53 protein-coding genes and 1 tRNA gene (1 of these 54 running past the window's edge) are annotated in these 57671 nt (G+C 56.5%); 27 read left to right on the top strand and 27 right to left on the bottom strand.

Annotated features, from left to right (window positions below; genetic code table 11):
- From HII27_RS06265 to HII27_RS06240, 6 genes are all read left to right on the top strand, one after another.
- Positions 1-1001: the 3' portion of a type 1 fimbrial protein gene (locus tag HII27_RS06265; protein ID WP_185667097.1), read on the top strand. It extends 103 nt beyond the left edge of the window; 1001 of the gene's 1104 nt are visible here — the last part of the coding sequence; the start codon falls outside the window, past its left edge; the stop codon is at positions 999-1001.
- 94 nt (positions 1002-1095) lie between these two features.
- Positions 1096-1701 carry a recombination mediator RecR gene (recR, locus tag HII27_RS06260; protein ID WP_185667096.1) on the top strand — a complete coding sequence of 202 codons (606 nt, stop codon included), beginning with the start codon at positions 1096-1098 and terminating at the stop codon, positions 1699-1701.
- A 107-nt stretch (positions 1702-1808) separates the two neighbouring features.
- Positions 1809-3683 carry a molecular chaperone HtpG gene (gene htpG, locus HII27_RS06255; RefSeq protein ID WP_185667095.1) on the top strand — a complete coding sequence of 625 codons (1875 nt, stop codon included), beginning with the start codon at positions 1809-1811 and terminating at the stop codon, positions 3681-3683.
- Positions 3684-3929: 246 nt separating this feature from the next.
- Positions 3930-4574 carry an adenylate kinase gene (adk, locus tag HII27_RS06250; RefSeq protein WP_185667094.1) on the top strand — a complete coding sequence of 215 codons (645 nt, stop codon included), beginning with the start codon at positions 3930-3932 and terminating at the stop codon, positions 4572-4574.
- Positions 4575-4758: 184 nt separating this feature from the next.
- Positions 4759-5721 carry a ferrochelatase gene (gene hemH, locus HII27_RS06245; protein WP_185667093.1) on the top strand — a complete coding sequence of 321 codons (963 nt, stop codon included), beginning with the start codon at positions 4759-4761 and terminating at the stop codon, positions 5719-5721.
- A gap of 63 nt (positions 5722-5784) precedes the next feature.
- Positions 5785-7089 carry an inosine/guanosine kinase gene (locus HII27_RS06240; RefSeq protein WP_185667092.1) on the top strand — a complete coding sequence of 435 codons (1305 nt, stop codon included), beginning with the start codon at positions 5785-5787 and terminating at the stop codon, positions 7087-7089.
- Positions 7090-7177: 88 nt separating this feature from the next.
- On the opposite strand, the gene ybaL is transcribed toward HII27_RS06240, so the two are convergent.
- Together ybaL and HII27_RS06230 are read right to left on the bottom strand one after the other, a co-directional pair.
- Positions 7178-8854, bottom strand: a complete 1677-nt coding sequence (gene ybaL, locus HII27_RS06235) for a YbaL family putative K(+) efflux transporter (protein ID WP_185667091.1) — start codon at positions 8852-8854, stop codon at positions 7178-7180.
- A 255-nt stretch (positions 8855-9109) separates the two neighbouring features.
- The gene (locus tag HII27_RS06230; protein ID WP_185667090.1) at positions 9110-10330 is read right to left on the bottom strand and encodes an MFS transporter; all 1221 of its coding nucleotides are present in this window, start codon (positions 10328-10330) and stop codon (positions 9110-9112) included.
- Between the two features lie 174 nt (positions 10331-10504).
- Here HII27_RS06230 and ushA point away from each other — a divergent pair, with 174 nt between their 5' ends.
- Entirely contained in the window at positions 10505-12157 is a 1653-nt protein-coding gene (gene ushA / locus HII27_RS06225) for a bifunctional UDP-sugar hydrolase/5'-nucleotidase UshA (protein WP_185667089.1), read from the top strand.
- Between the two features lie 102 nt (positions 12158-12259).
- On the opposite strand, the gene ybaK is transcribed toward ushA, so the two are convergent.
- The 3 genes from ybaK to copA form a co-directional block, all read right to left on the bottom strand.
- Positions 12260-12739 carry a Cys-tRNA(Pro)/Cys-tRNA(Cys) deacylase YbaK gene (gene ybaK / locus HII27_RS06220; protein ID WP_185667088.1) on the bottom strand — a complete coding sequence of 160 codons (480 nt, stop codon included), beginning with the start codon at positions 12737-12739 and terminating at the stop codon, positions 12260-12262.
- A 201-nt stretch (positions 12740-12940) separates the two neighbouring features.
- Entirely contained in the window at positions 12941-13735 is a 795-nt protein-coding gene (locus HII27_RS06215) for a TraB/GumN family protein (protein ID WP_185667087.1), read from the bottom strand.
- Positions 13736-13823: 88 nt separating this feature from the next.
- Complete coding sequence (copA, locus tag HII27_RS06210) at positions 13824-16325, bottom strand: copper-exporting P-type ATPase CopA (protein WP_185667086.1); 2502 nt, start codon at positions 16323-16325, stop codon at positions 13824-13826.
- A 94-nt stretch (positions 16326-16419) separates the two neighbouring features.
- Between copA and cueR the strand changes: the two genes are divergently transcribed.
- Positions 16420-16830 carry a Cu(I)-responsive transcriptional regulator gene (cueR, locus tag HII27_RS06205; RefSeq protein ID WP_185667085.1) on the top strand — a complete coding sequence of 137 codons (411 nt, stop codon included), beginning with the start codon at positions 16420-16422 and terminating at the stop codon, positions 16828-16830.
- A gap of 3 nt (positions 16831-16833) precedes the next feature.
- Here cueR and HII27_RS06200 read toward each other — a convergent pair whose 3' ends face one another.
- Positions 16834-17295 carry an NfeD family protein gene (locus HII27_RS06200; protein ID WP_185667084.1) on the bottom strand — a complete coding sequence of 154 codons (462 nt, stop codon included), beginning with the start codon at positions 17293-17295 and terminating at the stop codon, positions 16834-16836.
- A complete protein-coding gene (locus HII27_RS06195; RefSeq protein WP_035891812.1) occupies positions 17292-18209 on the bottom strand; it encodes an SPFH domain-containing protein in 918 nt (305 codons plus the stop codon). The genes HII27_RS06200 and HII27_RS06195 overlap by 4 nt, the downstream gene beginning before the upstream one ends.
- 126 nt (positions 18210-18335) lie before the next feature.
- Here HII27_RS06195 and fetA point away from each other — a divergent pair, with 126 nt between their 5' ends.
- Positions 18336-18995 carry an iron efflux ABC transporter ATP-binding subunit FetA gene (gene fetA / locus HII27_RS06190; RefSeq protein WP_185667083.1) on the top strand — a complete coding sequence of 220 codons (660 nt, stop codon included), beginning with the start codon at positions 18336-18338 and terminating at the stop codon, positions 18993-18995.
- Entirely contained in the window at positions 18988-19773 is a 786-nt protein-coding gene (gene fetB / locus HII27_RS06185) for an iron efflux ABC transporter permease subunit FetB (RefSeq protein WP_185667082.1), read from the top strand. Before fetA ends, fetB begins: the two co-directional genes overlap by 8 nt.
- A gap of 85 nt (positions 19774-19858) precedes the next feature.
- On the opposite strand, the gene HII27_RS06180 is transcribed toward fetB, so the two are convergent.
- Genes HII27_RS06180 through tesA form a run of 3 tightly spaced genes read right to left on the bottom strand, consistent with a single transcriptional unit; the run spans position 19859 to position 22194 of the window.
- On the bottom strand, positions 19859-20713 hold the full coding sequence (locus HII27_RS06180; RefSeq protein WP_185667081.1) for a co-chaperone YbbN: 855 nt from the start codon (positions 20711-20713) through the stop codon (positions 19859-19861).
- Positions 20714-20771: 58 nt separating this feature from the next.
- Positions 20772-21575, bottom strand: a complete 804-nt coding sequence (locus HII27_RS06175; RefSeq protein ID WP_223883158.1) for an SDR family oxidoreductase — start codon at positions 21573-21575, stop codon at positions 20772-20774.
- Positions 21562-22194 carry a multifunctional acyl-CoA thioesterase I/protease I/lysophospholipase L1 gene (gene tesA, locus HII27_RS06170; RefSeq protein WP_185667079.1) on the bottom strand — a complete coding sequence of 211 codons (633 nt, stop codon included), beginning with the start codon at positions 22192-22194 and terminating at the stop codon, positions 21562-21564. The genes HII27_RS06175 and tesA overlap by 14 nt, the downstream gene beginning before the upstream one ends.
- On the opposite strand from tesA, the gene ybbA reads away from it, so the two are divergent.
- The 3 genes from ybbA to HII27_RS06155 all read left to right on the top strand — a co-directional run bounded on the left by ybbA (position 22162) and on the right by HII27_RS06155 (position 26613).
- Positions 22162-22848 carry a putative ABC transporter ATP-binding protein YbbA gene (ybbA, locus tag HII27_RS06165; protein WP_185667078.1) on the top strand — a complete coding sequence of 229 codons (687 nt, stop codon included), beginning with the start codon at positions 22162-22164 and terminating at the stop codon, positions 22846-22848. The genes tesA and ybbA overlap by 33 nt on opposite strands.
- Positions 22845-25259, top strand: coding sequence for a putative ABC transporter permease subunit YbbP (gene ybbP / locus HII27_RS06160; RefSeq protein ID WP_185667077.1), 2415 nt, complete (start codon positions 22845-22847; stop codon positions 25257-25259). The genes ybbA and ybbP overlap by 4 nt, the downstream gene beginning before the upstream one ends.
- Before the next feature lie 211 nt (positions 25260-25470).
- Positions 25471-26613: a porin gene (locus tag HII27_RS06155; protein ID WP_185667076.1), complete on the top strand. Its 1143-nt coding sequence runs from the start codon at positions 25471-25473 to the stop codon at positions 26611-26613.
- A gap of 53 nt (positions 26614-26666) precedes the next feature.
- Here the strand turns inward: HII27_RS06155 and mnmH are convergent, their stop codons facing one another.
- From mnmH to ppiB, 5 genes are all read right to left on the bottom strand, one after another.
- Positions 26667-27758 (bottom strand): tRNA 2-selenouridine(34) synthase MnmH, encoded by a 1092-nt coding sequence (mnmH, locus tag HII27_RS06150; protein ID WP_185667075.1) that lies wholly within the window; start codon positions 27756-27758, stop codon positions 26667-26669.
- 108 nt (positions 27759-27866) lie between these two features.
- On the bottom strand, positions 27867-28934 hold the full coding sequence (purK, locus tag HII27_RS06145; RefSeq protein ID WP_185667074.1) for a 5-(carboxyamino)imidazole ribonucleotide synthase: 1068 nt from the start codon (positions 28932-28934) through the stop codon (positions 27867-27869).
- Positions 28931-29440 (bottom strand): 5-(carboxyamino)imidazole ribonucleotide mutase, encoded by a 510-nt coding sequence (purE, locus tag HII27_RS06140; RefSeq protein WP_185667073.1) that lies wholly within the window; start codon positions 29438-29440, stop codon positions 28931-28933. The genes purK and purE overlap by 4 nt, the downstream gene beginning before the upstream one ends.
- A gap of 119 nt (positions 29441-29559) precedes the next feature.
- Complete coding sequence (lpxH, locus tag HII27_RS06135) at positions 29560-30282, bottom strand: UDP-2,3-diacylglucosamine diphosphatase (protein WP_185667072.1); 723 nt, start codon at positions 30280-30282, stop codon at positions 29560-29562.
- Between the two features lie 3 nt (positions 30283-30285).
- The gene (ppiB, locus tag HII27_RS06130; RefSeq protein WP_035891791.1) at positions 30286-30780 is read right to left on the bottom strand and encodes a peptidylprolyl isomerase B; all 495 of its coding nucleotides are present in this window, start codon (positions 30778-30780) and stop codon (positions 30286-30288) included.
- A 185-nt stretch (positions 30781-30965) separates the two neighbouring features.
- Between ppiB and cysS the strand changes: the two genes are divergently transcribed.
- Complete coding sequence (cysS, locus tag HII27_RS06125) at positions 30966-32351, top strand: cysteine--tRNA ligase (RefSeq protein ID WP_185667071.1); 1386 nt, start codon at positions 30966-30968, stop codon at positions 32349-32351.
- A gap of 49 nt (positions 32352-32400) precedes the next feature.
- Here cysS and HII27_RS06120 read toward each other — a convergent pair whose 3' ends face one another.
- The 3 genes from HII27_RS06120 to folD form a co-directional block, all read right to left on the bottom strand.
- Entirely contained in the window at positions 32401-32922 is a 522-nt protein-coding gene (locus tag HII27_RS06120; RefSeq protein ID WP_185667070.1) for a metal-dependent hydrolase, read from the bottom strand.
- A gap of 205 nt (positions 32923-33127) precedes the next feature.
- Complete coding sequence (gene ybcJ / locus HII27_RS06115; RefSeq protein WP_185667069.1) at positions 33128-33340, bottom strand: ribosome-associated protein YbcJ; 213 nt, start codon at positions 33338-33340, stop codon at positions 33128-33130.
- Position 33341: 1 nt separating this feature from the next.
- On the bottom strand, positions 33342-34208 hold the full coding sequence (folD, locus tag HII27_RS06110; RefSeq protein WP_185667068.1) for a bifunctional methylenetetrahydrofolate dehydrogenase/methenyltetrahydrofolate cyclohydrolase FolD: 867 nt from the start codon (positions 34206-34208) through the stop codon (positions 33342-33344).
- Between the two features lie 253 nt (positions 34209-34461).
- Between folD and HII27_RS06105 the strand changes: the two genes are divergently transcribed.
- Positions 34462-34538, top strand: a tRNA-Arg gene (locus HII27_RS06105).
- A gap of 248 nt (positions 34539-34786) precedes the next feature.
- Here HII27_RS06105 and HII27_RS06100 read toward each other — a convergent pair.
- The 3 genes from HII27_RS06100 to HII27_RS27425 are packed head-to-tail and all read right to left on the bottom strand — an operon-like array spanning position 34787 to position 37198.
- Positions 34787-35524, bottom strand: coding sequence for a DUF2931 family protein (locus HII27_RS06100; RefSeq protein ID WP_223883157.1), 738 nt, complete (start codon positions 35522-35524; stop codon positions 34787-34789).
- On the bottom strand, positions 35496-36455 hold the full coding sequence (locus tag HII27_RS27430) for a DUF2235 domain-containing protein (protein WP_317983840.1): 960 nt from the start codon (positions 36453-36455) through the stop codon (positions 35496-35498). Before HII27_RS27430 ends, HII27_RS06100 begins: the two co-directional genes overlap by 29 nt.
- Positions 36419-37198 carry a phospholipase effector Tle1 domain-containing protein gene (locus tag HII27_RS27425; RefSeq protein ID WP_317983837.1) on the bottom strand — a complete coding sequence of 260 codons (780 nt, stop codon included), beginning with the start codon at positions 37196-37198 and terminating at the stop codon, positions 36419-36421. Before HII27_RS27425 ends, HII27_RS27430 begins: the two co-directional genes overlap by 37 nt.
- A 569-nt stretch (positions 37199-37767) precedes the next feature.
- On the opposite strand from HII27_RS27425, the gene sbmC reads away from it, so the two are divergent.
- Positions 37768-38238, top strand: a complete 471-nt coding sequence (gene sbmC, locus HII27_RS06090; protein WP_185667067.1) for a DNA gyrase inhibitor SbmC — start codon at positions 37768-37770, stop codon at positions 38236-38238.
- Between the two features lie 53 nt (positions 38239-38291).
- On the opposite strand, the gene HII27_RS06085 is transcribed toward sbmC, so the two are convergent.
- Complete coding sequence (locus tag HII27_RS06085) at positions 38292-39602, bottom strand: serine hydrolase domain-containing protein (protein ID WP_185667066.1); 1311 nt, start codon at positions 39600-39602, stop codon at positions 38292-38294.
- A gap of 141 nt (positions 39603-39743) precedes the next feature.
- On the opposite strand from HII27_RS06085, the gene HII27_RS06080 reads away from it, so the two are divergent.
- Positions 39744-40646: a LysR family transcriptional regulator gene (locus tag HII27_RS06080; protein ID WP_185667065.1), complete on the top strand. Its 903-nt coding sequence runs from the start codon at positions 39744-39746 to the stop codon at positions 40644-40646.
- On the opposite strand, the gene HII27_RS06075 is transcribed toward HII27_RS06080, so the two are convergent.
- Positions 40643-41473, bottom strand: coding sequence for an EamA family transporter (locus HII27_RS06075; protein ID WP_185667064.1), 831 nt, complete (start codon positions 41471-41473; stop codon positions 40643-40645). The genes HII27_RS06080 and HII27_RS06075 overlap by 4 nt on opposite strands.
- 309 nt (positions 41474-41782) lie before the next feature.
- On the opposite strand from HII27_RS06075, the gene HII27_RS06070 reads away from it, so the two are divergent.
- The 6 genes from HII27_RS06070 to HII27_RS06045 all read left to right on the top strand — a co-directional run bounded on the left by HII27_RS06070 (position 41783) and on the right by HII27_RS06045 (position 50216).
- Positions 41783-43975 (top strand): TonB-dependent receptor, encoded by a 2193-nt coding sequence (locus HII27_RS06070; protein ID WP_185667063.1) that lies wholly within the window; start codon positions 41783-41785, stop codon positions 43973-43975.
- A 144-nt stretch (positions 43976-44119) separates the two neighbouring features.
- Complete coding sequence (gene pheP / locus HII27_RS06065) at positions 44120-45511, top strand: phenylalanine transporter (RefSeq protein WP_185667062.1); 1392 nt, start codon at positions 44120-44122, stop codon at positions 45509-45511.
- Positions 45512-45722: 211 nt separating this feature from the next.
- Positions 45723-46964 (top strand): MFS transporter, encoded by a 1242-nt coding sequence (locus HII27_RS06060; protein ID WP_185667061.1) that lies wholly within the window; start codon positions 45723-45725, stop codon positions 46962-46964.
- A gap of 19 nt (positions 46965-46983) precedes the next feature.
- Positions 46984-48012: a sugar phosphate isomerase/epimerase family protein gene (locus HII27_RS06055; protein WP_185667060.1), complete on the top strand. Its 1029-nt coding sequence runs from the start codon at positions 46984-46986 to the stop codon at positions 48010-48012.
- A complete protein-coding gene (locus tag HII27_RS06050) occupies positions 48009-49160 on the top strand; it encodes a Gfo/Idh/MocA family protein (RefSeq protein WP_185667059.1) in 1152 nt (383 codons plus the stop codon). The genes HII27_RS06055 and HII27_RS06050 overlap by 4 nt, the downstream gene beginning before the upstream one ends.
- 75 nt (positions 49161-49235) lie before the next feature.
- Entirely contained in the window at positions 49236-50216 is a 981-nt protein-coding gene (locus tag HII27_RS06045) for a LacI family DNA-binding transcriptional regulator (protein ID WP_185667058.1), read from the top strand.
- Positions 50217-50264: 48 nt separating this feature from the next.
- Here HII27_RS06045 and HII27_RS06040 read toward each other — a convergent pair whose 3' ends face one another.
- The gene (locus tag HII27_RS06040) at positions 50265-51161 is read right to left on the bottom strand and encodes a DMT family transporter (protein WP_317983836.1); all 897 of its coding nucleotides are present in this window, start codon (positions 51159-51161) and stop codon (positions 50265-50267) included.
- Entirely contained in the window at positions 51158-51964 is an 807-nt protein-coding gene (locus HII27_RS06035) for an alpha/beta fold hydrolase (protein ID WP_185667057.1), read from the bottom strand. Before HII27_RS06035 ends, HII27_RS06040 begins: the two co-directional genes overlap by 4 nt.
- A 133-nt stretch (positions 51965-52097) precedes the next feature.
- Here HII27_RS06035 and HII27_RS06030 point away from each other — a divergent pair, with 133 nt between their 5' ends.
- The gene (locus HII27_RS06030; RefSeq protein ID WP_185667056.1) at positions 52098-52997 is read left to right on the top strand and encodes a LysR family transcriptional regulator; all 900 of its coding nucleotides are present in this window, start codon (positions 52098-52100) and stop codon (positions 52995-52997) included.
- Here HII27_RS06030 and HII27_RS06025 read toward each other — a convergent pair whose 3' ends face one another.
- Together HII27_RS06025 and HII27_RS06020 are read right to left on the bottom strand one after the other, a co-directional pair.
- Complete coding sequence (locus tag HII27_RS06025) at positions 52998-54242, bottom strand: mechanosensitive ion channel family protein (RefSeq protein ID WP_185667055.1); 1245 nt, start codon at positions 54240-54242, stop codon at positions 52998-53000.
- A gap of 78 nt (positions 54243-54320) precedes the next feature.
- Positions 54321-55748 carry an MFS transporter gene (locus HII27_RS06020; RefSeq protein WP_185667054.1) on the bottom strand — a complete coding sequence of 476 codons (1428 nt, stop codon included), beginning with the start codon at positions 55746-55748 and terminating at the stop codon, positions 54321-54323.
- Positions 55749-55879: 131 nt separating this feature from the next.
- On the opposite strand from HII27_RS06020, the gene HII27_RS06015 reads away from it, so the two are divergent.
- From HII27_RS06015 to HII27_RS06005, 3 genes are all read left to right on the top strand, one after another.
- Complete coding sequence (locus tag HII27_RS06015) at positions 55880-56719, top strand: helix-turn-helix transcriptional regulator (protein WP_185667309.1); 840 nt, start codon at positions 55880-55882, stop codon at positions 56717-56719.
- 185 nt (positions 56720-56904) lie between these two features.
- Positions 56905-57222 carry a type II toxin-antitoxin system RelE/ParE family toxin gene (locus HII27_RS06010; RefSeq protein ID WP_185667053.1) on the top strand — a complete coding sequence of 106 codons (318 nt, stop codon included), beginning with the start codon at positions 56905-56907 and terminating at the stop codon, positions 57220-57222.
- A 34-nt stretch (positions 57223-57256) separates the two neighbouring features.
- Positions 57257-57502, top strand: coding sequence for a helix-turn-helix domain-containing protein (locus HII27_RS06005; RefSeq protein WP_396401351.1), 246 nt, complete (start codon positions 57257-57259; stop codon positions 57500-57502).
- Positions 57503-57671 lie beyond the last annotated feature (169 nt).

Genomic DNA, 57671 nt, shown 5'->3' with positions numbered 1-57671 from the left:
TCGCGCTGCCGGACAATATTGTGATTAACAGCCGAGGGTATGCCATTGGGACCATTCTTTATGATTCAGGCTTCGTCAGCGGTAGCGATAATCGCGTGACCATTGAACGATGCGTCCAGAATTACTATGTCGGATTTCTGTACCTTTCCGCGCCGCAAACGGGCAGCACGCTGGGGGGCAATGTGTACCCAACGAATCTCGACGGCATTGGCGTCAGGGTTTATACGCTGAATCAGGCCGGGCCATTTGATGACGCCAGGGCCGTTGATAATGCCTGGCTGGTGGGGGATGGCGCGCTGCTGACCTCGTCCCATACGCTCAACAACTCCTCGTATCGCCTACAGCTTGTGGCAACGAAGCTCAATATTGCCAGCGGCACGCTGACGTTGCCTTCACCGCTGGCGCGCGTCGATTTTCGTGAGAGCAAAAGCATGAGTGGCGATGGCGATATTGCCTCCGAACTTGTGGTATCAGCAAGCCAGGTCGCTATCAACGCAATGGGCTGTACCGCCGACGTGGCCTCGCTAAACTTTGCGATGGGCGATATCAATATGACGCAGTTTGATAGCAATCGACGCGTAGGTGGCGTAACCCAAACGATGAACCTGGCCTGTGAACCGGGGACCGAGGTGACGATGACCGTACAGGCGGCGCAGTTAACGGAAGGGGGCAATGCCGATAACACCCTTATTGCGCTGTCGCAGGATGGCTCCTCGAGCGTAGCCAGCGGTATTGGCGTGCAGCTGAATCTCCGCCTGACGTCAGGAAAATATGACAGCAAAGAGGAGGGGCTGCCGCTGAATACCGCCATTCCCCTGCTGACCTCTTCGCGAGTGACGAACGTTGAGCAGGGATATACTCGCTTTGCCGACGCCAGTAACCCTGGCGGCGCGGCGGAAAGCGAACTGCTGACCTTTACTGCCGACTATATCAAAATGCAGGATGCGGTCACGCCGGGGCAGGCCAACGCTGTCGGCGTTTTATCGTTCATTTACAACTGACGATGTTTTGTTGGCTGCGAGATGCTACCCTATGGCGTTTTATTTTTCGCAATTGATCCTATCGATCGATTGGCTATGACAGGAAAGAAGCTTCATGCAAACCAGTCCGCTGTTAACACAGCTTATGGAAGCGCTGCGCTGCCTGCCGGGCGTAGGCCCGAAGTCGGCACAGCGCATGGCGTTTACCCTGCTGCAGCGTGACCGCAGCGGCGGGATGCGTCTGGCGCAGGCGTTAACCCGCGCGATGTCGGAAATCGGCCACTGCGCCGATTGCCGCACCTTCACCGAGCAGGAAGTGTGCAACATCTGCTCGAACCCGCGTCGTCAGGAAAACGGTCAAATCTGCGTGGTGGAGAGTCCTGCGGACATCTACGCTATTGAGCAGACCGGGCAGTTTTCTGGCCGCTACTTCGTGCTGATGGGCCACCTGTCACCGTTGGACGGCATCGGCCCGGACGATATTGGCCTCGATAGGCTTGAGCAACGTCTGGAATCGGAGCAGTTGACCGAAATTATCCTCGCTACCAACCCGACGGTGGAAGGGGAAGCCACGGCTAACTATATCGCCGAGCTTTGCGCGCAGTATGGCGTTGAAGCCAGCCGTATCGCCCACGGCGTGCCGGTAGGCGGTGAGCTGGAGATGGTTGACGGCACCACGCTATCGCACTCGCTGGCCGGTCGCCATAAGATTCGTTTTTAATCAATCGAGAGCAGGATTTTCTGCTCTCGCTTGAAATCCTCTCTACCCATCCCCATTTTCCTCTCATCGCTTTTTTTACCTTGTAATCAGCATTGAGGTATTTTGCAATGAAAGGACAAGAAACCCGTGGCTTCCAGTCAGAAGTTAAACAGCTTCTGCATCTGATGATCCATTCTCTGTATTCCAATAAAGAAATCTTCCTGCGTGAGCTTATCTCTAACGCTTCAGATGCCGCCGACAAGCTGCGCTTCCGCGCGCTGTCCAACCCGGATCTGTATGAGGGCGATGGCGAACTGCGTGTGCGCGTCTCCTTCGATAAAGATAAGCGTACGTTGACCATTGCCGATAACGGCGTGGGCATGAACCGCGATGAAGTGATTGACCATCTGGGGACTATCGCTAAATCCGGTACCAAAGCTTTCCTCGAGTCCATGGGCTCTGACCAGGCGAAAGACAGCCAGCTTATCGGCCAGTTTGGCGTCGGCTTTTACTCGGCGTTTATCGTCGCGGATAAAGTCACCGTGCGTACTCGTGCCGCAGGCGATAAGCCGGAAAACGGCGTGTTCTGGGAATCTGCCGGTGAAGGTGAATACACCGTAGCGGACATCACCAAAGAAGACCGTGGTACTGAAATTACGCTGCATCTGCGCGAAGACGAAAGCGAGTTCCTCGACGACTGGCGCGTGCGTTCGGTTATCAGCAAATACTCCGACCATATTGCGCTGCCAGTAGAGATCGAAAAACAGGAAGAGAAAGACGGCGAAACCGTGGTTTCCTGGGAGAAGATCAACAAGGCGCAGGCGCTGTGGACGCGTAACAAAGCCGAGCTGAACGACGACGAATACAAAGAGTTCTACAAGCATATCGCCCACGACTTTACCGACCCGCTGACCTGGAGCCACAACCGTGTGGAAGGTAAGCAGGAGTACACCAGCCTGCTGTACATCCCGTCGCAGGCGCCGTGGGATATGTGGAACCGTGACCATAAGCACGGCCTGAAGCTGTACGTACAGCGTGTCTTCATCATGGACGACGCCGAGCAGTTCATGCCGAACTACCTGCGCTTCGTGCGTGGTCTGATAGATTCCAACGATCTGCCGCTGAACGTCTCTCGTGAAATTCTGCAGGACAGCACGGTCACCCGTAACCTGCGTAACGCGCTGACCAAGCGTGTACTGCAGATGCTGGATAAGCTGGCGAAAGACGATGCCGAGAAATACCAGACCTTCTGGAAACAGTTCGGCCTGGTGCTGAAAGAAGGCCCGGCGGAAGACAACAGCAACCAGGAAGCGATTGCGAAGCTGCTGCGCTTTGCGTCGACTCACACTGACTCTTCCGAGCAGACCGTGTCGCTGGCCGACTACGTGTCCCGCATGAAAGAAGGGCAGGAGAAAATCTACTACATCACCGCCGACAGCTATGCCGCGGCGAAGAGCAGCCCGCACCTGGAACTGCTGCGTAAGAAAGGCATCGAAGTGCTGCTGCTTTCTGACCGCATCGATGAGTGGATGATGAACTACCTGACTGAGTTCGACGGTAAGCCGTTCCAGTCCGTAGCGAAAGCCGACGAGTCTATCGACAAGCTGGCGGATGAAGTGGACGAGAGCGCAAAAGAAGCGGAAAAAGCGCTGACGCCGTTCATTGAGCGCGTGAAAACCCTGCTGGGCGACCGCGTGAAAGAGGTGCGTCTGACTCACCGTCTGACCGACACCCCGGCCATCGTCACCACCGACGCGGACGAAATGAGCACCCAGATGGCGAAGCTGTTTGCCGCTGCAGGCCAGGCCGCGCCGGAAGTGAAATACATCTTCGAGCTGAACCCGGATCACGTACTGGTGAAACGCACCGCGGATACCCAGGACGAAGGGCAGTTTAAAGAGTGGGTTGAGCTGCTGCTTGACCAGGCGCTGTTCGCCGAGCGCGGTACGCTGGAAGATCCTAACCAGTTTATCCGCCGCATGAACCAGCTGCTGGTGTCATAAACCTGTCCTAATCAAGTAGCCCGGCCGAGCAACGCAACGCCGGGTTCGGCTCCGGTTCCCCCGGGGTCGGTATAAATGCCTCGCCCGGGCTACTTCTCCGGGCGAGCGCCCTTAAATCTCCCGCTACGCAAAATATCTGACCATTAACCGTTTCAGCCGTCCCGCCTTCCTTGAGCCAGCGCCGTTCTGGTGGTATCTTTTAGCGCTTTTTAAAAAATATCGACAACCTTTGAGGGGATTTTCGCAATGCGTATCATTCTGCTTGGCGCACCGGGCGCGGGTAAAGGAACTCAGGCACAGTTCATCATGGAGAAATATGGCATTCCGCAAATTTCCACCGGTGATATGCTGCGCGCCGCTGTAAAATCCGGCAGCGAGCTGGGCAAACAGGCTAAAGACATCATGGACGCAGGCAAGCTGGTCACTGATGAACTGGTTATCGCGCTGGTCAAAGAGCGTATCGCTCAGGAAGACTGCCGTAACGGTTTCCTGCTGGACGGTTTCCCACGCACTATCCCGCAGGCAGACGCCATGAAAGAAGCGGGCATCAACGTTGATTACGTTCTGGAATTCGACGTTCCGGACGAGCTGATCGTTGACCGTATCATTGGCCGTCGCGTACACGCGGCATCTGGCCGTGTTTACCACATTAAATTCAACCCACCTAAGGTTGAAGGCAAAGACGACGTGACCGGCGAAGAGCTGACCACCCGTAAAGACGACCAGGAAGAGACCGTGCGTAAGCGCCTGGTGGAATACCATCAGATGACCGCTCCGCTGATCGGCTACTACTCCAAAGAAGCGCAGGCAGGTAACACCAAGTACGCAAAAGTTGACGGCACCAAAGCCGTTGCTGACGTACGCGCTGAACTGGCGAAGATCCTCGGCTAATATTGTGCCGCCATCCGATGCCGGATGGCGACATAAACGCCTTATCCGACCTACGGGACTCTCTGTAGGTCAGATAAGCGCTGGGCCATCAGGCAAATTCTCTCCTTACCTCTCGCAGCAATTAGTTTTTCTTCCTCACTTTTCCGCTACAATTATCAACAATTTGAATCGATAAGAGGCGGTAATGCATCATAAGAAACCCGGTATCCTGCTGGTTAACCTCGGCACCCCCGATGCTCCAACGCCTGAAGCGATAAAACGCTACCTGACACAGTTTCTAAGCGATAAGCGCGTCGTTGATACCCCTCGTCTGCTTTGGTGGCCGTTGCTGCGCGGCGTGATCCTGCCTATCCGTGCGCCGCGCGTGGCCAAACTCTATCAGTCCGTATGGATGGAAGAGGGCTCACCGCTGATGGTGTTCAGCCGTCGCCAGCAGCGTGCACTTGCCGCTCGCCTGCCGGAGATTCCGGTGGTGCTGGGGATGAGCTACGGTACGCCATCGCTGCAAAGCGGCGTAGATGAACTGCTGGCGCAGGGCGTTGACCATCTCATCGTGCTGCCGCTCTACCCGCAATACTCCTGCTCCACCGTGGCGGCGGTGTGGGACGAGCTGGCGCGTATTCTGGCGACCAAACGGGCGATCCCAAGCGTTTCGTTTATCCGCGACTACGCCACCGACCACGGCTATATTCAGGCGCTGGCGGCCAGCGCGCGCGCGTCGTTTGCCCGTCACGGCGAGCCGGACGTGCTGCTGCTCTCCTATCACGGCATTCCTCAGCGCTTTGCGCAGGAAGGCGATGACTACCCGCAGCGTTGTCGCGATACCACCCGCGAACTGGTGTCGGCCCTTGGTATCTCGCCGGATAAAGTGATGATGACCTTCCAGTCGCGCTTTGGCCGTGAACCCTGGCTCACGCCGTACACCGACGAAACGCTGAAAATGCTCGGCGAGAAGGGCGTGAAACATATCCAGGTGATGTGCCCGGGCTTCTCGGCGGACTGCCTGGAAACGCTGGAGGAGATTGCGGTGCAGAACCGCGAGGTCTTTATAGAGGCCGGTGGTCAGCAGTATGAATACATTCCTGCGCTGAATGACGACGAAGCGCATATCGCGATGATGGTCAATCTGACCGCGCCCTATACCTGATCGCAAGCAGGCGGATGAATGTGCTACTATTCACCGCCTGTTCACAGCCACTCCTGAAAAACCATGAAATTTCCCGGTAAACGCAAATCTAAACACTATTTCCCGGTGGACGCTCGCGATCCGCTGCTAAAGCAGATTCAACCCGAGAGTGAAACCAGCGCCGCCTGGGTTGTCGGTATCGACCAGACGCTGGTGGATATTGAAGCCAAAGTCGACGATGCGTTTATTCAGCGCTACGGTCTGAGCGCCGGGCATTCTCTGGTGATTGAAGATGACGTTGCCGAAGCGCTGTATCAGGAGCTGGTGCGCGAAGATCTCATTACTCATCAGTTTGCTGGTGGCACCATCGGCAACACCATGCACAACTACTCGGTGCTGGCGGACGATCGCTCGGTGCTGCTGGGCGTGATGTGCAGCAACATCGAAATCGGCGGCTACGCCTACCGCTACCTGTGCAACACCTCAAGCCGTACCGACCTGAACTACCTGCAGGGCGTGGAAGGGCCGATTGGCCGCTGCTTTACGCTTATTAGTGATTCCGGCGAGCGTACCTTCGCCATTAGCCCGGGCCATATGAACAAACTGCGCCCGGAGAGCGTGCCTGAGTCGGTGATTGCCGGTGCGTCTGCGTTGGTGCTGACCTCCTATCTGGTGCGCTGCAAACCGGGCGAACCGATGCCTGAAGCGACCATGCAGGCCATCGCCTATGCGAAGAAATATGACGTGCCGGTGGTGCTGACGCTGGGGACCAAATTCGTGATCGCCGAAAGCCCGGCGTGGTGGCAGAGCTTTATCAAAGAGCACGTGTCGATTCTGGCGATGAATGAAGAAGAGGCGGAAGCGTTAACCGGTCTTAGCGACCCGCTGCAGGCGTCGGATAAGGCGCTCGACTGGGTGGATCTGGTGCTGTGCACGGCCGGGCCAACCGGGCTGTACATGGCGGGCTTCACCGAGAACGACGCCAAGCGTAAAACGCAGCACCCGCTGCTGCCGGGGGCGATTGCTGAGTTCAACCAGTACGAATTCAGCCGCGCGGTGCGCTTTAAAGATTGTCAGGACCCGCTGCGTATTTACTCGCACATTGCGCCGTTTATGGGCGGACCTGAGAAAATCATGAACACCAACGGCGCGGGCGACGGTGCGCTGGCTGCGCTGCTGCACGACATTACCGCCAACGCCTACCACCGTTCCAACGTGCCGAACTCCAGTAAGCACCAGCATAGCTGGCTGACTTACTCGTCGCTGGCGCAGGTGTGTAAGTATGCGAACCGGGTAAGCTATCAGGTGCTGAATCAGCATTCACCGCGCCTGACGCGCGGCCTGCCGGAGAAAGAAGATAGCCTCGAAGAGGCGTACTGGGAACGGTAATTCGGCGGATTCCCGGGGTCGCTCGCGCTCGCCCGGGATACTTCAGCATGTAGCCCGGCCAAGCGAAGCGCCGCCGGGATCGTCATATCTACCCGCTAACCGCCTCACTCAACGGTGGTTCACTCAGCAGCCCCAGCATCGTTTTGGCAATTTCACGCTCGCCCATCACCACTTCATTGGCTCCGCGCTCGCTGATATAGGCCACTTCATCGTCGTAGTGCGCACGAGCGATAATCTCAAGATGCGGACACTTCTCGCGGGCGCTGGCGACAATCTCCCCGGCCTCGTAGCCGTTCGGAATGGTCAGCAGCAGCCAGCGGGCGCAGTCCAGATGCGCCAGGTCCATGATCTCTTCGTTCGCCGCATTACCCAGCACCGCACGAATACCGCGCTCGCGAAGCTCATCCACGCGGGTACGCGAGGTTTCGATAACCACCAGCGGGATGCCCTGCGCCATCAGCTTCTCGCCGAGCAGGCTGCCAACGCGACCGTAGCCGACCAGCAGCGCATGGTTACAGATATCCACCGGGATCTGCTTCTCGTCTTCCAGCGCCTCTTCCAGCGTCTGCTCCTCAAGGGTTTCCGTTTTCTCGAGGTATTTTTCCAGCACTGAGAACAGCACTGGGTTCAGCATAATGGAGAGGATGGCGCCCGCCAGCACCAGATTCTGCCCCGACTGTGGCAGCAGGCCCAGCGCCATACCGAGGCCGGCAAGGATAAAGGCAAATTCACCAATCTGCGCCAGGCTGGTAGCGATGGTTAACGCGGTACGCTGAGAGTGGCCGAACAGACGCACCAGGCCGAAGGCCGCCAACGACTTGCCGAAGATGATGATGGCAAGCGTTGCCAGCACCGCCAGAGGCTGCTCAATCAGAATCAGCGGGTCGAACAGCATACCGACGGAGACGAAGAACAGCACCGCGAACGCATCACGCAGCGGCAGCGTATCGTGGGCAGCACGATGGCTCAACTCGGATTCGTTCAGCACCATCCCGGCGAAGAACGCGCCCAGCGCGAAGGAGACATCGAACAGCTCAACCGCGCCGAAGGCAATCCCCAGCGCCAGCGCCAGCACCGAAAGGGTAAACAGTTCGCGAGAACCGGTTGCGGCGCTGCGGGAGAGGATCCACGGCACCAGACGGCGGCCGACCAGCATCATAATGGCGATAAACGCCACCACTTTACCGATGGTGATGGCCATATCAATCGCCAGTGAGGCGAAGCCGATATTCTCTTTTTCCATCATGCCGGCGACGGCTGGCAGCAGCACCAGGGTCAACACCATTACCAGGTCTTCAACAATCAGCCAGCCGATGGCGATTTGCCCGCGCTGACTATCGATAAGCTGTCGTTCTTCGAGCGCGCGCAGCAGCACCACGGTACTGGCAGTGGAGAGACACAGACCAAAGACGATACCGGTCATCATCGACCAGCCTAAGAAGGTGGAGAGCAGCATGCCGAGCAGGGTGGCGACGGCTATCTGCGCAATCGCTCCGGGGATGGCTATTGACTTTACCGCCATCAGATCCTTGAGCGAGAAATGGAGACCCACGCCAAACATCAGCAGAATAACGCCTAGTTCCGCCAGTTCAGGGGCCAGTTTGGTATCAGCGACAAATCCTGGAGTAAACGGTCCGGCCAGTACGCCCGCTAACAAATATCCTACCAGTGGAGAAATTCTTAACTTATTGGCAATCATGCCAAGGAAAAAAGCGAGCACAAGGCCACCAACAATGGTGGTGATTAGCGGTGTGGCGTGATGCATTCCGTCTCCTTTCGTCGTGATGCGTGGTCCCATTTTTGGCGCAGAATGCCGGAACAGCCTGAAAACCAAAAAGCCTTGTAATAGTTTATGACAATTCCGGTCATTTTGTTTGTGAATAATTCTTGAATTTAACTAAAAATTTGAATTTTGAGGAGTAAATGGCACAAATAAGAAAGTTGAATGCGGAAAGTCAGAGGTGACGAGTGCTTGCGGGAGAAAGAAGGCAGCCAAAACAGACGTTTGGCTGCCCGAAAATCAGTGTTTTTGGCGGTTATCAGGTAAGAATATGGTCAACATACCGATTAATGGTAGGAAGGCGCATATTTTATACACCAGGTCGATGCTGGTGTGGTCTGCAATCAGCCCCAGCACCGCGGCACCCAGGCCACCCATCCCAAAGGCGAAACCGAAGAACAGCCCAGAAACCATGCCGATACGACCCGGTAATAGCTCCTGCGCGTACACCAGAATGGCGGAAAACGCCGAGGCGAGGATAAATCCAATAATTACCGTCAAAATCCCCGTCCACCAAAGGGTGGCGTAGGGTAAAAGGAGGGTAAATGGCGCTACGCCGAGGATAGAGCCCCAAATAACATATTTACGGCCAATCTTATCGCCGACTGGCCCGCCAATCACGGTCCCTGCGGCAACCGCAAACAGGAAGGCAAAGAGATGAATCTGGGCGTTTTGTACCGATAATCCGAATTTTTGCATCAGATAAAAGGTGTAGTAGCTGCTAATGCTCGCCATATAGAAGTATTTGGAGAAAATCAGCATCAGCAGAATGAAAACGGCCAGCACCACTTTATTTTTCGGCAGCGGGTTAACGATAACGGTTTTAGGTTTGCCTTTCGCTAAACGATGCTGCGCCGCGTACCAGCGGCTAACCTGCGCCAGAACGACGATTGCCAGCAGCGCGGCCAGTACGAACCAGGCGACGTTGCCTTTGCCATAAGGCGCGATAATCACCGCCGCCAGCAATGGCCCCAGCGAGCTGCCGAAGTTGCCGCCCACCTGGAAGATGGACTGCGCCAGGCCGTGACGACCACCGGAGGCCATACGCGCCACGCGGGAGGACTCCGGGTGGAACACCGATGAACCGGTGCCGACCAGCGCTGCCGCCAGCAGAACCCCGCCGAAGCTGCTCGCCAGCGCCAGCAGTACCAGGCCGCTTAGGGTAAAGCACATGCCGACCGGTAGCGACCACGGCATAGAGCGTTTATCGGTGATATAGCCGATAACCGGCTGGAACAGCGATGAGGTGAGCTGGAAGGTCAGGGTAATCATCCCGATCTGCACGAAGCTGAGCGAAAACTCCGACTGAAGCAGCGGATAGATCGCCAGAATCAACGACTGAATCATATCGTTGAGCAGATGGGAGAGGCTTATTGCCCCCAGAATACCAAATGAGGTACGACCCTTCTGCGAAGACGCAGACGGGCCAGGCCGCGTAGGGCTGGTTTCAGAAATTGCCATAGATTCCACTTGTAATTAATAGTGCGATGTTGGGGATATACGCTTTAATAATAATTATCAGACTAAGATACCTGTCTAATACGTTTGAAGGAAGTCTCATTTCTGAAAACAAATTAGACTAATATTTCAGAGCATTGTAATTTCGGCGATGGTTATTCACTCAGGGAGAGAAACATGCATTTCGTCAAACGGGGCGTGGCGCTGGCGATGCTGTCTGCATTGTCTTTAGTCAGCTTACCTTCTCAGGCTTATCAGCAAGATAAAACCTATAAAATCACCATCCTGCATACCAACGATCATCACGGCCATTTCTGGCGCAGCGAATACGGCGAATATGGACTGGCGGCGCAAAAAACGCTGGTGGACGGCATTCGTAAAGAGGTGGCGGCTGAAGGGGGGAGCGTGCTGCTGCTCTCCGGCGGTGATATTAACACTGGGGTTCCAGAGTCCGACCTTCAGGACGCCGAGCCTGATTTCCGCGGCATGAACCTGGTGGGCTACGATGCGATGGCCGTGGGTAACCACGAATTCGATAATCCGATGAGCGTGCTGCGCCAGCAGGAAAAATGGGCCAAATTCCCGTTCCTCTCTGCCAACATCTATCAGAAAAGCACCGGCGAACGCCTGTTTAAACCCTGGGCGATTTTCAAACGCCAGGATCTTAAAATTGCCGTTATTGGCTTAACCACCGATGACACCGCCAAAATTGGCAACCCGGAATATTTCACCGATATTGAATTCCGCAAACCGGCGGAAGAAGCCAAAGTTGTGATTCAGGAGTTGCAGCAAAAAGAGAAGCCGGATCTGATTCTGGCAACGACCCACATGGGCCATTACGATAACGGCGAGCACGGTTCTAACGCGCCGGGCGATGTCGAAATGGCACGCAGCCTGCCTGCGGGCTCGCTGGCGATGATTGTGGGTGGTCACTCACAGGATCCGGTCTGCATGGCATCGGAGAATAAAAAGCAGGTCGACTACGTGCCGGGCACCCCGTGCGCGCCGGACAAACAGAACGGTATCTGGATTGTGCAGGCGCATGAGTGGGGCAAATACGTTGGTCGCGCCGACTTTGAGTTCCGCAATGGTGAGATGAAACTGGTGCACTATCAGCTGATTCCGGTGAACCTGAAGAAAAAGGTGACCTACGATAACGGGCAGAGTGAGCGCGTACTTTACACGCCACAAATCCCGGAAAATCCGCAGATGCTCTCGCTGTTAACGCCGTTCCAGAGTAAAGGCAAAGCGCAGTTGGATGTAAAAGTGGGCAGCGTCAACGGGCATCTGGAAGGGGATCGGAGCAAGGTTCGCTTTGTGCAAACCAATATGGGACGACTGATTCTCGCCGCACAGATGGCGCGCACTGGCGCTGACTTTGGCGTGATGAGCGGCGGCGGCATTCGTGATTCCATTGAAGAGGGAAATATCACCTACAAGAGCGTGCTGAAAGTGCAGCCGTTTGGCAACGTGGTGGTGTACGCCGATATGAACGGCAAAGAGGTCACTGAGTATCTGACCGCTGTCGCCCAGATGAAGCCGGATTCCGGTGCCTATCCGCAGTTTGCTAACGTGAGCTTCGTGGCAAAAGGCGGGCAGCTTCAGGATCTGAAAATCAAAGGTGAACCGGTCGACCCAGCGAAAACCTATCGCATGGCGACCTTGAGCTTTAACGCTACCGGCGGCGATGGCTATCCGAAGATTGATAGTAAACCGGGATATGTGAATACCGGGTTTATCGATGCCGAGGTGCTCAAGCAGTATATTGAGCAGAACTCACCGTTAGATGTGAATGCTTACGAACCGAAAGGGGAAGTGAGCTGGCAGTAAGGTGTTGAGCCGTTCCCGGCGGCGCTTCGCTTTGCCGGGCTACTTTCTATTCCCTCTCCCCGTTGGGGAGAGGGCTAGGGTGAGGGGGACAAGCCGCACCCATCAATCCCGACGCGCAATATCCGCAAACGTCGCGCCAAGAATCTTCGCTAAGTCTACCGCCGCCAGTTCAATATCCAGCCCGCGCTTGCCGCCGGAAACATAGATGGTGGCAAACTCCTGCGACGGCGCATCAATCACCGTTGGCAGACGCTTTTTCTGCCCTAGCGGGCTAATGCCGCCCACCAGATAACCGGTCACGCGCTGCGCCACCATTGGGTCGGCCATATCGACCTTTTTGGCGCCTAACGCCTTGGCCACTTTCTTCAAATCCAACTGCCCGGCAACCGGCGTCACCGCCACGGCGAGCTGTTTCATGTCGCCGTTCATTGCCACCAGCAGGGTTTTGTAAACCTGGTCGGCATTCAGTCCTAATTTACGCACCACTTCGTCGCCAAAGTTGGTCTCATGCGGATCGTGATCGTAGGCGTGGATGTTGAACGGGATCTTGTTCTTTTCGAGTAGCTTAACTGCGGGAGTCATAACGTTCCTTCTTACTACAGACGTGATATGCAGCCAGCATACGCCGAAAAATGCACTAAAAAATAGTATAATCTTGCGCAATAGGTATTGGCAGTTGCGGCAACTTTGAGCGACAATCGAAAGATCCGGAGTGCGAACTCCGGGATAATAATAATGATGAAATTCCTCTTTGACGGGCCAATAGAGATATTGGCCATTTTTTTATCCCAGCATCTGCGGCAGGTTACCTTCCCCGTACAAATGTAGCGCCCCTACGGCGACCACATAGCGCCCCGGCGGCAGCGCCAGCAGCGCATCGCGCCAGGCCTCATTGCGTTTCACCATCAACACATCATACAGCGACTGGCTAAAGGTATTGGGCAGCGAAGCCGTACCGTTGGATGGCGGCTGTTCTAACCACCAGCCGATCATCACCTGCAGCAGCCGAGCGTTGGTGTGCCAGTGCGTCAGCGTATCGTCGAGCAGCGCCATGCCGCCGTCGGGAAGTTCGCAGAGCAGCGCTATCTGACTGTCGGCCCCTTCCAGCTCCTTCACCGGCAGCGACGTTTCGCGAGCCGCCTGCAGCAATTGATAGTCAATGCCGTAATCCGGGCGCAGCCCCAGCTTTTGCGCCTGAGTGGCCTGCAGCACCATCGCCACCTGCCACAGCGGCTGGGTATCAAAGCGATACAGCGGCATACCCAGCTCGTCGCTGAGTTTTTCAAGCTGGCTAAACTGCGCTGCGCTGAGCCGTTCGCGCAGCGGCGGGTATTCTGGCAGGTCGCTGAAGGGCGTTTCGTTACCCGAGATATCCGCTTCAACAATAAGCGCATCGGCCTGATGAAGTTTTTTCAGTAACTTAGCGGGAAGGGGGGCCATGTCGCGGGTCCCCATATGAATGCTGCCCACCAGATGCAGGTGGCGACCGCCGGGCAAGGTGACGTCCAGCGCAGGCCAGCTGTAGGGTGAACCGCGCAGCGTGCGCCACAGGCGTTGTAGTTGATTTAACAGGCTCATCCGCGCTCCCTGGAAGGAAAATCTCATGCTAGCGCGATGGGGGAAAAGGTGCAAACGCGTCCCTCCCGATGGCGGGAGGGACGGTGGGTTACTGCTTAGGTTTGAAGCGCAGCAGGCGGTTGGCGTTGCTCACCACCGTAATGGACGAGAGCGCCATCGCCGCCCCGGCAACCACCGGATTCAGCAGCGTGCCGGTCAGCGGCCAGAGGATCCCGGCGGCAATCGGAATGCCCAGCGAGTTATAGACAAACGCCCCGAGCAGGTTCTGCTTCATATTCCGCAGCGTGGCGCGGGAAATGGCTAGCGCATCGGCGACGCCGACCAGGCTATGGCGCATCAGCGTAATCGCCGCGGTTTCAATCGCCACATCGCTGCCGCCGCCCATGGCGATACCGACGTCGGCCTGCGCCAGCGCTGGCGCATCGTTGATACCGTCACCGACCATCGCGACCTTCTGGCCCTGCGCCTGCAGATCTTTAATCGCCTGCGCTTTCCCGTCCGGCAGTACCCCGGCAATCACCTCATCAATACCTGCTTCCTTGGCAATCGCGTTGGCGGTGACGGGGTTATCCCCGGTTAGCATCACCAGACGATAGCCTTCGCGGTGCAGGCGCTGCAGCGCGGCAACGCTATCGCTGCGCAGCGGGTCACGAATGGCGAACAGCGCGGCGGCTTTACCGTCGATCGCCAGCAGCACCGGCGTGGCACCCCGAGCGGCCTGCTGAGCCATCTCATCGTCCAGTTCGCGGGTCACGACCTGGTGTTCATGCAGCAGCGCCTGGTTGCCGAGCAGCAGGGTGTGCCCGTCGGATTCACCGCTCACGCCCAGCCCACGCAGGGTGCGGAAGGCGTTAACCTGTGGCAGCGTTCGTTCATCCGCTTTTTCCACAATAGCGCGGGCCAGCGGGTGGTTCGACCCCTGTTCCAGCGCGGCGGCGAGACGCAGCGCGGTGGCTTCGCTAATTGCCCCGAGCGTTTTGACCGCAACGACCTGTGGTTTGCCTTCGGTCAGGGTACCGGTTTTATCAAACACCAGGGTGGTTAACTCACTGGCGCGCTGAAGCGCATCGGCATCACGTACCAGTACGCCGTACTCTGCGGCGCGACCGACGCCGGCAATAATCGACATCGGCGTTGCCAGACCCAGCGCACACGGACAGGCGATAATCAGTACCGTCGTGGCGATAACCAGGGTATAGACAATCTGCGGTGCCGGGCCAAAGAAGTACCAGATAGCGGCGCTGAAAATCGCAATCGCCACCACCACCGGCACGAACACGGCGGAGATTCTATCCGCCAGTTGGCCGATTTCCGGCTTGCTGCTCTGTGCCTGACGTACCATCTTAATAATGCGCGACAGCGTCGTGTGGCTGCCTACGGCGCTGGCGCGGAACTGCACCGAACCATCTTCTACGACGGTACCGGCATGAATGCTGTCGCCGTCGCCTTTTTGCTGCGGGATAGGCTCACCGGTCAGCATGGCTTCATCAAACCAGGCTTCGCCCTGGGTAATTTCACCGTCAACCGGAACGCGGTCACCGGTTGCCAGACGTAAGATCATGCCCGGCTGAACGTCGGCCAGCGGCACGGTTTTTTCACCGTCTTCCGTGACCACGCGGGCGGTCGGCGGCGTCAGGTCGAGCAGTTTTTCCAGCGCCCGGGAGGAGCGCTGACGTGCGCGCGCTTCCAGCATATGCCCGAGGTTTATCAGGCCGATAATCATGGCGCTGGCTTCGTAATAGAGGTGGCGGGCTTCCATCGGGAACCACTGCGGCCACAAGTTGACGCTCATCGAGTAGAGCCACGCGACGCCGGTACCTAAGGCGACGAGGGTGTCCATCGTTGCGGTACGATTCTTCAGGCTTTTCCATGCGCTGGTGTAAAAATGACCACCGGCAAACACCATCACTGCCAGGGTGACGAGACCGATGACCAGCCACAGAGAGCGGTTATCGTCGGAGACCATCATGTTGTCGCCGATCATCCCCCAGACCATCACCGGAATGCCGACCAGCAGAGCAACAATCGCCTGCCAGCGAAAACGTTTCATGGTCGCCAGTGCGGTTTCCTGCTGACGTTCGCGGCGCTTGAGATCGTCCTCAATCGCTTCCGCGCCGTATCCCGCTTTTTCCACCGCCTGGACTAAATCACCGGCGGAGGCGCTACCCATGACCAGGGCCGTGCGCTCCGCCAGGTTTACCCGTGCCTGTACGACGCCCGGTACGGCCTGCAACGCATTTTGTACCCGGGAAACGCAGCTGGCGCAGCTCATACCGTTGATCAGCAATTGTTGGCTGTCATCCAGTTCCTGCGCTGCCGGAAGCTCAGGGGTGGCCGCTGTCAGTGCTTCCGACGGGAGTGATGACTCTGCCAGCGGTTTAGCCTTTGGGTGGCTTAACTCAGCACCATAACCGGCTTGTTTAATGGTTTCGATCAGCGCTTCAGCGCTGGCGCTACCGGTCACGTGCGCGGCTTCGATAGTCACTTCCGCATGGTCAACGTCAGAACGCTGCTCCAGGCTCTCTTTCACGCGTTTCACGCAGTGGCCACAGGACAAACCGTCCAGGGCTAGATCGATGGTTTGAGACATATCACTTTCCTCAATAATGGATGACCAAATTCACCTTATGGTCTACAGTTGTGAAGGTTAAACCTTCCAGCAAGGGGAAGGTCAAGGGGGAAATGTGAATATCAGTGATGTTGCCAAAAAAACCGGTTTAACCAGCAAAGCGATTCGCTTTTATGAAGAGAAGGGGCTGGTCACGCCGCCGCTGCGCAGTGAAAACGGCTACCGCAGCTACACGCAGAAACACCTTGATGAGTTTACGCTGCTGCGTCAGGCGCGGCAGGTAGGGTTTAATCTGGAGGAGTGCGGCGAGCTGGTGAATCTGTTTAATGACCCAAAGCGCCACAGTGCCGATGTGAAAGCCTACACGCTGCAAAAGGTGGCGGATATTGAACGCCATATCAGCGACCTGCAGGCGATGCGCGATCAGCTGCTTTCGCTGGCAGCGTCCTGCCCGGGAGATGACAGCGCCGATTGTCCGATTATTGATAATCTTTCCGGCTGCTGTCACCGTAAAACCCAGGCCTGACGATTAGCGAGGAGGGGAGAGCCTGATTCGCAGGACGATCCCTTCCACCGCAATCACCTCTACTTTACTGCCGGCAGGCAGGTCGTCATCGGCGGCAACCGGCCAGGAGCTATCGCCGACCCGCATATGACCACGACCGTTAACCAGCGCGTTATCCAGCGTAAAGCGCTGGCCCAGCAGTTGCTGTCCACGCTGGTTAAGCTGGCCTTCAGCCGGGCGCTGGCGGTTCGTGCGGCGGCTCAACCACTTCCACCACAGCCAGGCTGCCAGCAGCGTAAGCACGGCAAACAGCGTGCCCTGCCACTCCCAACCGATCGGCAACAGCCAAGTGATGATGCCGGTGACCGCCGCCGCCACGCCGCTCCACAGCAGATAACCGCTGCCGCCGAGCATTTCTGCCGCCAGCAGCAGGCCGCCCAGGCTCAGCCAGAAGAGATGCGGGTGCGTGAGCACCAGGGCAATCATGATGATTTCCGTTCGCTGGCGCTGTCTTTAATCAGCTCGGCGATCCCGGCGATTGAGCCCATCAGGCTGCTGGCATCCAGCGGCATCATCACCACTTTGCTGTTATTGGCGGAGCCAATCTGCTGCAGCGCATCGGTATATTTCTGCGCCACAAAGTAGTTCACCGCCTGAATGTCGCCGGCGGCAATCGCCTCGGATACCATCTTGGTTGCCGTGGCTTCCGCCTGCGCTGAACGCTCACGCGCTTCCGCCTGCAGGAACGCCGACTGGCGCTCACCTTCTGCGGTCAGGATCTGCGCCTGTTTTTCACCTTCGGCTTTGACGATTTGCGCCTGGCGAATCCCCTCCGCTTCGAGGATATAGGCACGCTTGGTACGTTCGGCCTTCATCTGCGCGTTCATGGCGTCGATCAGTTCTGCCGGTGGGCGTACGTCGCGAATTTCGATACGGGTGATTTTGATGCCCCACGGATTAGTCGCTTCATCGACGATATGCAGCAGACGCGTGTTGATGTTGTCACGCTGGGAGAGCATTTCGTCGAGCTCCATCGACCCGAGGACGGTACGAATGTTGGTCATCGTCAGGTTGATGATGGCGAGTTCAAGGTTGCTGACCTCATAGGCCGCTTTTGGCGCATCGATCACCTGAATAAAGCAAACGGCATCAATCGAGACGTTGGCGTTATCTTTAGAGATGACTTCCTGGGAAGGAATATCGAGCACCTGCTCCATCATATTGATTTTGCGGCCGATGCGATCCATAAACGGCACCACCAGGCTTAAACCAGGGTGCAGGGTTTTGGTGTAGCGACCAAAACGTTCGACCGTCCATTGGTAGCCCTGAGGCACAACTTTGACGCCCGCCGCGACAATCACCAGCGCGACGAAGATAAGAACCGGGATAAATATCAGCATAAAACCTCCTGTTTAACTGTCCGTAACCTGTTCAAGTATATCGGCTATGCAGGGGAAATTCGCCCCCTGAAATAAATAGGGGTTACACTAGAGCCACAAAAGTCAGCTTCAGGACAAAATAAAGCAATGAAGGAAAATAGCGCGATTTTACAGCTTGAGCAGGTGAGCTTTCATATTGGCGAGAAAACGGTCCTTGATAAGATTAATTTAAGCGTGGCCCCCGGTGAGTTTAAGCTGATTACCGGGCCCTCCGGCTGCGGCAAAAGCACCTTATTAAAAATTATCGCCTCGCTGCTTTCACCCACCGATGGGAAGATTCTATTTGAAGGCCAGGATATCAACGCATTAACCCCGGAAGCTTATCGCCAGCAGGTTTCCTACTGTGCACAAACTCCGGCGCTGTTTGGCGATACGGTTTACGACAACTTTATTTTCCCGTGGCAGATTCGCAATAAAAATCCTGAGCCGGATCGTTTTCTGACGCAGCTGGCGCAATTTGGCCTGCCGGAAGAGACGCTGTCGAAATCGATTAACGATCTCTCCGGCGGGGAAAAGCAGCGGGTGTCGCTCATTCGGAACCTGCAATTTTTACCCAAGGTGCTGCTGCTGGATGAAATTACCAGCGCACTGGACGAGCAAAATAAAAAGAACGTGAACGAGATTATTCATCAGTATGTGCGTGACCAGCAGGTTGCGGTGCTGTGGGTGACCCACGATAAAGATGAAATTAGCCATGCGGATGAAGTGGTGACGCTGCCTTCGCATCAGGAGGCGGTCAATGAATAGCGAACATATCATCACTAACCAGTCGCTGGCGCTGTCAATGGTGTTGGTGCTGGTTGCCATCCTGGTCAGCTACCGGGAAAAGCTGGCGCTGGAAAAAGACATTATCTGGAGTATCTGCCGGGCGGTGGTGCAGCTGATTATCGTTGGCTACGTGCTGAAGTATATCTTCAACGTAAACCACGCGGTGCTGACGCTATGCATGGTGCTGTTCATCTGCTTCAACGCGGCGTACAACGCGCAAAAGCGCAGCAAATATATCGATAAAGCGTTTGTGTCATCATTTATTGCCATTACTACCGGCGCCGGGCTAACGCTGGCGGTGCTGGTGTTCTCCGGCTCGATTGCGTTTGTACCGATGCAGGTGATCCCGATTTCCGGGATGATTGCCGGTAACGCGATGATTGCGGTGGGGCTGTGCTACAACAACCTGGGGCAGCGTTTTAGCGCTGAACAGCAGCAGATTCAGGAGAAGCTAAGCCTGGGGGCAACGCCGAAAATGGCGTCGGCGCGGTTGATTCGCGAAAGTATTCGCGCGTCGCTGATCCCGACCGTAGATTCGGCAAAAACGGTAGGATTGGTGAGTTTGCCGGGGATGATGTCCGGGCTGATTTTTGCCGGTATCGACCCGGTAAAAGCGATTAAGTATCAGATTATGGTGACGTTTATGCTGCTCTCAACCGCCAGCCTGTCGACCATTATTGCCTGTTATCTGACTTACCGGAAGTTTTACAACGCCCGCCACCAGTTGGTGGTGACGCAGTTGAAGAAACGCACATAATGTGAGATTTCCCGGCGGCGCTGCGCGTGGCCGGGCTACCTACAATTGTAGCCCGGCCAAGCGAAGCGCCGCCGGGATTGCACGGTTAGTACAGCAGCGAATACAGCTGACGACGATACTTCGACGCCAACGCATCACCGGTACCCAGCGCTGCCAGAATTTCCTGCAGCATTTTGCGCGCCTGACCGTCCGCCGCGCCTAAATCTTTGCGCAGATGGCTGAACAGCAGCTCCAGCGCCTCTTCGTTACGGCCCACCTGATGCAACTGAAGTGCTAGCTTCGAGGCCAGCGCCGCGTCGTCCGGGTTGGCCGCTACTTCTTGCTGCAACTGCTGAATTTCCGGCGTGTCTGCCGCCTGCTTTAGCAGCTCAATCTGCGCAACCAGCCCTTGATAACGGGTGTCCTGATCCTGCAGCGGAATGGTTTTCAGCACCGCTTCCGCCTCTTCTGAACGGTTAAGCGCAATTTGCGTTTCCGCCAGCAGTAGACCAATCTGACTGTCCTGACCGGAGAGCTGCCAGGCATCTTTCAGCAACGGCAGCGCGTCGGCATGGTTGCCTTCCTGAATCAGCGCCAGCGCCTGCTGTGCTTTCAGCTCTTCTTCACGAGGCAGCACTTTATCGAGCAGTGCGCGAATCGCTTCTTCCGGCTGAGGGCCCTGGAAGCCGTCAACCGGCTGACCATTCTGGAACAGATAAACGGTCGGGATGGAGCGCAGGCCAAACTGAGAGGCGACCATTTGCTCGGCGTCGCAGTCCACCTTCGCCAGAATAAACTGACCGTTGTACTGCGCGGCCAGATTTTCCAGCACCGGCGTCAGATCCAGGCAGTGCTGGCTACGGTCTGACCAGAAGTAGAACAGCACCGGTGTGGTAACGGACTGCTCCAGCGTCTGGTGGAGATTAGCTTCGGTAATGTTGACGATATTCTGTACGGACATAAGTCTTTCTCTGTAGTCGGTTTGTATTCGAGATGGGGGCAAAAGCGTCGGCTTCAACTTAGCCCTGCAGAATTTTGTCCATCGCGCGCCCCGGCAGCAGGCGTTTCAGCCAGCCAACCGCGTGGGTGACCAGGGTGACCGGATAGCGCAGCTTCGGTTTATCGCTGATAAACGCATGGCGAACTTTCTCCACCACCGCGTCCGGGCCAAGGGTGAAGCGCGCGGCAATGCCGGGATTCTCCACCGGCTTATCGCTGGTCTGGTTAACGTTTTCCGTAAAGCGGGTGCGAATGGGGCCGGGTTCAATCAGGCTGACCTTCACCCCCGTATGGCGCAGCTCCATGCGCAGCGCATCAGACCAGGCCTCCAGCGCATATTTGCTGGCGGCATAGGCGCCACGGCCCGGGGTGGAAATCAGCCCCATCACCGATGAAGTCATGACGATACGGCCTTCGCCGTGCGGGATCATCGCCGGCAGCAGGCGCATGGTCAGCTGGTGGACGCCGAAAAAGTTGGCGGAAAACTGCTGCACCATCTGCGCGCGGCTGATGCTCTCCAGTGGACCATAGACGCCATATCCGGCGTTATTAAACAGGCCAAACAGGCGGTTATTGGTCAGGGCGATGACCTGCTCCGCGGCGTTATCGACGCTTTCCGGGCTGTCGAGGTCGAGCAATATTCCGGTAAACCCCATGCCGTTCATGCGCTTCACATCATCGGGTTTGCGGCAGGCGGCCAGTACGCGAAAGCCCTGGCGTTTCAGTTCTAACGCGCTTTCGAGGCCAATCCCGCTGGAACATCCTGTAATTAAGACCGATTTTTGCATAACTTTACCTGAAGACACCGCTTTACTTTCCGGCATCGTGATTAACTAATGGAGCCAGGCGTGTCGCCATCCAGTCCGCAATAAACGGCTGGGCGTCACGATTGGGATGAATGCCATCATCCTGCATCCACTGCGGCTTGAGATAGACCTCTTCCATGAAGAAGGGCAGCAGTGGGATAGAAAACTCGCTGGCGAGCTGCGGATATACAGCGCTGAACGCCTCATTATAGCGGCGTCCGTAGTTTGCTGGCAGACGAATTTGCATTAATAACGGTTGGGCATGGGCGGCCTTTACCTGCTGCAAAATAGTACGCAGCGTTTTCTCGGTTTGCTGTGGTTGAAAACCGCGCAGCCCATCGTTGCCGCCGAGTTCAACCAGCACCCATTGCGGTTTATGCTGTTGCAGCAGCGCGGGCAGGCGTGCCAGCCCCTGGTCTGAGGTATCGCCACTAATACTGGCGTTTACCACCGTAATGTCAGGCTGCCATTTATCATTCAACAGCGCCGGCCAGGCCGTATTGGCCGCCATGCGATAGCCCGCGCTAAGGCTGTCGCCAAGCACTAACAGCGTGTCCGCCGCCGCGGCGCGCAGGCTAAACAGAATCAAAAACAGGACAGGCAAATGCCAGCGGAAAACGTACTTGAAGTGCATCATCTTAAGAAATCCGTCGGTCAGGGGGAGCATGAGCTTTCCATCCTTACCGGAGTTAACCTGATTGTCAAACCGGCGCAAACCCTTGCTTTAATTGGCGAGTCGGGTTCCGGGAAGTCGACGCTGCTGGCGATTCTGGCCGGGCTGGATGATGGCAGCAGCGGCGAGGTGAAGCTGCTGGGGCATCCGCTGGATAAGCTCGATGAAGAGGCGCGAGCGCGACTGCGCGCCCAGCATATCGGCTTTGTTTTTCAGTCTTTCATGCTGATCCCCACGCTGAATGCGCTGGAGAACGTCGAGCTGCCCGCGCTGCTGCGCGGTGAAAGCGACGGCCAAAGCCGCCAGGGGGCGAAGGCGTTACTGGAACAGTTGGGGCTAGGCAAGCGCTTGCACCACCTTCCGGCGCAGCTTTCCGGCGGCGAGCAGCAGCGCGTGGCGCTGGCTCGCGCCTTTAACGGTCGCCCGGATCTGCTGTTTGCCGACGAACCGACCGGTAACCTTGACCGCCAGACCGGGGATAAAATCGCCGACCTGTTGTTCTCGCTCAACCGCGAACACGGCACCACGTTGATTCTGGTGACCCACGATGCGCAGCTTGCCGCGCGCTGCGACCGACGGCTGCGGCTGGTCGACGGGCAGCTACGGGAGGAGGCATGATTTTACGTTGGTTCTGGCGGGAGTGGCGCTCGCCGTCGCTGCTGATCGTCTGGCTGGCGCTGAGCCTGGCGGTGGCCTGCGTGCTGGCGCTGTGCAGCATCAGCGACCGCATGGACAAAGGGCTCAATCAACAAAGCCGTGAGTATATGGCGGGCGACCGGGTGCTGCGCAGTTCTCGCGAAGTACCGACGCAGTGGATTGAACGCGCGCGCGCTCAGGGGCTGACGGTTGGCGAACAGATCAACTTCTCCACCATGACCTGGGCGGGCGACACGCCGCAACTTGCCGACGTGAAGGCGGTCGATGACAGTTACCCGCTGTATGGCGACCTGCAAACCGCACCCGCAGGCCTCAAACCGCAGGCGGGAACGGTGCTGCTGGCGCCCCGGCTGATGGCGCTGCTGAATCTGAAAACCGGCGATAACCTTGACGTGGGCGATGCCACGCTGCGCATTGCCGGGGAAGTGGTGCAGGAACCTGATAGCGGCTTTAACCCGTTCCAGATGGCGCCCCGGCTGATGATGAACCTGGCCGACGTGGCGAAAACCGGTGCCGTACAGCCCGGCAGCCGGGTAAGCTGGAGTTATAAATTTGCCGGCCCCCCCGCGCAGCTTGCCAGCTATGAAAGCTGGCTGTTGCCACAGCTCAAGCCGGAACATCGCTGGATTGGCCCGGATCAGGACGACGGCGCGTTAGGCAAATCGCTGCAGCGTTCCCAGCAGTTCCTGCTGCTCTCCGCGTTGCTGACGCTGCTGCTGGCGGTCGCCGCCGTGGCGGTGGCCATGGGTCACTACTGCCGCAGTCGCTACGATCTGGTGGCGGTACTGAAAACGTTGGGTGCCGGGCGAGCGCAGCTGCGTAAGCTGATTATCGGCCAGTGGGTGCTGCTACTGGCGCTTTCAGCGCTGGCGGGTGGTGCGATGGGTCTGCTGTTTGAATCGGTGCTGCTGGCGCTACTCAAGCCGGTGCTGCCAGCGGCGTTACCTGCCGCCAGCGCCTGGCCGTGGCTGTGGGCAGTGGGGTCAATGACGGTGATTTCGCTGCTGGTCGGGTTACGTCCATACCGATTGCTGCTGGCAACTCAGCCGCTGCGCGTGCTGCGTCAGGATATCGTTGCCAACGTCTGGCCGCTGAAAATCTATCTGCCGCTGGTCTGTATCGTCACGGTGGTACTGCTGGCATGGTTGATGGGCGGTAGCCCGCTGCTGTGGTCGGTGCTAGCGGGCGCGGTGGTGTTGGCGGCGCTATGTGGGCTGGTGGGCTGGCTGCTGCTGAAGGTGTTGAAGCGCCTCACCCTGCGCGCGCTGCCGCTGCGTCTGGCGGTGAATCGTCTGCTGCGCCAGCCGTGGTCGACGCTTAGCCAACTGGCCGCGTTCTCGCTCTCATTTATGCTACTGGCGCTGCTGCTGGTGCTGCGCGGCGATCTGCTGGATCGCTGGCAGCAGCAGTTACCGCCGGAAAGCCCCAACTATTTCCTGATCAACATTGCCCCGGAACAGGTGAGTGAGGTGAAAACCTTCCTGGCGGAGCATCAGGTGATCCCGGCGGCGTTTTACCCGATCGTCCGCGCGCGCCTCACCCAGATCAACGGCCATAGCACCGAAGGGAATAAAGATGAATCGCTGAACCGCGAGCTGAACCTCACCTGGCAAAACCAACGGCCGCAGCATAACCCGCTGGTAGCGGGCGTCTGGCCGCCGAAAACCGGGGAAGTCTCTATTGAGGAAGGGTTGGCGCAGCGGCTGAATATTGGCCTCGGCGATAGCGTAACCTTCACCGGTGATACTCAGGACTTTACGGCGAAGGTGAGCAGCATTCGCAAGGTGGATTGGGAAAGCCTGCGGCCGAACTTCTTCTTTATCTTCCCGGACGGCGCGCTGGACGGTCAGCCGCAGAGCTGGCTCACCAGCTTCCGCTGGGACCACGGTACGACGCTGCTGACTCAGCTAAACCGTGAATTCCCGACGGTGAGCCTGCTGGATATTGGCGCTATCTTAAAACAGGTTGGTCAAGTGCTGGCGCAGGTCAGTCGGGCGCTGGAGGTGATGGTGGTGCTGGTCACCGCCTGCGGCGTGCTGCTGCTATTGGCGCAGGTTCAGGTTGGCATGCGCCAGCGTCACCAGGAGCTGGTGGTCTATCGCACACTCGGTGCCGGAAAGTCTCTGTTGCGCCTGACGTTATGGGCGGAGTTTGCTCTGCTGGGGGCGATTTCTGGTCTGGTGGCGGCCATCGGCGCGGAGACCGCGCTGGCGATGCTGCAAACCAAGGTATTTGATTTCCCGTGGTCACCGGACTGGCGGCTGTGGGTGGCGCTACCGCTTTGCGGGGCGCTGTTGCTGTCGCTGTGCGGTGGGGGATTGGGGCTGCGCCTGCTTAAGGGTAGGGCGCTGTTCCGTCAGTTTTCCAGCTAGCCATTTCCCCGGCGGCACTGCGCCGCCGGGTTTCCCTCTGTCCTCGCAAAATTGCTCATCCTTTCATCAACATGCCCGCATTAGGGCACCATTCGGTAATTCTGCTGTGCTAAGTCGCACGTTTCATTAAAAATCAGTCAGGTGCAATTTATTAATAAACGATAAGATTTATTTGCCAAATAGATGGCGCGTAATCTATCAAGGAAAAATAATGACTATAAAAATGAAAGCGCTGGCGATCTCGATCGGCGCTGCAGTGGCATTGACGTCTTTCGCATCCCAGGCTGAAATTACCCTGCTCAAGCAGGATCCTCAGGCTGGTAACCCGCTGAGCCGTCTGAACTTCACCGTGGGCGGGAGTATTCGTCCGCAGTTCCAGAACATGACCGGCAACGACGGTAAAAACGCCTATAAGCGTAATGGCTTTGATGGCGGCACCCGTTTCCGTTTCGCCGCTGACTACTACCTGTTTGATGATATCAGTTGGGTCAGCTACTACGAACTGGGTGTCAATATTCCAGCGGTCTTTGACTGGGATAACCACTACGCGGAAGGCGCGAACGACACCACCCGTCGTATGCTCTACACCGGCCTGAAGAGCGATACCTGGGGTACGCTGACCTTCGGTCAACAAAACAGCATCTACTACGATGTGGTCGGTGCGAAAACCGATATCTGGGACTATGACATGATTGGTCAGGCACCGGGTAACGGTATCAACGGTGACTACGATGGTTCTTACCGTACTCGTAAATCACTGAAGTATAAGAAAACCGTAGGTGATGTAGATCTCTACGCTTCTTACCTGTTCAACGATGATCTGAACCTGAACAACGGCCTGCTGTACAAACGTAAAGGCGGCGGTTCACTGGGTGTGGATTACCATATCACTGACGATCTGAGCTGGGGTACGGCATGGAACTACACCCGTGCTGACATGAACACCACCTACAACAGCGAAAGCAAAACCTACGATCAGAACATCCTGGGTACCGCGCTGAGCTGGACGCCGGACAACTGGACCTTCTCCCTCGGCGGCGGCTGGTACCAGAACTTCATGACCACCAAAAAATCTTCCGTACATGATTACTTCGCGGGCGATGCATGGGGCGTGGAATACTTCGCGGGTTACAAAATCCCAGTGGGTCAGTACGCGCTTAAATCCGTTCAGCCGTACTTCATGGGTGACCGTATTGAATACGTGAATGGTCGCAACTACCAGCGCATCGACAACGGCGTGGGTATCAGCTTCCAGCTGGATTACGGTTTCCGTGTTGACTACGAACACGTGTTCACCTCCAGCACCGATGATCTGGGTGATATGAACCTGGTTCGTCTGCGTTACGATTTCTAATCGTCAAAAAGGGCGGCAATTGCCGCCCTTTCTTTTGGGTCTTCACCCACTCTTTACGCGGCGGTTTCCGCCAGCCACTGCGTGACCGCTTCCGACGTTCCCCGAAACACAATCTTGTCCGCCTTCTTCTCCAACTGATAGCAGTACATTGGGTCGTAATACTCCTCCAGCAACGGCACCAGCCAGGCAAAATGCGCCTCCGTTGAGCCGGTACGCTTCTGCTCGGCCAGCGAAGCGTCGAGCGTGGCGGTCAGTTCGGCAAAACGCTGAAGCCCCAGGCGACGGCGAATGGCAAAAAGGCCATGATGTAAATAGGCGCTGTACTCTTCCCAGCCTTTCTCTTCACCAAATGCGGCGGTGAAGTCATGATACATATGGGCAAAGTACTCTTCGCGCAGACGCTCAAGACGCAGATCAAACGGATCTTCCACTACCGCGATCGGCGACTGCGCCATACGATCGCGTAGGCACTCCGGCAGGTGGTTAGCGCCGATCATGTGACCTTCATCTTCCAGCACCCAGCGAACCTTGTCCTGCTGATATGCGCCTTTCAGTAGCGCGGTGGCGAGATGGTTCTCAAAAGTAGCCTGAGAAAATTGGGGGGTTAGCGTACGGCCAAACGATGAACCACGGTGGTGAGCCAGCCCTTCAAGGTCGATCCCCAAAGGTTGTTCGCGCACCAGCGGCGTTTTGCCGTTACCGGTGCAACCGCCGATCAAAACGATCGGATGGCGTACCAGCTCCTCGGTGGCTTGAATGGCCGCCTGACGCAGCGCCTTATAGCCGCCAACGATCAACGGGTAATCAATACCGTTTTCTTTGATCCAGCTCTGCGTGATATGCGAGCGCTGGCCGCCGCGTGCGCAGCACAGATAGCCCTGCGGCGCACGGCGGCAGGCATCAAGCCAGGCGTCAATGCGCTGCTGACGCGTCTGCCCGGAGACCAGTTTGTGCCCCAGCGCCATTGCGGCTTCGGGCCCCTGACGTTTATAGCAGGTACCGACCGCCGCGCGTTCATCGTCGTTCATCAGCGGCAGATTGACGGCGGCGGGCATAGCGCCCTGAGCAAACTCGACGGGAGCACGCACGTCAATGATGGGCGTTTCCGCGCGCAGAATCGCGCAGTAATCCGTCCCATTGTTCATGGGGAAATCCTTCTTATTTAAATCGGGGGGTCATGCGGTTATGGCGGGATTTTACGCTTCAGAGAGGGGGCCGGGGAAGGATAAGTTACTTTCCCCGGCATTTAAGGCTTAATTCAGGCGTGATTGCGCCCAGGCAATACCGCTTGCGTACTCTGGCGGCAGCAGGGGAACTATCGCTTCCAGCGTGGCGCTGAGGCGGCCGGTATCGCTGTCATTGAGGTTCAGGTGGCCCACTTTACGGCCCTCGCGCACCTCTTTGTCGTACCAGTGCAGGTGCACCAGCGGCAGCTTCAGCCAGTCATAGTTCAGGTCGGTGCCAATCAGGTTCACCATTACCGACGGGCTGTTTACTACCGGCGGTGGCAATGGCAGGTCGGTAATTGCACGCAGGTGCAGCTCGAACTGGCTGATGGATGCGCCGTTCTGCGTCCAGTGGCCACTGTTGTGCACGCGTGGGGCCAGCTCGTTGATCAGCAATCCGGCCGGGGTGATGAAACACTCCATTGCCATGACGCCGACGTAGTTCAGCTCCTGCATAATCGCGCCGAGCATGGTTTCGGCCTGAGCCTGCTGCTGCGCGTCCGCCTGTGGGAAAGCAACGCTCATGCGCAGAATACCGTCCTGATGCAGGTTGTGGGTCAGCGGGTAGAACACGGTACTGCCGTCATGGCCGCGCGCGCCCACCAGCGACACTTCACCGGAGAAGTTAATACCCTGCTCAACAATGCATTCGCCGTAGCACTCGTCAGGCAGCTGTGTGGTGTCATCTTTACGCAGACGCCACTGGCCGCGGCCATCGTAGCCGCCGGTGCGGCGCTTGACGATAGCCAGCTCGCCCAGACGACCGAATACTTCAGGCCACTCGTCGGCGCTTGCCAGCAACTGCCACGGGGCTGTTGCCAGATTGAGTTTATCGAACAGCTGCTTTTGTGTCAGACGGTCAGCAATAATCGGGAAAACGTCGCGGTTAACAAACGCGGTGTGCTCGGCCAGTTCGCGGGTCAGTGCGGTCTCCGGCCAGCGTTCGATCTCAGCGGTAATCACGCTTTGCTGAAACGGCACGGCGGCCGGGTCAGCTTCTAAACCTACCGGCCAGACGGCGATGCCCAGCGGCTCGCCGGCCTGACGCAGCATGCGGCCTAGCTGACCGTTGCCCAGCACGCAGACCTGCTTCATGCCGCACCTCGTGGGTCTGGGTTATCCAGCACTTCATCGGTTTGCGCTTTGCGCCAGTCGGCAAGGCGCTGATGCAGTTCAGCGTCGTGCTGAGCCAGGATCTGTGCGGCGAGCAGGGCGGCGTTAGCGGCACCGGCTTTCCCGATAGCCAGCGTCCCTACCGGGATACCGCGCGGCATCTGTACGATGGAGTAGAGGCTGTCTACGCCGCTTAATGCCGCGCTCTGCACCGGTACGCCGAGTACTGGCACCAGCGTTTTCGCGGCAATCATTCCGGGTAAATGCGCTGCACCACCGGCACCGGCAATAATCACCTGGTAACCGTTCTCTTCTGCCGTTTCGGCGAAGCTGAACAGCTTATCGGGCGTACGGTGAGCGGAAACCACTTCAACATGGTGAGGAACGTTCAGAATATCGAGGATTTCTGTGGCGAACTGCATGGTAGCCCAGTCGCTTTTGGACCCCATCACGATGGCGATACGTGCCGGATTATTGCGGGAAGACATGCGTCTTAAAACTCCTGTGGGTGTGCTGCACACGACGTTAGAGGTCACAGAGAATAACACGGAAAACGGGCAAGGAAAACGGTTGCGTCGCCACGTGACAGGGGAATAAGGGGGAAAAATTAAAATGGGAAGGCGATAAGCGTAACGTCGTCTTGGGTGACGCGAATCATCGAGCCTTCAGTATGCCAGGCACCGAGCACCGCGCGAAATGCCGCGTCGCCGTTAGCCTCAAGAGCGTGGATATCCGGGCGATGGGTATGCCCGTGAATCAACCACTGCACGTGATGTTTCTCCATCACATCGACAACGGCCTGCGGGTTCACGTCCATGATGTCCATCGATTTACTGCTGTTGGCGGCCTTGCTGTCATTGCGCATCTTCTGCGCAATACGGCGGCGGATAAACAGCGGCAGGGCGAGGAACAGCTTCTGGATCCACGGGGTATGCACTTTGGCGCGAAAGGCGAGGTAGCCCGGATCGTCCGTGCAAAGGGTGTCGCCGTGCATAATCAGAATGCGACGACCGTAGAGGTCAAGCACCTTTTCTTCAGGCAACAACTGCATCCCGCTTGCTGTCGCAAAACGCTTGCCGACCAGAAAATCACGGTTGCCGTGGATGAAGTAGCAGGGAACGCCAGAATCGACCAGCGATTTGATGGCGGAGGCCACTTCACGGTGCAACGGGTTAGGATCGTCATCGCCAATCCAGGCTTCAAAAAGGTCGCCTAAGATGTACAGCGCATCGGCATGACGGGCTTCACCGCCTAAAAAACGCAGAAAACCGGCGGTAATCGCCGGTTCTTCTGTTTGCAGATGAAGGTCTGCAATAAAGAGTGTCGCCACCAATTACTCGCTGACGGTTACGCTTTCGATGATAACGTCTTCTTTAGGAACGTCCTGATGCATACCGCTGCGACCGGTAGAGACCGCTTTGATTTTGTCGACCACGTCCATACCTTCAACCACTTCGGCGAAGACACAGTAGCCCCAACCCTGCAGGCTTTCGCCAGAGAAGTTCAGGAAGTCGTTGTCTGCTACGTTGATGAAGAACTGAGCGGTAGCGGAGTGTGGAGCCTGAGTACGCGCCATTGCCAGCGTACCACGGGTGTTTTTCAGGCCGTTGTTCGCTTCGTTCTTGATAGCTTCTTTGGTGGTTTTCTGATTCATGCCTGGCTCAAAACCACCTCCCTGGATCATGAAGCCGTTGATAACACGGTGGAAGATCGTGTTGTTGTAGAAACCTTCGCGGCAGTAGTCCAGGAAGTTTTTAACTGTTTCCGGCGCTTTGTCGTCGAAGGTTTTGATGACGATGTCGCCGTGATTAGTGTGGAAAGTAACCATTTCTGCATCCTGTTCCGTTTAGAGTGGTGCTTCAGCCCGCCTGTGGGCTGCACATAGGCATCTGTTATAGCATAACCGGGCGGCGCGATCATCTTGCATTGTGTGCTGCTTCCGGGTTGAATTATGGGTAGAATATGCCGTTTAAGGCGAAAGCCCGGTTCACACACGTAAACATGGAATTCTCGATGCTAAAAATCTTCAATACAATGACTCGCCAGAAAGAGGAATTTAAGCCCATTCATGCCGGAGAAGTTGGCATGTACGTGTGTGGTATCACCGTTTACGATCTCTGTCATATCGGTCACGGCCGTACCTTCGTCTCCTTTGACGTGGTCGCGCGTTACCTGCGCTTCCTTGGCTACAAGCTGAAGTACGTGCGCAACATCACCGATATCGACGACAAAATCATCAAACGCGCTAACGAAAACGGCGAGAGCTTTGTCGCGCTGGTCGACCGCATGATCGTCGAAATGCACAAAGACTTCGACGCACTGAATATTCTGCGCCCGGATAACGAACCGCGCGCAACGCACCATATTCACGAGATCATCGAAATCACCGAGCAGTTGATCGCTAAAGGTCACGCCTACGTGGCGGACAACGGCGACGTGATGTTCTCGGTGCCAACCGATCCGAACTACGGCAAGCTGTCGCGTCAGGATCTGGACCAACTGCAGGCCGGCGCTCGCGTTGATGTGGTTGACGTGAAGCGCGATCCAATGGACTTCGTGCTGTGGAAAATGTCCAAAGCGGGCGAGCCAAGCTGGCCATCCCCGTGGGGCGAAGGCCGTCCTGGCTGGCACATCGAATGTTCAGCGATGAACTGCAAACAGCTGGGCAATCATTTCGACATTCACGGCGGCGGTTCGGATCTGATGTTCCCGCACCATGAAAACGAAATCGCACAGTCTACCTGTGCGCACGACGGCGAGTACGTGAACTACTGGATGCACTCCGGCATGGTGATGGTGGACCGCGAGAAGATGTCTAAATCGCTGGGCAACTTCTTTACCGTGCGCGACGTACTGAAGTACTACGACGCCGAAACCGTGCGCTACTTCCTGATGTCCGGCCACTACCGTAGCCAGCTGAACTACAGCGAAGAGAACCTCAAGCAGGCGCGTTCTGCGCTGGAGCGTCTGTACACCGCGCTGCGCGGTACCGACAAATCTGTCGCGCCAGCGGGCGGCGAAGCGTTCGAAGCGCGCTTTATTGAAGCAATGGACGACGACTTCAACACCCCGGAAGCCTACTCCGCGCTGTTTGATATGGCGCGCGAAGTGAACCGCCTGAAGAGTGAAGATATGCATGCCGCTAACGCGCTGGCATCGCATATGCGCAAGCTCTCCGCGGTGCTGGGTCTGCTGGAACAGGAGCCTGAAGCGTTCCTGCAAAGCGGCGCACAGGCCGACGACGGTGAAGTGGCAGAAATTGAAGCGTTAATCCAGCAACGTCTGGACGCGCGTAAAGCCAAAGACTGGGCGGCAGCCGACGCCGCGCGTGACCGTCTCAACGAGATGGGCATCGTGCTGGAAGATGGCCCGCAGGGTACCACCTGGCGTCGTAAGTAAGTCACTCATCGTAGCCCGGCCGAGCGCAAGCGACGCCGGGTCTTTCCACTCACCGACGTCGCCACCATAACCATCCCATCACCACCACGCCCGGCAACCACACCCACAGCAGTTCAGAAATAATCACCTGATGCCCGTATGGCGTGTTGTAGCGTGAGAGCGCAAACGGCGCGACTTTAATCACCTGCCACGGCGCGAAAAATCGTTCATCCGACCACGGCCACAGCCAACCCACGCCTTTGCCCCCGGTGGTTATCGAGTCCAGCAGACTATGTGATAGCAGCGAAACGGTTAAAAACAGCCAGCAGCGCATTAAGCCTGCGCCAAACCATCGTCGACCGACTATCACGCAGAGCAGGGGCACCACGAAGGCAAACAGCAGAGAATGGGTAAAGCCGCGATGGCCGAAAATATTGCCGTAGGCAATGCCGAACTTAAAGGCCAGTACATCGGCGTCGGGCAGCATCGCCAGCACAATGCCGGTCAACAATAAACGAGGTGGAATAACGCGGGTGCCGAGCCCTAAACCAAGGCACAGCGGGACGGCGGCGTGGGTAATAATCGTTGGCATCTGTAGTCCGTTTTAGCGTGAGGATTACAGAGTATCGTTGCTGAAGCGGATTTATGCAGTAGGGTGTAATTCTGAAAAATAGGGGGAGGGGATGAAACCCGGCGCCGCGATGCTTGTGTAGCCCGGGCGAGGCATTTATGCCGACCCCGGGGAGGCTCGGCACCGATTCCCGGCGTCGCATTCGCTCGGCCGGGCTACATATGGCTTACGCCGTCACGGTGACGCTCTGACCTTCAAAGCTTACGGTTTGGCCGGCGACAATTTTGCAGCGCTTGCGGGTTTCCACCGCACCGTCAACGTTAACCAGACCGTCGGCGATGGCGATTTTCGCCTGCGCACCGCTTTCGCTCCAGCCTTCCAGCTTCAGTAAATCACAGAGTTCCACATGCGGATGCTTACCCAAAGAAAATGTTGCCATCTTATGCCTTCTCCACGTCGTGATACTCTTCACACGCCTGTAAGGTGTTTTCAATCAGGGTTGCGACGGTCATTGGACCGACGCCGCCCGGTACCGGGGTGATGTAAGACGCGCGCGCGGCGGCATCTTCAAACACCACATCGCCGACTACTTTACCGTTTTCGAGGCGATTAATCCCGACATCAATGACGATGGCACCTTCTTTAATCCACTCACCGGGAATAAAGCCAGGCTTGCCGACCGCAACGATCAGCAGATCCGCGTTCTCAACGTGGTGGCGCAGATTTTTGGTGAAGCGGTGGGTCACGGTGGTGGTGCAGCCAGCCAGCAGCAGCTCCATGCTCATCGGGCGACCGACGATGTTGGAGGCGCCAATCACCACGGCGTTCAGGCCGTAGGTGTCGATGTTATAGCGCTCCAGTAGCGTTACGATACCGCGCGGGGTGCACGGACGCAGGCGCGGCGCGCGCTGGCACAGGCGGCCAACGTTGTAAGGGTGGAAGCCGTCCACGTCTTTGTCCGGATCGATACGTTCCAGCACTTTGACGTTATCAATACCCGCAGGCAGCGGCAGCTGCACCAGAATACCGTCGATGGTGCTGTCGGCGTTCAGGGTATCAATCAGCGTCAGCAGTTCGGCTTCTGATGTGGTTTCCGGCAGATCGTAGGAGCGGGAGACGAAGCCCACCTCTTCGCAGGCTTTGCGCTTGCTGCCGACATAAATTTGCGATGCAGGGTTGCTGCCCACCAGGACAACGGCAAGCCCAGGGGCGCGTTTTCCGGCCGCAACTCGGGCCTTCACTTTTTCCGCAACCTCAGAGCGCACCTGCTGCGCAATCGTTTTACCGTCAATAATCTTTGCTGCCATCAGGGAAAATTTTCCATCTGTCATTAACGAAGGGGGGATGGACATATTTTGTCAGATGCGAGCCTCGCTGTCAGGTATCGTTTGCGAGTTTTCCGCGGAAAGTGATTTTGTTGAAGAGTTGAACGATAGTTGGCTGCTCTTTGTTCACTGCCTCATCCCGCGCAGGTTTCGCAAGGAAATGGATTGACTCACCTGCCAGTGACCGTATAATTCCACGCGTTTCACCCCACCACGAAGTTTTGACTTCCCCAGTGCGCCCTTAGCTCAGTTGGATAGAGCAACGACCTTCTAAGTCGTGGGCCGCAGGTTCGAATCCTGCAGGGCGCACCATTTAACTTCAATAGCTTACGCTTCTTTCGCTTCCTTCTGATTTCCGCTGTGGGACATATTTGGGACATCATCGGCAAAAATCGAGTCAATTTGACGAGCTTGTTCGGTCACTAATTCGCTCCCCCCTGTCTTGCCTTCGAAAAAAACGCGCCTGTGATCGCGTTTTTTTTCATTTAAAGATCAAGAGATCTTCGTGCAGATAATAAGGATCTCAAGAAGATTCTGTGGGTTTTAAGCGACGAACCCCACTACCATTCCCCATACGGGTAGCTTTTGTCCTTGATAAAATCCTTAATAAATTGGTCATATCCATCAGGAATCGTGTAGTTAAAATCAATTCGGCTATTAATTGAACTACATATTTTCCTCTTATCACCAGAAACCGTAGTTATTTTTGCCCCACTTTGTAGTACAGCTGGATCGCCCTGATTGCTCATCCACACCCGGACAACGCCTCCCGGAGCAAAACCAATTACCAGATAATTTCGCCAGAACGACTTGTTCGGATGAGTATTATCAATATAACGGGTTGTCATTTGTTTCCAGGTATCGCTGCCAAACCAGATAACGGTTTCATATGCTTTCTTATCGATGACCGAGTCCCAACAAAGACGCATATTCGCAGGAAGTGCATCGCCTTTATTAAAATGCGCACCAATTCCTCCGATAGTGGGACTCCATCTTCCCACACTACGATTGCTCGGTTCTGTAGGGTCAATTCTGGGGAAAAAGATACTGTCACCATTCAGGTAATGCACACTCGCAGCCGTCACGATTGCCGGCAAATTTTTGGGATAAACAAAATCAAATCGCCAGTGATCATAAGGTAATGTGGCGCTCTGCACACCGGTAGCGGCTGATTCTGATACCCCGTCACTACCTACAGCGCAACCGGCTAACAGCGCCACACCGGCAACGGCACTGATTATGGTCCGTAATATATTCATCACCGGTTCCTTAAAATAGTACGTCCATTTCATCTGCATTGGCTCGCCTCCCTGCCTCCCACTGCTGCTGATCATCCATATACCATACCGTCCGGGTCCAGCCGACACAGGGGGCATTAGCCCAGACAAAAGACCGCTCCTGTGTGGGGGCATAATGATCTCGCAAATAAACCTCTCCGTCTGATGGACTAACCCACAGACTGCGATCTGAATCGATATTCCAGTTAGCAGAACAATGCATATAGCGACCGATAATATGCATTTCAGCTTCTGTAAAACTGACCGGATCCTGCCCGTTACGCACAGCACGCCCCTGAGTTATCGCTTTATTACAAAGGGAACTAAGTTCTGCCGGTATACGTAATTCTTTATCTGTACTGAGGATAGGTGAAAACGAAACACCGGCTTCCTGAGCCGCATCCAGCATCACCCGCATGCTGACCTTTTCCCAGTCATTAGGGATCTGCTCTCTTTTAAAAAAAACAGCGGCTCCCACGTTTTTCCGGAATTCTCCCTTTCTGGCCTTATTCGCATCAACTACTGGCCATGCGATAACCCGGGTTTCCACCTTCCCATGCGGCAGCATATATTTCAGCGCCGGGATATAAGACAACTTATCCCGCATGGCTTCCGCTTTTTGATAAACAGCTGTACTGGTTTCGGCTGTACTGTCCAGAACAATATTAAAATCCGGCATCATCAACAGATTATCTTCATTCTCATATAATGCTGAATCCGGTGCGTTATAACCACCGCCAATATCTGAATGCACGCCAGGCAGAACCAGTTCAGGCCACATGCCGGCAATACTGTTTGCACTGAAGTTATACCGGCATTCATGCATTGCTCTTATCTGGAAAACCTTCTGTGCCACTGATGGCCGTAGCTCGAGATTAACGCCCGGATTATCACGCCCGTTGATATCGTAAAAATTCAGCAGACTGCCAATGGCAGCGACCGTATCAAACAGCCCAAGAAAGCGGACTTCTCCTGCCTGTTTACCGTGATGCCGGTGTGATCCAGCCCGGTAGTAATAGCCTCTGCAATCGCAGAATCCTGAGCCATCACCCGGTTAGCAAAATGGCGGGCTGATGCAGCCCCTCTGCTAAAGCCAAATACATCAAACTGGACTTTCGCAATTGCCACCTGGGTTTTGTTCTGAGCGATAAAATCGTGCAGCACAGAAATGATTTGCTCCAGGGCTTCATCGGTTTTGGTGACCACTCCCTGAAACTGTTTAATAAGACTGCTTCCCAGCGCCATCCCAAACACTGAATCACTTTTCCCATCATCCGTTCCGATGCCTGAAACATAGGCTTTAACCTGGGCTTCTGTCTGATCGTCAGCGGTTTCCCTGTCTGATGAGTAGAGATCGTATAATCGGGAAATATTGGTAATTCCGCCTCTGTAGCTTGAATTACCGACTGAATCACGAGACATGGATTCGTACTTCGCACAGGCTTCCGCCCTTTCCTCACCGGTCAGATTGCTGCAGTTGCTGTACGCAAGCTGAAGATCGAGAGAGTTTGCTTTGTTATTCCCCGTTCCGTCAAAAAAGACCCCCACAGTCAGCGTCACGCCTCTGACCGGAACCCGCCGGCAATGGATAACTTTTTCACTGCACATAACATCGGTGTAGTGCGTGTTGTCCCCGGTAATATCATACCTGTGATAGCCGGCACTGGCCGGCGCTGATTGCTCATCAATAGCCACAGAAATTCCCTTTTATTTTTTATGGTTAATATCGTTTCATCATACACTGCACAGTACTTAACCTAAATGGGCACAATGAATAACGGTTAGCTGGTAAAAGAGTCAGCCAATAACCACATTGTACGACTGAAAATACACTCACCCGCTTCCGGTAAAATGACGTATCATTTACTCACGAGACACTCACGGGACATTGTCACTTTTATCGTTCAACACTTTACTTTTTGAGCGATAGCTAGGCCGCCGGTGATGTAGTTTTGCAGCCCACGCCTAAACCTCCAGCCATTATCGTTATCAAGCGCTGATGCAATCATGAGATCCCCGTGATGATTCTGTTGAGCGCAGTAATGACACCGTAAGCACCTGTTATGGATGTAGTTCTAGGAACTTCTAAGTCGTGGGCCGCAGGTTCGAATCCTGCAGGGCGCACCATTTTCCTGAAATCCTCCCCCCACATTCTTCCCCTGGCAAGAGTGCGAATCTGCTCACATAATGTTCACTGTTCGTTTGTCTAAACCAGAATACGCAAATTATACTGTATGAAATCACAGTGTTTTAACGGAGGCAGTATGGACTACGAGATAAAGCAGGTTCAGCAACGCAAAATCGCCGGTTTTCATATGGTTGGGCCGTGGGAACAGACGGTTAAACAAGGGTTTGAACAGCTGATGATGTGGGTCGATGGTCAGCAGATCCCCGCGCAGGAGTGGCTTGCCGTCTATTACGATAACCCAGACGAGGTGCCGGCGGAAAAGCTGCGCTGCGATACGGTCGTATCGGTTGCCGATGATTTCGTTATCCCGCCAAACAGCGAAGGGGTGATGCTGGCTGAAGTGGCGGGCGGGCTGTATGCCGTCGCACAGGCCCGCGTTATCAACCACGACTTTGCCACGCCCTGGTATCAGTTCTTTGATAGCGTCATGAAAGATGAAACCCATCAGTGGGCGCCAAAGCCCTGCTTTGAGATTTACCGCAATAACGGAGCGGAAGAGGGCTACTGGGATATCGAAATGTTTATCGCGGTAGAGCCGAAGGCCTGACCTGAAAACGCCAGAGCGTAAAGTACGGCTCTGACGTGGTCATCTGCTCGTGATTAATGCAACGCCTTCGCTATCGCGCTAAACATCAGCGAGGCTTCCAGCGGTTGGGCGCTGAACGACGGTTCCGCCTGCGGCCAGGTTGACCATTGGACGATCACCAGATTTTCCGCGCGGTTGACCATGATCATCTGGCCATAAATCCCCAGCGCCCACAGGGAGCCTTGCAGCGAATCCTGCGGTGCGGGCACCACGTTTTTGGCATTGGCAGGCACTTCGTTATTCCACCACTGATAGCCATAAAGCCCTTGCGGATGCGCTGCGGAGACGGAGTTTTTCGCCTTGTTCCAGTCTGCGGATTGAGCCACCCAGTCCTCCGGCAGAATCTGTTTACCGTTCGGCAGGCGGCCGTTGTTCAGCACGAACTCGCCGAAGCGGCCCCAGTCTTCCAGCGTGGCGTTAAAACCGTGTGCGCCAACATCATGCTGATTTTTGCTGTAGGCATGCCATACGCCGTCGCTCGCCATGCCGTACGGCTGCCAGATGCTTTGCTCAAGGTAGGCGGCAAGCGTCATGCCCGTTGCGCGTTCCAGCACGTCGCCCAGCAGCCAGGCACCGCCGGAGGAGTAAGACCAGACCTCACCCGCCGGATGGGCGCGTTTCAGGCCTGAAACCAGCGTGCGGACGCAGCCATAGGCCCCCGCATGTGCTTCACACTGCGTGAGTTTGGCGAAATCAGACTGTGGGTTAGCGTAATCTTCATTCCACGCCACGCCGGAGGTGTGCTGGATCAGCTGTTTCAGCGTCACACCGTCCCAGGCGGTGCCCTTCAGATCGGGTTCATACTGCGTGACCAGATCGTCCATCGAGTGGATTTTTCCCTCTTTTAACGCCACGCCCACCAGCGTAGATACCACCGATTTCCCGACCGAACGGGAGGTCCACAACGTGGTGTCGGTGTTGCCTTCACCCAGGTATTTCCAGGCAATTTTACCGTTTTTCAGCACCAGCATGCCGCTCACGTTCTGGCGTTTAAGGTAGTCCTGAAGCGTCCACTGTTTGCCGTTGACCTGATAGCTCACCTGCGCCAGCGGTTTTTCCGCCGTCACTAACGGCGCGGATTTTCCGTGATGGAAAACATCGCCCTGATAGTTGCGGTAGTCGTTACGAAAACCGATTACGCGCTCGGCCTGACGCCAGGTCAGCATGGTTTTGGTATCGGGCAGGGTGGTATCAAAAGGGGCCGGGCAGGCGGCGAGTTCCGTACCTTCGCAGGCCGCCATGGCAGGAGAAGAGAGGAGTGTTCCAGCCACCAGGCTTGCCAGCAGGCAGTACTTTGCAGGTAAGGATTTATGTTTATTATTCATAGCGTTCTCGATTTTAGTTTTACCCATAGACACGTTGTCCCGGCGGGGTGACGGGATGGGTGCAGTATAAAAATCGGCGCACTATAATAAAAAGCGCGTAATGGGGGAAAAACCCCCGCATGTACTGCAAAAGGAGCCAGCGTGCCGTCACTGTCTTACTCATTTTCTCAGCTTGAAGCCTTCACTGCCGTTGCAGAGCACGGCAGCCTGATGAAGGCCGCGATGAAGCTGGAAAAAGATCGTACTACGCTTCGTGATCTTATCGATCTGCTGGAAGATGGCCTTGGCTACCCGCTGTTTGTCCGTCAGGGGCGAGCGCTACAGTTGACGGTTGAAGGCGAACAGCTTCATCGCCAGGCGCACCTGCTGATGCGTCAGGCTAGAGCCTTCGAACAGTTTGCCCGTCAGGTGCCATCAACGGAGGCGCAGGAGCTGGGCATTGCCTACGATCCCTTTACGCCGCGCCGTTTTTTGCAGGCGTTAATTACCCAGATGGCGACGCGGGGGATCCGTCTGAGCCTGAGATGCACCTCACGCGTTGAAGGTGAAAAAGCGCTGGCGAGCGGGCAGGCCGATCTGGGCTTCTTTCAGGCCAACAACCACAGCGTCGGCAGCGACATGGAGTGGCGTGCGCTTGGGGCCATCGACATGGATTTTTACGCCGCAGAGTCGCTGTTTGCCAATGTCGCTCGCCCATGTTCACTGCTCGACCTCTCTTTGACGCCGCAGGTGGTGATGCACTCTGCAAGCGATATACCTATGGCGCGGCGGCTGCAAATCTCCGGCAATATCATTGTGGCCAACGAGCTTGAGATGCTGCGCAGCCTGATGGAGGCCGGGTGCGGATGGGGATTTTTACCGACCCATTTTGAGGCGGCGCGCTGGAAACATGTTTCCGCGATTCCCACGGTGGTGGGTAATGAAGGCATCAGCCAGACCATGGTGACCATCTGGCGTCCGGGGAGTGAAAAGCGGATATTGATTGATGACACGCTCACTCGCCTATCTGCGCTGTGGCGGGAGGTGAGTAGGCGCGCGGATTAAATCCGCCGTCTGTCCGCCGCAATGACCAGACCAATGCCGGAAAGGGTGATAACAATCGCCAGCAGCATACGCATATCAATGGCTTCGCCCATAAAGACCAGCCCGCCTAGTGCGGCCAGGCAAGGGACGCTGAGTTGCAGCGTACTGGCAGTGGTGGGGCTGAGCTGAGGTAATAGCGAATACCAGAGCAGATAGGCCCCGCCGGACATCAGCGCCCCGGAGAGTACTGCAAGCATCAGCCCCACGGCATCGGCATGGATGTGAAAACCACTGAGCAGCAGCACCGCCAGCGCCATCGGAACCGCCAGTATGAAATTCCCGGTGGTGGCTGCAGCTGCATTCTGTACCCTCTTGCCGGTAATGCAGTAAACGGCCCACGCCGCGCCGGATAGGATCATCAACAGCGACGCGCTGCCGGAAGGATGCCCCGCACCGGGCAGCAGCAGCAGCGCCAGCCCGCCCATCGCCCCTAACATGCCGAGACTTTTCAGCGCGGTCAGGCGCTCGCCGCGCATCAGCCCCCATCCGGTCATCACGCACTGTACGGTGCCGAACAGCAGCAGCGCCCCGGCGGCGGTGGTTAACGACAGATAGGCCAGTGAGAAGGCAAATACATAGGTTGCCAGCAGCGCGGCATTAAGCCAGTTAAACTCCGGCTTGCGACGAAGCCCCGGTAGTTGCAGCAGCAGAAAAAGTGCTATTGCTCCGCTCAGCAGACGCACGCTGCTAAACGATACCGCATCCATATGCAGCCCCTTTAACGCCAGCCGACAAAGCAGAGAGTTGGCGGCAAAGGCGACCATAGCCAGGGTGATTTTGAGCAGCACGAGAGAGTCCTCAGAGGGCGATGGCATAATTATGCATGAAGCCGCAGAGCGGCGAGGAATTGTTTTGTGCGCTGGCTCGCTAACAACAACATGAATTTTTTGTGGTTATTTCCCGTTGCTACCACTGATTGATACTTGATCACGGCATGATAATGCGTATAGTTCTCGATCTCATTTTTATTCATTGTTGTTATCCGGCTGGCTCAGTAATCGGTGAGAGCATTTCACAGGGTGATTCTGGGGCGTGAGAAGCGAAAACCCCGTTGGTACCGGCAATGAATTTTTTATTCGATACCAAGGGATGTTCTCATGAAAACAAAACTCTCCGTGCTGGCACTGGCGATAAGCACCGTGCTGCCTGCGGCCTACGCCGCAACCTCTGAAGATGCCACAACCAGAAAAAATCAGCCTGAAACGATGGTGGTTCAGGGCGTTGACGGCAGCGATTTCAAAGCCGGCGGTGAAGATCTGGTGCCCGCTTACCTTGATGGACAAATTGCCCACGGCGGTCGCCTGGGAATGCTCGGTGAGCAGAAGGCGATGGACGTGCCGTTCAACGTTATCGGCTACACCTCGAAGCTGGTGCAGGATCAACAGGCTAAAACCATTGCTGACGTGGTCAAAAACGACGCGGGCGTTCAGGCGGTGCAGGGCTACGGTAACTTTGCTGAAACCTACCGCATTCGTGGTTTTAAGCTCGATGGCGATGATATGACCATGGGCGGTCTTTCCGGCGTGGTGCCGCGTCAGGTGATGGACACCCAGATGCTGGAGCGCATCGAAGTCTTTAAAGGGGCGAACGCGCTGGTTAACGGCGCGGCAAGCTCCGGCGTGGGTGGGATGATTAACCTTGAGCCTAAACGCGCTGAAGACATTCCAACCACGCGCGTCGGCGTGGACTACACCTCTGACTCCCAGGTGGGCGGCTCGCTGGATGTTGGGCGTCGTTTCGGCGATGACAACCAGTTTGGCGCGCGCGTGAACGTGCTGCACCGTGAAGGAGAAGGGCGCGTCGACAACGACAAGCGTCGCACCACCCTGGCGTCGCTGGGCCTCGACTATCGCGGTGACCGCCTGCGCTCCTCGCTGGATTTTGGCTATCAGAAAAAGACCTTCCACGGCGGTGAGATGGGCGTTGGCGTAGCCAATATTGCGCAAATTCCAGCGGTACCTGACGCCACCAAAAGCTATGCGCAGAAGTGGGGTTATAGCGATATCGAAAACGAATTCGGGATGGTGAAAACCGAGTATGACCTGACCGACAACTGGACGACCTACGCCGGGCTGGGTGCGCAGCACGCGCATGAAATCGGCACCTACGCTGCGCCGAAGTTAACTAATGTCGACGGTACTGCCACCGTCGGTCGTCTGGATACTAACCGCATTATCGACAGCTTTAGCGGCATGGGCGGCATCCGCGGTAGCTTCAATACCGGCGTAGTCTCTCATAAAGTGAATGTGGGCTACTCGGCACAGATACGTCGCGATGCGACGGCCTGGCGTATGTCCGACAGTGATAAAAACCCGACTATCAATATCTACAACAGCCATGACGTGGACATGCCGGATTATAAGCCGAATCCAAAAGGCGGCCACTATGACGATCCGCTGACCACCGCGCGCAACCGTACCCAGGGCTGGCTGCTCAGCGATACGCTGGGCTTCTTCGATGACAGCCTGTTGTTTACCGCCGCCGCGCGCCACCAGAAGGTGGTGATCCGTAACTACGATAACCAGACCGGTCTTGAAACCACCACGTCAAGCTTTACCGAAAGCCGTTGGATGCCAACGTTTGGCCTGGTGTACAAACCGTGGGAGACGCTCTCGCTGTACGCTAACCATACCGAAGCGCTGCAGCCTGCAAACAATGCGCCGATAACGGCGAAAAACTACGGCCAGAGCATCGGTATTGCCCACTCTAAGCAGGACGAAGTGGGCATAAAAATTGACTACCAACGCGTAGGTGGCTCGCTGTCGCTGTTCCAGATAACCAAGCCTTCTGGCGTGCTGGATAGCGATAAGTACTACCGGATGGACGGCGAGCAGCGTAACCGCGGCGTGGAGCTGAACGTCTTTGGTGAGCCGATGCTCGGCCTGCGTCTGACCGGCAGCACGCTGTGGATTGATCCTGAATTGACCAAAACCGCAGGCGGCACTAATGATGGGAACGATGCGATTGGCGTATCCCGCTTCTACGCGGTGCTGGGGGCAGAATATGACATCAAACCGATTGATGGACTCACGGCCACCGCGCGGGTGAACCACACTGGATCTCAGTATGCTGATACCGCCAACACCAAAAAGCTCGATAGCTACACGACGCTGGATCTGGGAATGCGCTACCGCATGCGCCTGAATCAGGAGCAGAACGATCTGGTGTGGCGCGTGGGCGTAACCAACGTGACCAACCAGAACTACTGGTCTGGCGCTGATGACACCGGCATCTATATCTACCAGGGCGAGCCGCGCACCTTAAAAGTCTCGGTCAGCTACGACTTCTAAGTCATTGCTAAAATAGGGTTATTGCCCCGAAAGCGCGTGCGTTTCGGGGCTTTTTATATCTGGGGAGCCGGTGCTGATGGCCTTGCGGCAAGCGGCGCTAAGTGTTAAAAGGTGCCCCTTCATAAAAATGCTAAGGGGATAGACGTGAAAAACGCGTCATCAGCATCCAGCCAGAATCAACCGGATGCCTCGTCGGATAATAACCCGACGCTTCACCGCGGATTACAGAACCGCCATATTCAATTAATCGCCCTCGGGGGTGCCATCGGCACCGGCCTGTTCCTCGGCATTGGCCCAGCCATCCAAATGGCAGGCCCGGCGGTTGTGCTGGGCTACGCTATCGCTGGCGTTATCGCTTTTCTGATCATGCGCCAGCTTGGCGAGATGGTAGTGGAAGAGCCGGTATCCGGGTCATTTGCCCATTTTGCTTATAAATACTGGGGGCCGTTCGCCGGATTTCTCTCTGGCTGGAACTACTGGGTTATGTTCGTGCTGGTGGGCATGGCCGAACTGACCGCCGCCGGGATCTATATGCAATATTGGCTGCCGCACGTCCCTACCTGGATCTGGGCGGCGGGCTTCTTCGTGCTGATTAACGCCGTGAACCTGGTCAACGTGCGCCTGTATGGCGAAACCGAGTTCTGGTTTGCGCTAATTAAAGTGCTGGCGATTATCGGCATGATTGGCTTCGGTATCTGGATGCTGACGACCGGCAACGGCGGTGAGCATGCCAGTATCAGCAACCTCTGGCGCGACGGCGGCTTCCTCGCCACCGGCTGGAAAGGGCTGATTCTGTCGCTGGCGGTGATCATGTTCTCCTTCGGCGGGCTGGAGCTTATCGGTATTACGGCGGCGGAAGCGCGCAGCCCGGAGACTACGATCCCGAAAGCGGTTAACCAGGTGGTGTACCGTATTTTGCTGTTCTATATCGGCTCGCTGATTGTGCTGCTGGCGCTCTACCCGTGGCAGGGCATTCAGTCTGACAGCAGCCCGTTTGTGATGATCTTCCACAATCTTGACAGTAACGTGGTGGCATCAGCGCTAAATTTCGTCATTCTGGTGGCCTCTCTGTCTGTCTACAACAGCGGCGTTTATTCCAACAGTCGCATGCTGTTTGGCCTCTCCGTGCAGGGAAATGCTCCGCGCTTCCTGACCAAAGTGAGCAAGCGCGGCGTGCCGGTGAACTCACTGCTGCTCTCTGGTGCTATCACCTCGCTGGTGGTATTGGTTAACTATCTGCTGCCGCAAAAAGCCTTTGGCCTGCTGATGGCGCTGGTGGTGGCAACGCTGCTGCTGAACTGGATCATGATCTGTATGGCGCACCTCAAGTTCCGTGCCGCCATGCGCCGTAAAGGCCGCGAAGCGAAGTTCAAAGCGCTGTGGGCGCCGGCCAGCAACTACGTATGTATCGCCTTCCTGCTGATGATCCTCGTGCTGATGTGCACCATGGACGGCATGCGTCTGTCGGCGATCCTGCTGCCGGTGTGGGTGCTGTTCCTGTTCGTTGCCTTCAAAACCTTGCGCCGCAAAGCGTAAGTTTTCCCGCCCGGGCGAGCGCATGCGACCCCGGGAATGCACCGCCCATTTCCGTCGTGCTCCTATCCCCAGCGATTCCCTTCCGACAGCCGCCTGTTTTTTAATCGTGACGCTTCTCCCAAATTGACAACGGCAGACGGGAACTTCTTTTTGTAATCGATTACTTTTCTTCTGAGTGAGTTTGTAATCGATTACTTTTGAGGGTGAAAACATGGTGTCTACAACGGAAAGTCGTGAACAAAGCGGCGTACAGCACCGGCTGTTAGTCCCGCGCCTGTCGTTAATGATGTTTATGCAGTTTTTTATCTGGGGAAGCTGGTCGGTGACGCTTGGCCTGGTGATGACCCAGTACAACATGTCGCTGCTGATTGGCGATGCCTTCTCGGCGGGGCCGATTGCCTCGATCCTGTCGCCGTTCGTCCTCGGCATGCTGGTTGACCGCTTCTTCCCGTCGCAAAAGGTGATGGCGGTGATGCACCTGCTCGGCGCGGCGATTCTGTGGTTTGTGCCGCAGGCGCTGGTGGCGGAAAACGGCGCGTTGCTGATTGCGCTGCTGTTCGGTTACACGCTGTGCTACATGCCAACGCTGGCGCTGACCAACAACATTGCGTTCCACAGCCTGAGCAATATCGACAAAACCTTCCCGGTGGTGCGCGTGTTCGGCACTATCGGCTGGATTGTTGCCGGGATCTTTATCGGCGTGACCGGCATCTCCGACACTACCGGTATCTTCACGCTGGCGGCGCTGTGCTCGGTGGTGCTGGCGGTCTATAGCCTGACGCTGCCGCACACGCCGGCACCGGCGAAAGGGCAGCCGCTTAAGCTGCGCGATCTGTTCTGTGCCGACGCCTTTGCGTTACTGAAAACCCGTCACTTCCTGGTGTTCGCCGTCTGCGCCACGCTGATTTCCGTACCGCTTGGCACCTACTACGCCTACACCGCCTCGTTCCTGGCGGACGCGGGCGTAGCGGATGTCAGTACCGCGATGTCCTTCGGCCAGATGTCGGAAATCTTCTTCATGCTGATTATTCCGCTGCTGTTCCGCCGCCTGGGTGTGAAGTACATGCTGCTCATCGGCATGCTGGCGTGGTTTGTGCGCTATATGTTCTTTGCGCTGGGCATCAACGAAGAGACGCGCTTCCTGCTGTATCTCGGCATTCTGCTGCATGGTGTCTGCTATGACTTCTTCTTCGTGGTGGGCTTTATTTACACCGACCGCGTGGCGGGCGAAAAGGTGAAAGGGCAGGCGCAGAGCATGGTGGTGATGTTCACTTACGGCATCGGCATGCTGCTGGGCTCGCAGATTTCCGGCTCGCTCTACAACCATCTGGTTGCTGGGCAAACCATTCCGGCAGCCTGGGTGAACTTCTGGTGGATCCCGGCGGTGGCCGCAGTGGTTATTGCACTGATTTTCCTTGTCTCGTTCAAATATGACGAGAAAGCGCAGGCGTAATTTTTTGAAAGGAGGGGGTATGAAAACCATCAAGGGACCGGGCATTTTTCTGGCGCAGTTTATTGGCGCAGAGCCGCCGTTTAATACGCTCGATGGGCTAGCAGAGTGGGCCGCAGGGCTGGGGTTTAAGGCGCTACAGCTGCCGTGCAACCACCCGGGGATTTTCGATCTGCAGCAGGCGGCGACCAGCCAGACCTACTGTGATGAGATTACCGGAAGGCTTGCCGAGCACGGGCTGGTTATTAGCGAACTTTCTACGCACCTTGAAGGCCAGCTGGTAGCTGTGAATTCGGCCTACGACAGCGCGTTTGATGCCTTTGCCCCCGCAGCGTTACGCGGCAACCCGGCGGCACGTCAGCAGTGGGCGGTTGAGAGCGTGAAAAATGCGGCGCGCGCGTCGGCACGATTAGGGCTGAAGGCGCATGCCACTTTCTCCGGGGCGCTGGCGTGGCCTTACTTCTACCCGTGGCCGCCGCATAACGCGCTGCTGCTGGACGAAGCCTTTAACGAACTGGCTAACCGCTGGCGGCCTATTCTGGACTGTTTTGACGAGCACGGCGTCGATTTGTGCTACGAAATTCACCCCGGTGAAGACCTGCACGACGGCGTGACCTTCGAGCGTTTCCTGGCGAAGGTAGATAACCACCCGCGCTGCCACATGCTCTACGACCCGAGCCATCTGCACCTACAGAATATCGACTACCTGGCGTATCTCGATATCTACCATTCGCGCATTCGAGCGTTCCACGTCAAGGACGCGGAGTTCGAGCGCAACGGGCGCAGCGGCGTCTACGGCGGTTATCAGAACTGGCTGGATCGCGCCGGCCGTTTTCGCTCGCTCGGCGATGGCGATATCGATTTTAAAAAGATTTTCAGCAAACTCAGCCAGTACGATTTTGACGGCTGGGCGGTGATGGAGTGGGAGTGTTGCCTGAAGGACGCGCAGACCGGGGCGCGCGAAGGCAGCGAATTTATCAAACGGCATATCATTCCCGTATCCGCACGGGCCTTTGATGACTTTGCCGCGGGCAGCGAGGTACGCGGATGATTCAGGTAGGCATTGTTGGCTCAGGTTTTATTGGCCCGGCGCATATTGAAGCGCTGCGCCGCCTGGGGTTTGTTGAGGTAGTAGCGCTGTGCGACGCTTCGCTGGAGCAGGCACAGGAGAAGGCGCGGCAGCTTAATATTCCGCACGCTTATGGCGACGTTGATGCGCTTTTGGCGCACCCTGGGCTACAGGTGGTGCATAACTGCACCCCGAACTTTTTACATGCCGAGGTGAACCGGCAGATCCTGCGGGCGGGGAAACATGTCTTCTCTGAAAAACCGCTATGTATGACCTCCGATGAGGCGCGCGAGCTGGTTAAGATGGCGCAAGAGGCGGGCGTGGTGCATGGCGTGAGCTTCGTCTATCGGCAGTTTGCCATGGTGCAGCAGGCGGCGAGCATGATGCGTGACGGCAGCGCTGGTCGACTTTTCTCCGCCTACGGTGGCTACCATCAGGACTGGATGCTGCTGGAAAACGACTTCAACTGGCGCGTGGATGCGCAACAGGGCGGGGTTTCCCGAGCGGTGGCCGATATTGGCTCGCACTGGTGCGATACGGTGCAGTATGTCACCGGGCGACGCATCGTTGAAGTGATGGCCGACCTCGCTATCGTCTGGCCGACGCGCAAAGCCAGCATTGGGGCGCAGGCAACCTTCAGCGAACAGCAAAATGCTACCGGATACCAGGACGTGCCGGTAACCACTGAAGATGCCGGTTCGGTGCTGTTCCGCTTTGACGACGGCAGCAAAGGCTGTTTTAGCGTCTCGCAGGTGAGCGCCGGGCGTAAAAACCGCCTCCACTTTGATATCAACGCCAGCGCCTGCTCACTGGCCTGGGATCAGGAAACGCCGCAGCAACTGTGGATTGGCCATCGTAGCCAGCCGAACCAGTTGCTGAGCGACGACCCCAGCCTGTTGAACCGCGACGTCGCCGGGCAGGCCCACTTCCCCGGTGGGCACAACGAAGGCTGGCCGGACGCGTTTAAAAACATGATGCTCAATTTCTACCAAGCGGTGCGTGCAGGGAGGATGCCGCAGGAGCATGAGCGCCGCTTTGCCTCATTTAGCGAGGGGGCGAACGTGATGTATCTTATTGACGCAATTGTGAAAAGCCATCAGCAGCGGCGCTGGGTCAGCGTCGAACAATAACCGGGCGCCCGGTACGCTGGGCCCGTTTTTATGGTAGCCTGCACGCAAAGCGTTAATTGCAGGGAACGGCATAGCATGTCAATTCAGAAAATCGCCCAGCTGGCGGGCGTGTCGGTAGCCACCGTATCGCGGGTATTGAACAACAGTGAAACGGTGAAAGCGAAGAACCGCGAGCGGGTGCTTCAGGCAATCAAAGAGAGTAACTATCAACCGAACCTGCTGGCGCGCCAGCTGCGCACGGCGCGTAGCTCAATGATCCTGGTGATGGTGTCAAACATCGCCAACCCGTTCTGCGCGGAAGTGGTGAAGGGCATTGAAGAGGAAGCGGAGAAAAACGGCTATCGTATTTTACTCTGCAACTCCGGCTCTGATATCGAACGTTCGAAGTCTGGCCTGCGTCTGCTGACCGGCAAGATGGTGGACGGCATTATCACCATGGATGCGTTTGCTCGCTTGCCGGAATTGACCACGGTGATTGGCGACGCGCCGTGGGTGCAGTGTGCCGAATATGCCGATGCGGGAGACGTTTCCTGCGTGGGTATTAACGACGTTGATGCGGCCCAGCACGCGGTAGGCTATCTGGCGGCGCAGGGGCATCAACGTATTGCCCTGATTAACCATGATTTAAGCTATAAATATGCCCGCCTGCGCGAGCAGGGCTATCAGGACGTGCGGCAGCAGCAGGGGCTCGATTTCGCGGCGGTGGAGTATGCCGACGATCTCAGCGCGGCAGCGGGCAAGGCGGCGATGAAAAATCTGCTGGCGATGAACCCGCGCCCGGATGCGGTATTTGCTATCTCGGACTCACTGGCGGCGGGAGCTATTCGCGCCATCGAGCAGGCCGGGCTGCGCGTACCGGAAGATATCGCCGTAGTTGGTTTCGACGGCACGGAGCTGGCGGAGATGGTCTCGCCGCAGCTTACCACCGTGCAGCAGCCATCAAGAGAGATTGGCGCCAAAGCGGTCACGCTGCTGCTCAACAAAATTGACAACCCGGACGTTGCCCCAGAGCGGGTGATGCTGGAGTGGCGTTTTATTCCCCGCGCCAGCGCCTGATATTAGCGTTGCCGGATGGCGTTTCGCCGCCATCCGGCAATGTTTATCCTACCGCCTGATAACCACCAGCAGCCCGCACACCACCAGCCCCGTCCCCAGCAACTGCTCCACCGACAGCGGCTCGTCCAGCAGCCACCAGCTAAACAGAATGGTCAGAATCGGCCCGATTAACCCAATCAGCACCGCCTTCGCCGCACCGATGCGGTGAATAGCCGACGACAGCCAGAATATCGGCATCACCGTGGAAAACACCGCCATCCCTGCGCTATAGGCATACACCTGCCACGGCAGATTGAGCGCAGCGACGGGGCGGGTGGCAAAAAAGTGCACCTGGGTTGCCGCAATTGACACCAGCAGCGCCAGCATTGAAAACGGGATTGCCCCCATGCGCCCGATAGCCACCTCCGCCCCGGCGTTATAAATGGCGTAGGTGATAGCGCAGCCAAACACCAGCGACCCGCCGATCAGTACCGAATGGCTATCGGCGGTGAGCCCAAGGTCGTGCACAAAGGCAATCAGAATGCCGCCGTAAGAGAGCAGCATCGCCAGCAGCAGTTTCTTCTCAAAGGTTTTGCCGAGAAAAAAGACGCCAATCAAGATAGTCAGCATCGGGTAGGTAAAGAGAATCAGCCGCTCCAGCCCGGCGGTAATGTACTGCAGGCCCATAAAATCGAGCATCGCCGAAGCGTAATAACCCGCCACCCCGAGCACCGCCAGCAGAGCGTAATCCTGGCGATGAAGCGTCGGTATTTTACGCAGCACCGGCAGCGCGGTGAGCGCAATCAGCGGCAGGGACATCGACATACGCAGCATCAGCAGCGTGACCGGGTCGACCGGTGCGACCTCATAAGCCAGCTTGACGAATATCGCCTTAAACGAAAAACCGAACGCCGCGAGTATCGCCAGTGAAAACCCGGCAACCCGGGAAGTGAGATGCAGTTTCACCGTGCCTGTTCCTGGTGCTCGCTGATGCGTTGCCACATCACTACCGGGTTGGAGTACATCGGGAAGTGCCCGCAGTGGGGAATTTCAGCAAGCGTCACGCCGCGACGTTCAATATCCGCCAGATAGCTCAGCGTGTTGTTCTGCTCACCGTACATAAACATTTTCGGGAACGGCAGATTTAGAAATTTCGCCATCAGGTCGCCGTGGTCGGAATAATCCACCATCGAGGTAAAAATGGGCCTGACCGCTGCCGCTTGCACTTTATGTTTGAGGCTGGCGGCATACAGCGCGCTGGCCCACGCTGGGGACTGATGAGTACGGACGATAAAATCCTCGAAGAACTGGTCATCATCGCCGTCCGGATAATCAATGGCCTGGCGGCTCAGGAAGCAGTCTTCCGGGGCGACATTACCCTCGATATCGACAAAGCTCAGTACCCGCTCAGGGTGGGCGTGCGCCAGCATCAGCGCGGTCAGGCCGCCCATGGAATGGCCGACGAGGTGAAAGCGCTGGAAGCCAAGTTGGTCAATCAGTGCGAGCGCCGTCTCGACTAAAAACGGAATCGAAATTTTTTGCAGGTTTGGGCATTGCGTCTCCCCGCAACCGGGGGCGTCGTAGGCGAGAAACGGTCGCCCGTCGAAGGCGGCATGACGCACGATATCGGCATAGTCTTCTTTGGTTGAACCGAAACCGTGGAGAAACACAATCGGTTCACGGTTACCGGTGCGATGAATGGCGGCCACCTGCATTGGTGTTGCTTGTACCGTTAGCGAAAGGCGCGCGCGGTGAAATTCGTGGGGCATGGTCACTCTTCTTATTCATTCGTGGGATGGCTATCGTCGCCGTGATTCTCTGATATGTAAAATCGTATTAAAGTAATGCTCTGATATGTTTTTAATATCGTTTGGCGTGGGCATTGAAAGGAGCCATGCAGAGATGATCAATTTTCGCATTATTCGCCATATGTGGCTGTTTCTCGCCGTGGCGGAGGAGAAACATTTTGGCCGCGCGGCGAAGCGGCTTGGTATGACGCAACCGCCCTTAACCCAGCAGATTCAGGTGCTGGAGCAGTCGCTGAAAGTGCAGCTGTTTGACCGTTCAAAGCGTAACGTGCAGCTCACGCCCGTCGGGCTGGCCATTCTTCCGGCGGTCAAACGTTTTGCCGAGCAGGTTGAGCGGCTGGAACTGGCGGTGAACGAAGCGGTGGCTGGGCATACCGGCATGCTGACCATTGGCGCCATCAGCACCGCCATGCTCGACGTGCTGCCGCCGCTGATTGATAAGATGAAAGCGTGCTACCCCGATATCGTGATTTCCATTAAGGAGATCGACAGCGCCGAAGCGGTGCTGGCGCTGCAAAACGGCGAGATCGATCTGGCCTTTGCGCGGCTCACCGGGGAGATGGGCGAGGGAATTACGCTGTTGCCGCTGTCCAGCGCTGAACTGGTAGTGGCGCTGCCTCGTCAGCATCGACTGGCAGCCGAGCCTCGGATCGCGCTGCGTGATTTGATGCAGGAAGAGTGGGTGATGTTTTCTCGCCACCTGAGCCCGGTCTATTTCGACAGCATTACCGCTGCTTGTCGCAGCGAAGGTTTCTCGCCGCGCATTATCCACCACGTCCGTTCGGTCTCTTCGCAGATTGCTTTTGTCGGTTGTGGGCAGGGGATTGCGCTGGTGCCGGATTCGCTGGAGCGTCTGTCACCGGCCAACGTGGTGACGGTGCCGCTCGACCAGACGATTGAGGTGATCACCACGGCGGTGGCCTGGTCAGCCAGCCGGAAAAATCCGCTGGCTGACAAGTTTATCGCCCTGATTCAGACGCCTGAGGTGGCGTGATTACTGCCCGATAGCACCCGCGAGGGCGCGAATATCATTACCGGTTGGCGACTGATGTATCCGCAGGCCAAACTCTTCGACCACAGCGAAAATATGGTCGAAGATATCAGCCTGAATACTTTCATATTCTGCCCAGATAACGGTGTTGGTAAACGCATATATCTCAATGGGCAGGCCGTTATTATCCGGTGCCAGTTGGCGTACCATCAGCGTCATATCCTTGCGAATTTTCGGATGGTTACGAAGATATTCGTTGAGATAGGCGCGGAAGGTGCCGATATTGGTCATTTTACGCAGGTTAAGCACCGAATCATCGCTGCCGTACTCCTGATTCCACAGGCTAATTTCCTGGTAACGAGAGTCCATATACGGTTTTAACAGTCGCGCCTGAATTAAGCGCTGCTGCTCTTGCTCATCGAGGAAATGGACGCTGGTGGTATCAATGTTCAGGCTGCGTTTAATTCGACGCCCGCCGGAAGCCGACATGCCGCTCCAGTTTTTAAACGAATCGGATACCAGCGACCAGGTGGGAATCGTGGTAATGGTGTTATCCCAGTTACGCACTTTAACCGTGGTTAAGCCAATATCGGTGACCGCACCATCGGCGCCGTATTTCGGCATCTCCAGCCAGTCGCCGAGCTTCAGCATATCGTTCGCCGACAGCTGAATACCGGCCACCAGACCGAGGATCGGGTCTTTAAAGACCAGCATCAGCACCGCCGCCATGGCCCCCAGACCGCTTATCAGAATCGCCGGTGACTGCCCCAGCAGCAGGGAGATCATCAGGATGCCAATCAGAATCGCACTCACCAGTTTCACGCCCTGGAATATGCCTTTAAGCGGAAGCTGAGAGGAGAAGGAGAGCTTTTGCGACAGATTAAAAATAACGTCCAGCAGTGAGAAGAACGACAGCAGGGCATATAGCATTACCCACAGTTGCGCCACCGTGGTTAATATTTCCGCCGCTTCACTGCCTTTTTGCAGCCACAGCACGGCCTGCACGTTAACAATGATCCCCTGTAACGTAAACGCCAGTCGGTGAAACAGCTTATTCTGCGTGATGATTTGCAGCCATAAATGGCTGCTGGCCTGCGCCCGCTTTTCGAAGGTGCGCAGCACCAGACGGTGTAAAATCAGATGAACAATGATGGCAGTGAGAAAAATAATACCAAAGATGATCACCAGCGAATTGGTATGGTTTATTTCAATGCCCATCTCTTCTATCTGGGAAATGAGTTCCTGCATAACGTCTCCTATATAGCCAGCCTTTAATAATGACCAGGCTGGCTATAATATGCAAACAGGTATACAGGAACTTAATAATCAGGAAGTTGCCATCGTCGGGCTACGGTTTAAATGATGGCGCAGGCCAATGGCAATGACCGCCAGCAGCAGCATCATCACCGCCTCTACGCCGAGAAAGCCGATCATCGCCTGCGGATAGCTGCCGTGATGGTTACGCATCAGCATCAGCAGCAACGAGCCAAATACCGCCGGGCCCAGCCCCAGCGTGGCCTGCTGCAGCGTACTCAGCAGCGCGCTGCCCGCGCCCGCATCGTTAGCGGTAATGTCGCGCATTCCCACCCGATAGAAGCAGTTCACAATCAGTGCCTGGCCGTAGCCAATCAGCGCCGTGGCGGGTACCAGCGTCAGCGTGGTGGTCGCCTGACCGTAGTGGTGGAAGGTCTCCATCAGCAGCAGCAGGCCGCTAATTTGCACCACCAGACCGGCCACCAGAATGCGTCCCATGCTGTAGCGCGCAATCAGCTTCGGTGCGTACATCGCCGACAGGAAATAGGCCACGCCAAGGGCGATAAAGCTGTTACCCGACTGCCACGGAGCCATGCCGAGGCCGGACTGCATGGTCAGCGCCATACAGAACATAAACCCGGACCAGGCGCTGAAGAACAGCAGCGCAATCACCATACCGAAGCGAATGCTGGCCAGCTGCAATAGGCGTGGCGGCAGCAGTGGATGCTCGCCGCGCTGTTCTTTGCGCAGCGCGGTGGCACGCATCCAGAACAGCAGCGGGATAATCGCCAGCAGCATCAGGCGCATCGACCACGGCCAGTGCAGCTCCGGCCCCAGCGCCATCGGGAACAGCAGGCAGCAGAGAATAAGCCCAAGGCTAAAGGTGCCTTGCCAGTCGATGGTGGAGTGTTCATCACGGCGGGTTTCCGGCACGTAACGGCGGCTGAACGCCAGCACCAGCAGGCCAATGGGCACGTTGATAAAGAAGGCGTTACGCCAGCCCATCCCGGCGATATCCGCCGACACCAGCCAGCCGCCGAACATCTGCCCGACGATAAACGAAATGCCGCCAATGCCGCCGTACAGACTAATGGCGCGGGCATGCGCCGTTCCTTTTAGCGTAACGTGCAGCGTGGCGAGGATCTGCGGCACGATAAGCGCCGCGCCGGCGCCCTGAAGCGTACGGGCGGCGAGCAGGGCGGTAATTGAGTTAGCGACGCCGCACAGCAGCGACGCGAGGCTAAAAATCGCCACGCCCCACATAAACAGACGGCGGCGACCATAGTTGTCGCCAAGCTTGCTGCCCATCGCCAGACAGACGGCGAACGCTACGCCGTACAGCGCCACAATCAGCTCAAGCTGGGTGGGGCTGGCATGCAAAGACTCGGTAATGGAATCCAGGGCGACGTTGGTAATCGAGGTATCGATTTGGGGTAACATCAGGCCGGTCAGCAACAGGAAAAGCCCTGCGCGACCGGGTGAAACAGCAGACGTTTTCATGGTGACTCCATTGCGTCATTCAGCGATTGGACGTAGCATCGCTGATTAAATAAACGGGTACCAGTTCCTGGTTATACTGGTACTGGCACTACTATGCTGGAGATACCATGAGCCTCATCAGCCACAGTGAAATGGACGTATTGCAGACACGGCAGATGGATAACCGTAAGCAACTGGGTGCATTTCTTCGGGCGCGACGGGAAAGTCTCGATCCACAGCGGTTGGGGTTACCGCGCAGCGGGCGACGGCGCACGCCGGGCCTGCGTCGCGAAGAGGTGGCGATGCTGGCGGACGTTGGCGTGACCTGGTATACCTGGCTTGAGCAGGGGCGCGAGGTTAATCCGTCGGTGGCGGTAATGCAAGCGATCGCCGAGGCGCTCCAGTGCAGCGAACTTGAGACGCGCCACCTGTTCGTGCTGGCGGGGCTGACGCCGCTGGAGTCCGCTAATGTTCCTCAGTGCGAGGGCATCAGCCCCGGCACGCGCCGTATGCTGGACAGTTTGCTGCCTCAACCGGCCAGTATTCAGAAGCCCAATTTTGATATCGTGGCGTGGAATGAGGCATTTTGTCGGCTGATGGGCGTCGATTTTTCCATCATTCCCGAAGATGACCGAAATTGTATCTACCTGTATCTGACCCATCCCGGCTGGCGTAGTCGCCTGGCTAACCCTGACGTACTGGGCAATTTCGTCTCTTATTTTCGCGCTGCGATGGCCGAACACCGGGGAGAACCGGCGTGGGAGAACAAGCTTGCCCGCTTCTTCGCCGCCTCCGCCGAGTTTGAAGCCCTCTGGCACCAGCGCTACGAAGTGCGCGGCGTCGAAAACCAGATCAAAACGTTCCGCCATCCCGAGTTCGGCGAATTCCAGCTACAGCAGATGTACTGGTACTCCGCGCCGCGCAACGGCTCGCGTCTGCTGGTGTATTTACCGGTAGATGAGGTAGGAGAAGGGGTGTTGGCGAGGTTGTAGTGCGGAGACGATCCCGGCGGCGCTTCGCTTGGCCGGGCTACCAGGTGTATGCGTTTTACGATCCGCTATCCATGTTTAAAACTGGAATCTGAACTTTGATGCTAGCAGGAGTAGGGTGATGCAAAACGGGTGAATTAACCTTTAATGCAATTTGCCTTATATGCTAATATTCAGGGACGAAAATCGTGTTCAGAATTCTTGTTCATGCAGATGTCAGAGAGGAAATGCTGGCACTGCCTGCTTCTGCGCAAGCAAAAATGATCGGCAAAATAGAGAAACTTCGGCTCAATCCAACCGCTTTGCGAGAGCCAGACAGTAAACCTCTACCTCACGGCCTTTTCGAAATACGTACCGTAGGAATGATTCATTGTCGCGGTATCTATGCCTTTCAGCAGGGGAAGACGATTTTCTTACTGCGCGTATTTATTAAAAAAACGCCAAAAACACCTCCAGCGGAACTCCGTCTGGCATTAAAACGGCTACAGGAGATGCAGGATGAGTAAGAAGGTAATTGATTGGGATGACCTGAGAGCCGAAATGCTGGAACGGTCAGACGTGAAGGCGGCGTTTGATGCGCAGGAACGACAGGAGCGTCTGCGAGATATGCTGGCGCAGTGGCGTAGCCATGCGGGACTGACGCGGGCGCAGGTTGCGCAGAGAATGGGGGTGAGTGCCCCGACGGTGTCCAGAATGGAAGCCAACGTGACGCGAGCAAGTCTTGATACGCTGACGCGCTATGCGCTCGCTTGCGGGGTAAAACATCCGCAGATCTTGCTGTATTGAGATTCCCCGGCGGCGCTTCGCCTGGACGGGCTACTCAAATATTGTAGCCCGGCCAGGCGAAGGTACAAACCGGAAACATAGGTAACACTTTAGACCGGATACATGGGTAACAGTTATAACAGGCATAGAAGAGGAGACTCGCTATGCCCTGGACTGAGACCCGACCTAT

The organism is Kluyvera sichuanensis (genome assembly GCF_014218705.1).
In the GTDB taxonomy this organism is placed as follows: domain Bacteria; phylum Pseudomonadota; class Gammaproteobacteria; order Enterobacterales; family Enterobacteriaceae; genus Kluyvera; species Kluyvera sichuanensis.
The sequence above is the reverse complement of the archived record's forward strand: the minus strand, read 5'-3'. Positions and strand labels throughout refer to the sequence as shown.

Coding starts and splice junctions, on each gene's coding strand:
- recR (WP_185667096.1), top strand. CDS start 1,096: ATGCAAACCAGTCCGCTGTTAACACAGCTTATGGAAGCGCTGCGCTGC.
- htpG (WP_185667095.1), top strand. CDS start 1,809: ATGAAAGGACAAGAAACCCGTGGCTTCCAGTCAGAAGTTAAACAGCTT.
- adk (WP_185667094.1), top strand. CDS start 3,930: ATGCGTATCATTCTGCTTGGCGCACCGGGCGCGGGTAAAGGAACTCAG.
- hemH (WP_185667093.1), top strand. CDS start 4,759: ATGCATCATAAGAAACCCGGTATCCTGCTGGTTAACCTCGGCACCCCC.
- HII27_RS06240 (WP_185667092.1), top strand. CDS start 5,785: ATGAAATTTCCCGGTAAACGCAAATCTAAACACTATTTCCCGGTGGAC.
- ybaL (WP_185667091.1), bottom strand. CDS start 8,854: ATGCATCACGCCACACCGCTAATCACCACCATTGTTGGTGGCCTTGTG.
- HII27_RS06230 (WP_185667090.1), bottom strand. CDS start 10,330: ATGGCAATTTCTGAAACCAGCCCTACGCGGCCTGGCCCGTCTGCGTCT.
- ushA (WP_185667089.1), top strand. CDS start 10,505: ATGCATTTCGTCAAACGGGGCGTGGCGCTGGCGATGCTGTCTGCATTG.
- ybaK (WP_185667088.1), bottom strand. CDS start 12,739: ATGACTCCCGCAGTTAAGCTACTCGAAAAGAACAAGATCCCGTTCAAC.
- HII27_RS06215 (WP_185667087.1), bottom strand. CDS start 13,735: ATGAGCCTGTTAAATCAACTACAACGCCTGTGGCGCACGCTGCGCGGT.
- copA (WP_185667086.1), bottom strand. CDS start 16,325: ATGTCTCAAACCATCGATCTAGCCCTGGACGGTTTGTCCTGTGGCCAC.
- HII27_RS06200 (WP_185667084.1), bottom strand. CDS start 17,295: ATGATTGCCCTGGTGCTCACGCACCCGCATCTCTTCTGGCTGAGCCTG.
- HII27_RS06195 (WP_035891812.1), bottom strand. CDS start 18,209: ATGCTGATATTTATCCCGGTTCTTATCTTCGTCGCGCTGGTGATTGTC.
- fetA (WP_185667083.1), top strand. CDS start 18,336: ATGAAGGAAAATAGCGCGATTTTACAGCTTGAGCAGGTGAGCTTTCAT.
- fetB (WP_185667082.1), top strand. CDS start 18,988: ATGAATAGCGAACATATCATCACTAACCAGTCGCTGGCGCTGTCAATG.
- HII27_RS06180 (WP_185667081.1), bottom strand. CDS start 20,713: ATGTCCGTACAGAATATCGTCAACATTACCGAAGCTAATCTCCACCAG.
- HII27_RS06175 (WP_223883158.1), bottom strand. CDS start 21,575: ATGCCGGAAAGTAAAGCGGTGTCTTCAGGTAAAGTTATGCAAAAATCG.
- ybbA (WP_185667078.1), top strand. CDS start 22,162: ATGCCAGCGGAAAACGTACTTGAAGTGCATCATCTTAAGAAATCCGTC.
- tesA (WP_185667079.1), bottom strand. CDS start 22,194: ATGATGCACTTCAAGTACGTTTTCCGCTGGCATTTGCCTGTCCTGTTT.
- ybbP (WP_185667077.1), top strand. CDS start 22,845: ATGATTTTACGTTGGTTCTGGCGGGAGTGGCGCTCGCCGTCGCTGCTG.
- HII27_RS06155 (WP_185667076.1), top strand. CDS start 25,471: ATGACTATAAAAATGAAAGCGCTGGCGATCTCGATCGGCGCTGCAGTG.
- mnmH (WP_185667075.1), bottom strand. CDS start 27,758: ATGAACAATGGGACGGATTACTGCGCGATTCTGCGCGCGGAAACGCCC.
- purK (WP_185667074.1), bottom strand. CDS start 28,934: ATGAAGCAGGTCTGCGTGCTGGGCAACGGTCAGCTAGGCCGCATGCTG.
- purE (WP_185667073.1), bottom strand. CDS start 29,440: ATGTCTTCCCGCAATAATCCGGCACGTATCGCCATCGTGATGGGGTCC.
- ppiB (WP_035891791.1), bottom strand. CDS start 30,780: ATGGTTACTTTCCACACTAATCACGGCGACATCGTCATCAAAACCTTC.
- cysS (WP_185667071.1), top strand. CDS start 30,966: ATGCTAAAAATCTTCAATACAATGACTCGCCAGAAAGAGGAATTTAAG.
- HII27_RS06120 (WP_185667070.1), bottom strand. CDS start 32,922: ATGCCAACGATTATTACCCACGCCGCCGTCCCGCTGTGCCTTGGTTTA.
- ybcJ (WP_185667069.1), bottom strand. CDS start 33,340: ATGGCAACATTTTCTTTGGGTAAGCATCCGCATGTGGAACTCTGTGAT.
- folD (WP_185667068.1), bottom strand. CDS start 34,208: ATGGCAGCAAAGATTATTGACGGTAAAACGATTGCGCAGCAGGTGCGC.
- HII27_RS06100 (WP_223883157.1), bottom strand. CDS start 35,524: ATGCAGATGAAATGGACGTACTATTTTAAGGAACCGGTGATGAATATA.
- sbmC (WP_185667067.1), top strand. CDS start 37,768: ATGGACTACGAGATAAAGCAGGTTCAGCAACGCAAAATCGCCGGTTTT.
- HII27_RS06085 (WP_185667066.1), bottom strand. CDS start 39,602: ATGAATAATAAACATAAATCCTTACCTGCAAAGTACTGCCTGCTGGCA.
- HII27_RS06070 (WP_185667063.1), top strand. CDS start 41,783: ATGAAAACAAAACTCTCCGTGCTGGCACTGGCGATAAGCACCGTGCTG.
- HII27_RS06060 (WP_185667061.1), top strand. CDS start 45,723: ATGGTGTCTACAACGGAAAGTCGTGAACAAAGCGGCGTACAGCACCGG.
- HII27_RS06055 (WP_185667060.1), top strand. CDS start 46,984: ATGAAAACCATCAAGGGACCGGGCATTTTTCTGGCGCAGTTTATTGGC.
- HII27_RS06050 (WP_185667059.1), top strand. CDS start 48,009: ATGATTCAGGTAGGCATTGTTGGCTCAGGTTTTATTGGCCCGGCGCAT.
- HII27_RS06045 (WP_185667058.1), top strand. CDS start 49,236: ATGTCAATTCAGAAAATCGCCCAGCTGGCGGGCGTGTCGGTAGCCACC.
- HII27_RS06035 (WP_185667057.1), bottom strand. CDS start 51,964: ATGCCCCACGAATTTCACCGCGCGCGCCTTTCGCTAACGGTACAAGCA.
- HII27_RS06030 (WP_185667056.1), top strand. CDS start 52,098: ATGATCAATTTTCGCATTATTCGCCATATGTGGCTGTTTCTCGCCGTG.
- HII27_RS06025 (WP_185667055.1), bottom strand. CDS start 54,242: ATGCAGGAACTCATTTCCCAGATAGAAGAGATGGGCATTGAAATAAAC.
- HII27_RS06020 (WP_185667054.1), bottom strand. CDS start 55,748: ATGAAAACGTCTGCTGTTTCACCCGGTCGCGCAGGGCTTTTCCTGTTG.
- HII27_RS06015 (WP_185667309.1), top strand. CDS start 55,880: ATGGACGTATTGCAGACACGGCAGATGGATAACCGTAAGCAACTGGGT.
- HII27_RS06005 (WP_396401351.1), top strand. CDS start 57,257: ATGCTGGAACGGTCAGACGTGAAGGCGGCGTTTGATGCGCAGGAACGA.